This is a genomic window from Psychrobacter sp. VH5 (genome assembly GCF_050572635.1).
In the GTDB taxonomy this organism is placed as follows: Bacteria; Pseudomonadota; Gammaproteobacteria; order Pseudomonadales; family Moraxellaceae; genus Psychrobacter; species Psychrobacter celer.
Genome location: NZ_CP192145.1, coordinates 1,499,458 through 1,557,128 on the forward strand (window position 1 = coordinate 1,499,458; position 57,671 = coordinate 1,557,128).

53 protein-coding genes and 1 pseudogene (2 of these 54 only partly in view) are annotated in these 57,671 nt (G+C 47.0%); 31 read left to right on the top strand and 23 right to left on the bottom strand.

Annotated elements, in window-relative coordinates:
- A protein-coding gene (locus tag ACNFVB_RS06375) for a 3-deoxy-7-phosphoheptulonate synthase (protein ID WP_430736914.1) crosses the window boundary here: on the bottom strand, nucleotides 1–416 show its 5' end (the start). 667 nt of this gene lie to the left of the window's left edge; the window shows 416 of its 1,083 coding nt (coding positions 1–416); it begins with the start codon at nucleotides 414–416; its stop codon lies beyond the left edge, outside the window.
- Between the two features lie 326 nt (nucleotides 417–742).
- Between ACNFVB_RS06375 and lpxB the strand changes: the two genes are divergently transcribed.
- The 3 genes from lpxB (at nucleotide 743) to ACNFVB_RS06390 (ending at nucleotide 4,581) form a co-directional block, all read left to right on the top strand.
- Entirely contained in the window at nucleotides 743–2,074 is a 1,332-nt protein-coding gene (gene lpxB, locus ACNFVB_RS06380; RefSeq protein WP_430736915.1) for a lipid-A-disaccharide synthase, read from the top strand.
- Nucleotides 2,075–2,236: 162 nt separating this feature from the next.
- On the top strand, nucleotides 2,237–3,088 hold the full coding sequence (locus ACNFVB_RS06385) for a ribonuclease HII (protein ID WP_430736916.1): 852 nt from the start codon (nucleotides 2,237–2,239) through the stop codon (nucleotides 3,086–3,088).
- A gap of 302 nt (nucleotides 3,089–3,390) precedes the next feature.
- Nucleotides 3,391–4,581: a CAP domain-containing protein gene (locus ACNFVB_RS06390; protein WP_430736917.1), complete on the top strand. Its 1,191-nt coding sequence runs from the start codon at nucleotides 3,391–3,393 to the stop codon at nucleotides 4,579–4,581.
- Between the two features lie 84 nt (nucleotides 4,582–4,665).
- Here the strand turns inward: ACNFVB_RS06390 and ACNFVB_RS06395 are convergent, their stop codons facing one another.
- Complete coding sequence (locus ACNFVB_RS06395; RefSeq protein WP_430738479.1) at nucleotides 4,666–5,247, bottom strand: DUF924 family protein; 582 nt, start codon at nucleotides 5,245–5,247, stop codon at nucleotides 4,666–4,668.
- Between the two features lie 173 nt (nucleotides 5,248–5,420).
- Between ACNFVB_RS06395 and nspC the strand changes: the two genes are divergently transcribed.
- Nucleotides 5,421–6,638, top strand: coding sequence for a carboxynorspermidine decarboxylase (gene nspC / locus ACNFVB_RS06400; protein WP_201586145.1), 1,218 nt, complete (start codon nucleotides 5,421–5,423; stop codon nucleotides 6,636–6,638).
- 282 nt (nucleotides 6,639–6,920) lie between these two features.
- On the top strand, nucleotides 6,921–8,189 hold the full coding sequence (locus ACNFVB_RS06405; RefSeq protein ID WP_430736918.1) for a saccharopine dehydrogenase NADP-binding domain-containing protein: 1,269 nt from the start codon (nucleotides 6,921–6,923) through the stop codon (nucleotides 8,187–8,189).
- 124 nt (nucleotides 8,190–8,313) lie between these two features.
- Here the strand turns inward: ACNFVB_RS06405 and htpX are convergent.
- Nucleotides 8,314–9,227: pseudogene (gene htpX / locus ACNFVB_RS06410) on the bottom strand (protease HtpX).
- 272 nt (nucleotides 9,228–9,499) lie between these two features.
- Between htpX and ACNFVB_RS06415 the strand changes: the two are divergent.
- The 11 genes from ACNFVB_RS06415 to radA all read left to right on the top strand — a co-directional run bounded on the left by ACNFVB_RS06415 (nucleotide 9,500) and on the right by radA (nucleotide 20,374).
- Nucleotides 9,500–10,114 carry a 6-pyruvoyl trahydropterin synthase family protein gene (locus ACNFVB_RS06415; RefSeq protein ID WP_430736919.1) on the top strand — a complete coding sequence of 205 codons (615 nt, stop codon included), beginning with the start codon at nucleotides 9,500–9,502 and terminating at the stop codon, nucleotides 10,112–10,114.
- Complete coding sequence (gene tsaE, locus ACNFVB_RS06420; protein ID WP_430736920.1) at nucleotides 10,104–10,634, top strand: tRNA (adenosine(37)-N6)-threonylcarbamoyltransferase complex ATPase subunit type 1 TsaE; 531 nt, start codon at nucleotides 10,104–10,106, stop codon at nucleotides 10,632–10,634. Before ACNFVB_RS06415 ends, tsaE begins: the two co-directional genes overlap by 11 nt.
- A gap of 45 nt (nucleotides 10,635–10,679) precedes the next feature.
- Nucleotides 10,680–12,602 carry a DNA mismatch repair endonuclease MutL gene (gene mutL, locus ACNFVB_RS06425; RefSeq protein ID WP_430736921.1) on the top strand — a complete coding sequence of 641 codons (1,923 nt, stop codon included), beginning with the start codon at nucleotides 10,680–10,682 and terminating at the stop codon, nucleotides 12,600–12,602.
- A 172-nt stretch (nucleotides 12,603–12,774) separates the two neighbouring features.
- Nucleotides 12,775–13,926, top strand: a complete 1,152-nt coding sequence (miaA, locus tag ACNFVB_RS06430; RefSeq protein WP_430736922.1) for a tRNA (adenosine(37)-N6)-dimethylallyltransferase MiaA — start codon at nucleotides 12,775–12,777, stop codon at nucleotides 13,924–13,926.
- A gap of 353 nt (nucleotides 13,927–14,279) precedes the next feature.
- Nucleotides 14,280–14,774, top strand: coding sequence for an RNA chaperone Hfq (gene hfq, locus ACNFVB_RS06435; protein ID WP_075100954.1), 495 nt, complete (start codon nucleotides 14,280–14,282; stop codon nucleotides 14,772–14,774).
- 225 nt (nucleotides 14,775–14,999) lie between these two features.
- Nucleotides 15,000–15,992 carry a KpsF/GutQ family sugar-phosphate isomerase gene (locus tag ACNFVB_RS06440; RefSeq protein ID WP_430736923.1) on the top strand — a complete coding sequence of 331 codons (993 nt, stop codon included), beginning with the start codon at nucleotides 15,000–15,002 and terminating at the stop codon, nucleotides 15,990–15,992.
- Nucleotides 15,993–16,120: 128 nt separating this feature from the next.
- Complete coding sequence (locus ACNFVB_RS06445) at nucleotides 16,121–16,687, top strand: KdsC family phosphatase (RefSeq protein WP_288998845.1); 567 nt, start codon at nucleotides 16,121–16,123, stop codon at nucleotides 16,685–16,687.
- Complete coding sequence (lptC, locus tag ACNFVB_RS06450; RefSeq protein WP_430736924.1) at nucleotides 16,684–17,265, top strand: LPS export ABC transporter periplasmic protein LptC; 582 nt, start codon at nucleotides 16,684–16,686, stop codon at nucleotides 17,263–17,265. Before ACNFVB_RS06445 ends, lptC begins: the two co-directional genes overlap by 4 nt.
- 213 nt (nucleotides 17,266–17,478) lie before the next feature.
- Entirely contained in the window at nucleotides 17,479–18,006 is a 528-nt protein-coding gene (gene lptA / locus ACNFVB_RS06455) for a lipopolysaccharide transport periplasmic protein LptA (protein WP_100749759.1), read from the top strand.
- 54 nt (nucleotides 18,007–18,060) lie between these two features.
- On the top strand, nucleotides 18,061–18,840 hold the full coding sequence (gene lptB, locus ACNFVB_RS06460; RefSeq protein WP_430736925.1) for an LPS export ABC transporter ATP-binding protein: 780 nt from the start codon (nucleotides 18,061–18,063) through the stop codon (nucleotides 18,838–18,840).
- 94 nt (nucleotides 18,841–18,934) lie between these two features.
- A complete protein-coding gene (gene radA / locus ACNFVB_RS06465; RefSeq protein ID WP_430736926.1) occupies nucleotides 18,935–20,374 on the top strand; it encodes a DNA repair protein RadA in 1,440 nt (479 codons plus the stop codon).
- 111 nt (nucleotides 20,375–20,485) lie between these two features.
- On the opposite strand, the gene ACNFVB_RS06470 is transcribed toward radA, so the two are convergent.
- Both ACNFVB_RS06470 and rodA read right to left on the bottom strand, forming a co-directional pair.
- Nucleotides 20,486–21,100, bottom strand: coding sequence for a septal ring lytic transglycosylase RlpA family protein (locus tag ACNFVB_RS06470; protein ID WP_430736927.1), 615 nt, complete (start codon nucleotides 21,098–21,100; stop codon nucleotides 20,486–20,488).
- A 611-nt stretch (nucleotides 21,101–21,711) separates the two neighbouring features.
- Entirely contained in the window at nucleotides 21,712–22,854 is a 1,143-nt protein-coding gene (gene rodA / locus ACNFVB_RS06475; RefSeq protein WP_430736928.1) for a rod shape-determining protein RodA, read from the bottom strand.
- Between the two features lie 255 nt (nucleotides 22,855–23,109).
- Here rodA and ACNFVB_RS06480 point away from each other — a divergent pair, with 255 nt between their 5' ends.
- Both ACNFVB_RS06480 and ACNFVB_RS06485 read left to right on the top strand, forming a co-directional pair.
- Complete coding sequence (locus tag ACNFVB_RS06480) at nucleotides 23,110–24,057, top strand: D-Ala-D-Ala carboxypeptidase family metallohydrolase (protein ID WP_430736929.1); 948 nt, start codon at nucleotides 23,110–23,112, stop codon at nucleotides 24,055–24,057.
- A gap of 187 nt (nucleotides 24,058–24,244) precedes the next feature.
- On the top strand, nucleotides 24,245–24,832 hold the full coding sequence (locus ACNFVB_RS06485; protein WP_430736930.1) for a hypothetical protein: 588 nt from the start codon (nucleotides 24,245–24,247) through the stop codon (nucleotides 24,830–24,832).
- Between the two features lie 114 nt (nucleotides 24,833–24,946).
- Here the strand turns inward: ACNFVB_RS06485 and ACNFVB_RS06490 are convergent, their stop codons facing one another.
- The 3 genes from ACNFVB_RS06490 to ACNFVB_RS06500 all read right to left on the bottom strand — a co-directional run bounded on the left by ACNFVB_RS06490 (nucleotide 24,947) and on the right by ACNFVB_RS06500 (nucleotide 28,333).
- Nucleotides 24,947–26,473 carry a M16 family metallopeptidase gene (locus ACNFVB_RS06490; RefSeq protein WP_430736931.1) on the bottom strand — a complete coding sequence of 509 codons (1,527 nt, stop codon included), beginning with the start codon at nucleotides 26,471–26,473 and terminating at the stop codon, nucleotides 24,947–24,949.
- Nucleotides 26,474–26,520: 47 nt separating this feature from the next.
- The gene (locus tag ACNFVB_RS06495; protein ID WP_430736932.1) at nucleotides 26,521–28,083 is read right to left on the bottom strand and encodes a M16 family metallopeptidase; all 1,563 of its coding nucleotides are present in this window, start codon (nucleotides 28,081–28,083) and stop codon (nucleotides 26,521–26,523) included.
- Between the two features lie 88 nt (nucleotides 28,084–28,171).
- The gene (locus ACNFVB_RS06500) at nucleotides 28,172–28,333 is read right to left on the bottom strand and encodes a hypothetical protein (RefSeq protein WP_158676722.1); all 162 of its coding nucleotides are present in this window, start codon (nucleotides 28,331–28,333) and stop codon (nucleotides 28,172–28,174) included.
- 944 nt (nucleotides 28,334–29,277) lie between these two features.
- Here ACNFVB_RS06500 and ftsY point away from each other — a divergent pair.
- Complete coding sequence (gene ftsY, locus ACNFVB_RS06505) at nucleotides 29,278–30,189, top strand: signal recognition particle-docking protein FtsY (protein WP_288998983.1); 912 nt, start codon at nucleotides 29,278–29,280, stop codon at nucleotides 30,187–30,189.
- An 83-nt stretch (nucleotides 30,190–30,272) separates the two neighbouring features.
- On the top strand, nucleotides 30,273–30,845 hold the full coding sequence (locus ACNFVB_RS06510; protein ID WP_430736933.1) for a methylated-DNA--[protein]-cysteine S-methyltransferase: 573 nt from the start codon (nucleotides 30,273–30,275) through the stop codon (nucleotides 30,843–30,845).
- A 67-nt stretch (nucleotides 30,846–30,912) separates the two neighbouring features.
- Here the strand turns inward: ACNFVB_RS06510 and ACNFVB_RS06515 are convergent, their stop codons facing one another.
- A complete protein-coding gene (locus ACNFVB_RS06515; RefSeq protein ID WP_288995937.1) occupies nucleotides 30,913–31,662 on the bottom strand; it encodes a YebC/PmpR family DNA-binding transcriptional regulator in 750 nt (249 codons plus the stop codon).
- A 333-nt stretch (nucleotides 31,663–31,995) separates the two neighbouring features.
- Between ACNFVB_RS06515 and ACNFVB_RS06520 the strand changes: the two genes are divergently transcribed.
- Entirely contained in the window at nucleotides 31,996–32,826 is an 831-nt protein-coding gene (locus ACNFVB_RS06520) for an ion transporter (RefSeq protein WP_075100939.1), read from the top strand.
- Nucleotides 32,827–32,839: 13 nt separating this feature from the next.
- On the opposite strand, the gene ACNFVB_RS06525 is transcribed toward ACNFVB_RS06520, so the two are convergent.
- Nucleotides 32,840–34,141 carry an ABC1 kinase family protein gene (locus ACNFVB_RS06525; RefSeq protein ID WP_430736934.1) on the bottom strand — a complete coding sequence of 434 codons (1,302 nt, stop codon included), beginning with the start codon at nucleotides 34,139–34,141 and terminating at the stop codon, nucleotides 32,840–32,842.
- Nucleotides 34,142–34,281: 140 nt separating this feature from the next.
- Nucleotides 34,282–34,809: a type II 3-dehydroquinate dehydratase gene (gene aroQ, locus ACNFVB_RS06530; RefSeq protein ID WP_430736935.1), complete on the bottom strand. Its 528-nt coding sequence runs from the start codon at nucleotides 34,807–34,809 to the stop codon at nucleotides 34,282–34,284.
- 339 nt (nucleotides 34,810–35,148) lie between these two features.
- Between aroQ and ACNFVB_RS06535 the strand changes: the two genes are divergently transcribed.
- Nucleotides 35,149–35,364: a cold-shock protein gene (locus tag ACNFVB_RS06535; RefSeq protein WP_192992921.1), complete on the top strand. Its 216-nt coding sequence runs from the start codon at nucleotides 35,149–35,151 to the stop codon at nucleotides 35,362–35,364.
- Nucleotides 35,365–35,627: 263 nt separating this feature from the next.
- The gene (locus ACNFVB_RS06540) at nucleotides 35,628–36,782 is read left to right on the top strand and encodes a DEAD/DEAH box helicase (RefSeq protein ID WP_105245601.1); all 1,155 of its coding nucleotides are present in this window, start codon (nucleotides 35,628–35,630) and stop codon (nucleotides 36,780–36,782) included.
- Between the two features lie 207 nt (nucleotides 36,783–36,989).
- On the opposite strand, the gene ACNFVB_RS06545 is transcribed toward ACNFVB_RS06540, so the two are convergent.
- The 7 genes from ACNFVB_RS06545 to ilvA all read right to left on the bottom strand — a co-directional run bounded on the left by ACNFVB_RS06545 (nucleotide 36,990) and on the right by ilvA (nucleotide 43,446).
- Nucleotides 36,990–37,868, bottom strand: a complete 879-nt coding sequence (locus tag ACNFVB_RS06545; protein ID WP_430736936.1) for a sulfite exporter TauE/SafE family protein — start codon at nucleotides 37,866–37,868, stop codon at nucleotides 36,990–36,992.
- Between the two features lie 112 nt (nucleotides 37,869–37,980).
- Nucleotides 37,981–38,226, bottom strand: a complete 246-nt coding sequence (gene ccoS, locus ACNFVB_RS06550; RefSeq protein ID WP_075100933.1) for a cbb3-type cytochrome oxidase assembly protein CcoS — start codon at nucleotides 38,224–38,226, stop codon at nucleotides 37,981–37,983.
- A gap of 220 nt (nucleotides 38,227–38,446) precedes the next feature.
- The gene (locus ACNFVB_RS06555; RefSeq protein WP_288998830.1) at nucleotides 38,447–39,265 is read right to left on the bottom strand and encodes a YdcF family protein; all 819 of its coding nucleotides are present in this window, start codon (nucleotides 39,263–39,265) and stop codon (nucleotides 38,447–38,449) included.
- Nucleotides 39,249–40,394: a UDP-N-acetylmuramate dehydrogenase gene (gene murB, locus ACNFVB_RS06560; RefSeq protein ID WP_430736937.1), complete on the bottom strand. Its 1,146-nt coding sequence runs from the start codon at nucleotides 40,392–40,394 to the stop codon at nucleotides 39,249–39,251. The genes ACNFVB_RS06555 and murB overlap by 17 nt, the downstream gene beginning before the upstream one ends.
- 93 nt (nucleotides 40,395–40,487) lie before the next feature.
- On the bottom strand, nucleotides 40,488–40,985 hold the full coding sequence (locus ACNFVB_RS06565) for a low molecular weight protein-tyrosine-phosphatase (protein ID WP_430736938.1): 498 nt from the start codon (nucleotides 40,983–40,985) through the stop codon (nucleotides 40,488–40,490).
- A 207-nt stretch (nucleotides 40,986–41,192) separates the two neighbouring features.
- Nucleotides 41,193–41,636: an RNA-binding S4 domain-containing protein gene (locus tag ACNFVB_RS06570; protein ID WP_430736939.1), complete on the bottom strand. Its 444-nt coding sequence runs from the start codon at nucleotides 41,634–41,636 to the stop codon at nucleotides 41,193–41,195.
- A 256-nt stretch (nucleotides 41,637–41,892) separates the two neighbouring features.
- Nucleotides 41,893–43,446 (bottom strand): threonine ammonia-lyase, biosynthetic, encoded by a 1,554-nt coding sequence (ilvA, locus tag ACNFVB_RS06575; RefSeq protein WP_430736940.1) that lies wholly within the window; start codon nucleotides 43,444–43,446, stop codon nucleotides 41,893–41,895.
- Nucleotides 43,447–43,702: 256 nt separating this feature from the next.
- On the opposite strand from ilvA, the gene ACNFVB_RS06580 reads away from it, so the two are divergent.
- The 5 genes from ACNFVB_RS06580 (at nucleotide 43,703) to rpiA (ending at nucleotide 47,500) form a co-directional block, all read left to right on the top strand.
- Nucleotides 43,703–44,065, top strand: a complete 363-nt coding sequence (locus ACNFVB_RS06580; protein WP_430736941.1) for an ArsR/SmtB family transcription factor — start codon at nucleotides 43,703–43,705, stop codon at nucleotides 44,063–44,065.
- A gap of 43 nt (nucleotides 44,066–44,108) precedes the next feature.
- Entirely contained in the window at nucleotides 44,109–44,519 is a 411-nt protein-coding gene (arsC, locus tag ACNFVB_RS06585) for an arsenate reductase (glutaredoxin) (protein ID WP_430736942.1), read from the top strand.
- Complete coding sequence (gene arsH / locus ACNFVB_RS06590) at nucleotides 44,503–45,261, top strand: arsenical resistance protein ArsH (protein WP_430736943.1); 759 nt, start codon at nucleotides 44,503–44,505, stop codon at nucleotides 45,259–45,261. Before arsC ends, arsH begins: the two co-directional genes overlap by 17 nt.
- Before the next feature lie 106 nt (nucleotides 45,262–45,367).
- The gene (locus ACNFVB_RS06595; protein ID WP_430736944.1) at nucleotides 45,368–46,678 is read left to right on the top strand and encodes an arsenic transporter; all 1,311 of its coding nucleotides are present in this window, start codon (nucleotides 45,368–45,370) and stop codon (nucleotides 46,676–46,678) included.
- A 162-nt stretch (nucleotides 46,679–46,840) separates the two neighbouring features.
- On the top strand, nucleotides 46,841–47,500 hold the full coding sequence (gene rpiA, locus ACNFVB_RS06600; RefSeq protein WP_430738480.1) for a ribose-5-phosphate isomerase RpiA: 660 nt from the start codon (nucleotides 46,841–46,843) through the stop codon (nucleotides 47,498–47,500).
- A gap of 143 nt (nucleotides 47,501–47,643) precedes the next feature.
- On the opposite strand, the gene argF is transcribed toward rpiA, so the two are convergent.
- The 3 genes from argF to dnaB all read right to left on the bottom strand — a co-directional run bounded on the left by argF (nucleotide 47,644) and on the right by dnaB (nucleotide 51,535).
- Nucleotides 47,644–48,567, bottom strand: coding sequence for an ornithine carbamoyltransferase (gene argF, locus ACNFVB_RS06605; protein WP_430736945.1), 924 nt, complete (start codon nucleotides 48,565–48,567; stop codon nucleotides 47,644–47,646).
- Nucleotides 48,568–48,838: 271 nt separating this feature from the next.
- A complete protein-coding gene (gene alr, locus ACNFVB_RS06610) occupies nucleotides 48,839–49,948 on the bottom strand; it encodes an alanine racemase (RefSeq protein ID WP_430736946.1) in 1,110 nt (369 codons plus the stop codon).
- A 183-nt stretch (nucleotides 49,949–50,131) separates the two neighbouring features.
- The gene (dnaB, locus tag ACNFVB_RS06615; RefSeq protein ID WP_201587114.1) at nucleotides 50,132–51,535 is read right to left on the bottom strand and encodes a replicative DNA helicase; all 1,404 of its coding nucleotides are present in this window, start codon (nucleotides 51,533–51,535) and stop codon (nucleotides 50,132–50,134) included.
- A 359-nt stretch (nucleotides 51,536–51,894) separates the two neighbouring features.
- Here dnaB and pdxA point away from each other — a divergent pair, with 359 nt between their 5' ends.
- Nucleotides 51,895–52,989 (top strand): 4-hydroxythreonine-4-phosphate dehydrogenase PdxA, encoded by a 1,095-nt coding sequence (gene pdxA / locus ACNFVB_RS06620; protein ID WP_430736947.1) that lies wholly within the window; start codon nucleotides 51,895–51,897, stop codon nucleotides 52,987–52,989.
- 459 nt (nucleotides 52,990–53,448) lie between these two features.
- Here pdxA and ACNFVB_RS06625 read toward each other — a convergent pair whose 3' ends face one another.
- Nucleotides 53,449–55,326: a TPR end-of-group domain-containing protein gene (locus ACNFVB_RS06625; protein WP_288995913.1), complete on the bottom strand. Its 1,878-nt coding sequence runs from the start codon at nucleotides 55,324–55,326 to the stop codon at nucleotides 53,449–53,451.
- 384 nt (nucleotides 55,327–55,710) lie between these two features.
- On the opposite strand from ACNFVB_RS06625, the gene rsmA reads away from it, so the two are divergent.
- Entirely contained in the window at nucleotides 55,711–56,574 is an 864-nt protein-coding gene (rsmA, locus tag ACNFVB_RS06630) for a 16S rRNA (adenine(1518)-N(6)/adenine(1519)-N(6))-dimethyltransferase RsmA (RefSeq protein WP_430736948.1), read from the top strand.
- 52 nt (nucleotides 56,575–56,626) lie between these two features.
- Nucleotides 56,627–57,463 (top strand): symmetrical bis(5'-nucleosyl)-tetraphosphatase, encoded by an 837-nt coding sequence (locus ACNFVB_RS06635; protein WP_430736949.1) that lies wholly within the window; start codon nucleotides 56,627–56,629, stop codon nucleotides 57,461–57,463.
- Between the two features lie 80 nt (nucleotides 57,464–57,543).
- Here ACNFVB_RS06635 and ACNFVB_RS06640 read toward each other — a convergent pair whose 3' ends face one another.
- A protein-coding gene (locus ACNFVB_RS06640) for a YnfA family protein (RefSeq protein ID WP_430736950.1) crosses the window boundary here: on the bottom strand, nucleotides 57,544–57,671 show its 3' end. Its footprint extends 205 nt past the window's final position; the window shows 128 of its 333 coding nt (coding positions 206–333); its start codon lies off the right edge, out of view — the gene reads right to left on this strand; its stop codon occupies nucleotides 57,544–57,546.

A 57,671-nucleotide genomic window follows, 5' to 3' on the forward strand; every position in this document is an offset into this window, starting at 1 on the left:
AGATCTAACAAAAGCTTACGCGCCGTACGCAAGCCTTTTTCGATATCAAAGCTGTCATTCATGTCAGGGTCGTTGATCATGCCTTTCCAGCCCACCGTTGTACGGGGTTTTTCAAAATAGACACGCATCACCACAAATATGCTATCTTCGATCTCTTTTGCCAATACCGCCAAACGATCGGCGTATTCGTGAGCGGCTTTAATATCGTGAATAGAGCAGGGGCCGACGACCACAAACAAGCGCTTGTCTTTACCGTCCAAGATATCTTGGATAGTGTTGCGACCTTTTAGGACGGTATTATAAGCTTTGTCTGACAAAGGCAGCTCAGCTTTTAGCTCAGCGGGAGTGATCAAAGGAATGAATTTTTCAATATTCACGTCGTCAATATCTGCATTATGGGTAACTGGTGTTGTCATGGTTATATATCGTCTAGCTGATTTATAGGGATATTCATTATGCGGACAAAAGCGCTGGTTGACAAGGGCAATCATATAGTTAATTAACTGATAACTGGAATGAGGAAACCAAAATCCAGTTATCATTGTGACGCCTGCGTTGGATATAAAAACAGGCGGCGCGTGGTTTTTGGGAGTCAATTTAGCTATTTTGGCCGTCGTCACGTATGATGGCAGCGTCAATGAGCATCGTTATTAGCGTTATCAGGCCTTATGACCACTGACATGTGTTATATTTTATAATTGTTTTTATCGTACCTTTATCATCTTCATATCGAGAGCTTGTCATGACAGATTTTGCTACCCTTAACCACGCCCTTGGTGTGACGCCAGACGCAGCGGTACAGACGCTTGAGAGTCAAAGCACGGCTGAGCTTTTGGTACCTAAGCCAAACGCGGGTTCACTGGTCATCGGTATCGTCGCAGGTGAGGTGTCAGGTGATAGCTTGGGTGCCGACTTTATGCAGCAGATGAACAATCTGCGCGATGATATTGTTTGGGTCGGTGTCGGCGGCGCCAAGATGCAAGCACAAGGATTACAAAGCATCTTTGCATTAGAGCGATTGGCTGTCATGGGGCTGGTTGAGGTCATGGCACAACTGCCAGATTTGCTAAAGGCACGCCGTGAGTTATTAGTAGCGTTTCAAAACGCTGCTATCGACTGGTTTATTGGTATCGATGCGCCTGATTTTAATCTGCGGGTCGCAAAAAAACTAAAGCCCAAAGGGATTTTTTGTGTTCAGTATGTCAGCCCTTCTATTTGGGCATGGCGTGAGTCGCGTATCCATAATATCAAAGCAGCCACCGATTTGGTGCTGTGCTTGTTTCCGTTTGAGTTGCCAGTCTATGAGCGTCATAACCACCCAGCAGTCTGTGTCGGTCATCCGCTGTTACGCACCATAGATCAAGAGCTGCTCGCGACACCTATCAATCAGCGCCGCAGTGAGCTGGTCTGGCACAATGATGGCTTACAGCAGTTTTTTATTGATCGTTTTGATGAAGTCAGCCAGCTCATTTGCGTGATGCCAGGGTCACGGCGCGGGGAGATTACCGCCATCTTGCCTTTGATGCTCGATGGTATTCAAAAATTGATATTACTGGACCCAAAACTGTGTTTTATCATCCCTACTGTGGATCAAAACCATCAATATATCGTGCAGGATGTCATCGATAAACGCTCAGAGCAGCTGCGCGCCGCTATTGTGGTGGTCTACGATGATAGCCAGCCAGCCTTTAGTCAGCAAGCGATGGCAGCAGCCGATGTGGTGATGCTAGCTTCAGGCACCGCGACACTAGAGGCAATGCTGCTTGAGCGACCGATGGTGGTGATTTATCAGTTAAATCAGCTGACCTATCAAATCGCCAAGCGTCTGGTAAAAGTGCCTTATGTGGCGTTGCCCAATATCCTAGCAGATGCCGCGATAGTGCCTGAACTGATACAAGAGCAGGCGAGTGGGGACAATATCTGCCGTACGGTGATGCGTTTATTACAGCCACGTGCCTATGCCGAGCAAATGAGCGATCTGCTTACCACCAAACAGCTATTACAGCAGCAGAGCAACCATGAGCCGGCAAACAGCGTCATCGAGCAATGGTATAAGCAAAACCATCAGCAATAACACATGTCATCTGTGCCTTATGGCAGCATTGTTATGACAAAATACTAAAAATCATGCTAAAAACGATACTAAGAACAATGCTAAAACCCACGCTAAAGACAATGCTAAAGGCAATGTCACCAAGTCCAACTTTCACCCCTCAAAAAAAGATATAGCAGTGTTATGAGTAACCCATCTAGTAGTGCCCAGCCTTTGATACCAATTGATATACGTATTGAGCAAGTCGATATCAAAGGTCAGTATATTCAACTAGCAGCGCCCATTCATTTGTCTGGTCAACTACATACCTCGGAGCTACAAAGCCAATATGGGCAGACGACAAAGGACGCGGTCTTGCCACTACAGATAGGTGTCGATGAAGCTGGCCGCGGGCCTTTGCTAGGCTCTGTCAATGTCGCCGCGGCGCTATTACCTGACGCGTGGTCGGGGCTCATAGAAGCGCAGCCGCTAAAGGATACCCCGCTGTCTGTACTGACCGACTCCAAGCAGTTAAGTGAAAAAAAGCGTGACAGGCTCTACCCCTTGGTGCAGCAGTATGCGGCTGGGTATATCATCGCGGAGATACCGGCCGCCGTCATCGACCAAATCAATATTTTGCAGGCGACGATGCTCGGTATGCGTTTGTGTACCGAGGAGCTGCTACAAGCAGTTGCCGCCCATTTGACCGCTGTCGGTCATCGCTCTATCGAAGTGCTAATCGATGGCAATCGCTGCCCTGATTTAGACGTTAGTAAGCTTGCCAAGGCAGGTATAGCGCCCGCTATGCTCGACTGTCAAGCATGGGTCAAGGGCGATGGCCGTCATACTAGTATCGCCGCGGCCAGTATATTGGCAAAGGTGAGCCGTGATAAGGCCATGTATGAATTAGACGCGCAGTATCCTGAATATGGCATCGCCAAACACAAAGGCTATCCAACGCGCGCTCATATGGCAGCCGTTGCGACGCTTGGCGTGTTGCCAGAGCATAGGCGCAGCTTTGCCCCTATAAGAAAGGCGCTGGAGAGCGAATGCTAAACGCCGACTATGCTGGTTATGTTAGGGCGTGTTGCACATTCAACCATGGCACTGACAGCGAGTATTTTTTAGGCGATTCTAAGGTAATTAATTTACGTTTTGTAAGTTTTAATGATTTTATTTGATGAGGTATACTTTTTTATTTTTATTACTGATAAAAATGATGAGCAAAAGTTCATTGACTGTATTACAATATAGATACAATCGAATAATCGCTGTGCTATCAATGATAAAGGTCAGTATGCCGACCTTCGTAGCGATTGTATTGATCTATATATGAGCGGCGACTGATAGGATAAAAAATGCCTTTTAATACATCATCAATGAATATTGCGACGGCGTTTTTTTTAACGCTTTTTTTGAGCGCTTGTGGCGGTGGCAGCGACGCTAGTAATCGTGATAGCCATTCTAGCACTAAGCCTGTTAATAAAGAAAAAATCGATCAAGCCGACGAGGGTAGCCAAGCACCAATCGACAGCAGCGCGCGCTCTCATAACGCAAAAGCGGCTTTGACAGCCAGTAATACCTTTAGTCTGGCGCGTACCAGCTGCGGCCTTAGCGGTTTGTCTGTTGATCCTGCATTAGATGATATTGCTATCGATCATGCCAACTATATCAGATATGTATTTGCCAACAGCTCACCAACAGTATTTAACCCTCATTATGAAAGTGAGATGACAGACATTGCGGAAGTGACAGGTAGTAACAATCCGTTTTTTAAGGGTCGTGACTTTTCAGATCGCCTATTGGCCGCTGACTATCAAAACGCTAGATATAGTGCTACAGAAAACATTGCCCATTCTATCTACTATAGCTCAGTGGGGGAGTTGGCCGCTGCCGAGGTGGTAGCAGGGTTGATGGCCAAATCCCTGTTGGCCGCGCCTTATCATTTGCGCTCTTTGATGGTACCCAAATCCAGCCTAACTGGTACAAGCGTGGTCACCTATCAGCCCTATGGCCGCACAAGTCGCAATAGCCAAGGCTATGTACTGGTCACTCATGCCTCAGCCACAAAGGCAACCCAAGATCGCACGGTCGCTGGCATCTTTACCTATCCTTGTCAGGGAGTGAGCGGCACGGCGACAGCATTATATAATGAGACACCAGACCCTGTGAAGCATACGGGCCGCGATTTGCGCATAAACCCTATCGGGCAGCCTATCTATATTAATGTGCCATCGGCTGAGACGATTGAGGTTAGTAATGTCAAATTTTATGATACCCAGCGCAATATAGAGGTGCCTATTGAGCTGCTGGATTATCGTCAAGACCCGTACAAAAACACAGTATATGCCCTGCCAGCGAATGAAGCCTTTATCTTGCCAATGACCGATGATTTAAAAAGCTGTGAGATTGCACGCCGGCAAGATCAAAGCCAGCAGTGCGGACTCTATGGCAATACTGAATATCGTGTCAGCTATGAGGTGTTGATTGATAATAAAATCTTACAGCAGCAGTCGTTTAGTTTTACCACAGGTGAAGTGAACTACTAGGAGATGCTTTGTCGAACGCCGCGCCATAAAAGAAGGGCTGAATCAAATTGCTGATCCAGCCCTTCTTCTAAGAAGCGAAAAGACTTAGAACGATGAGTTTGGTTGTTCTAAAAAGGCTTCTTCTGCCGCTGTCGACTCTCGGTCCAATATGTCGTTACGGTGCGGATAGCGGCTAAACTGCTCGATAATATCTTTATGACGGTGCTCAAAGTCGAGTGTCGTCGCGTCATCTAACTGCTCAAAGAGCGGCAAGTAGCGCTCATGAATCATCAAAGATTCAGAGTGCATAAATGGCATAATCATAAATTTTCGCCACTGCGCGGGGAGGGTATCGAAATGTGGTTGTTGAATGGCTTCTTGCGCCAATACCAGTGCCATGCCATCTTGTGCAAAGGCATTGGCTTGCCCGCGGCACAGATTGCGCGAAAACTGATCGAGCACAATAATCTCAGCCAAACGTCCTGCTAGAGCAGTGATGGAGCTGTTGCTATCTGCTGCGGCGTTGGCGATACGCCAGGTGAAACATTCGCCTTGTTTGGCGGCTTGCCAAATCTTACCAAATTTTTCTTTTATTTTTTGATCAAAGGCATCGTTTTTTTCAAACCAATACGCCTCATTGTCTTTATCAAACCAAAAATCTAAAACCGCCCGCGCATCGGCATCCAGATGCGCTAAATTGATATTTTTGGTTCAAGCTGAGATAAACTGGCTTGGCTCGCTGCACTGGAATAATCGGTTGATAATGACATAAGATATTCTAATTATAGTGAATTTAGTCTACTATAGCGCAATTATTTATGTCTGTCATGATGCCAACCGCAGCGATTAGGTAACCACTTATGAATGTTGAAAACACTGTAATAACCTCTGATTTATCCTCTCTACCTACGCCTTATTATTTGCTCGATGAAGCGGCAATCGTTGCCAATATGCAGATTATCGCACGTCTGTGTGAGTTGTCTGGTGCCAAGGCTTTGCTTGCGCTCAAGTGTTTTGCCACGTGGGGCGTGTTTGATGTGATGCAGCCTTATTTGCATGGTACGACTTCATCGTCACTCAATGAAGTGCGTTTGGGCTATGAGACTTTTGGTAATAACCGTGATGCCAATAACAGTGATAAAAAAGAAACCCATGCCTATAGTGTCGCCTATAGTTTGGATGAAATCGACGAAGTATTAAGCTACGCGGACAAGATTATTTTTAACTCCATCTCGCAGTTGCATGCCTTTAAAGATAAAGCGCATGCACAGGACATTCCAGTCGGGCTACGCTTAAACCCAAAAACCAGTAATTCGTCGTTTATCATCGCTGATCCTGCCCGTCCTTTTAGCCGTCTTGGTGAGCATGACAAAGATAAGATTGCAGCGGTGCTTGGTGATATCACAGGGGTCATGATTCATAACAACTGTGAAAACGATAGCTTTGAGGCGTTTAGCGCAAGCTTGGCTGATATCGAAGACAGGTTTGGTGATATTTTAGCGCAGCTTGAGTGGGTGAGTTTGGGCGGCGGTATTCACTTTATCGCACCTAGTTATCCGCTAGAAAAATTAGCCGACAGACTAAAAGGCTTTAGTGAAAAATACGGCGTCCAAGTTTATCTTGAGCCAGGTGAGGCGAGTATTCATGGCGCTGGCACGCTGGTTACGACAGTGCTGGATACCATGCACAATGACAAAAACCTCGCCGTCGTCGATGCCTCGATCGAGGCGCATATGCTTGATTTGCTGATTTATCGCGAGTCTGCGCCAATCACTTCTGTCAATGCAGAGTCAGTGGAGGTGATGCCTGTCGATCAGGCGCAACAAGAGGCTGCTGACAATACTATTATCTATGGACGCTCCTGTTTGGCAGGCGATATCTTTGGCGAGTATGCTTTGGCGCATGAGCTGCAAGTGGGCGACACCGTTGCGTTTGGTAATGCGGCAGGCTATACCATGGTTAAGAAAAACTGGTTTAATGGTGTCAATATGCCAGCGATTGTGATTCGACGTCTAGATGGCAGTATTGATGTGCAGCGCGAATTTGATTATCAAGATTACAAAGCCAGCTTGTCTTAGTAGCAGGCTTCGTTGTTAAAGTTAAGTTATTAAAAACAAAGACTTAAGGGTAAGGGTTCAAACTTTAAATTCATTGGTTCTTTCTACATTATTTTTATCGACAACCGAATAAAAATTGTTATAATCGCGTCGAACAAAGTGCCTACAAAAAGGGCGCTTTGTTTGACGGGTGCGTGGGTTTTCCTCGGTCTTCCTTTTTAATTCACGCATATCATTCACTCGTTTCTGTTTTGCATAGCCAGTATCGATGGTATCGGCAGGGACACAAAGGAGGATTGTTCATTGAACACAAATCAAACCAAAGCTAGTAAAAACGTACTCATTATTGGCGCAGGCGGTGTCGCGCAAGTGGTCGCGCATAAATGTGCGATGCACAACGATGTGCTGGGCGAGATTCATATTGCCTCACGTACCAAAGATAAGTGTGATGCTATCGCTAAAAGCGTCGAGGACAAAGGCAGCTTTAAGCAAGCGGCAGTCTTGCATACCCATCAAGTCGATGCCATGGACAGCCAGACTGTCGTTGATCTTATCAACGATACCGGTATTCAAATCCTAATCAATGTCGGCTCGGCATTTATCAATATGACGGTGTTAGAAGCTTGTATTGAGACGGGCGCGGCTTATATTGACACAGCTATCCATGAAGATCCACGCAAGATTTGTGAAACGCCGCCATGGTATGACAACTACGAATGGAAGCGTAAGCAGCGCTGTGCCGACAATAATATCACGGCGATTTTGGGTGCAGGGTTTGATCCAGGTATGGTCAATGCCTACGCGCGTCTGGGCTATGACATGATGGATAAAGGTTCAGTGACCGATATCGACATTATCGATATCAATGCCGGTAGCCACGGTAAGTACTTTGCCACCAACTTCGACCCTGAGATTAATTTCCGTGAGTTTACCGGTACGGTGTACTCTTGGCAGGACAGCAAATGGCAGTCGAATAAGATGTTTGAAGTCAAGCGTACCGACGATTTGCCAGTCGTTGGCGAGCAAAACAGCTACTTGAGTGGACATGACGAGATTCATTCTTTATCAGCCAACCTAGACGTGCCAAACATTCGTTTTTGGATGGGCTTTGGCGAGCACTATATCAATGTCTTTACCGTGCTCCAAAACTTAGGTCTATTGTCTGAGCAGCCAGTCACGACCGCTGAAGGCCAAGAAGTGATTCCGCTAAAGGTGGTCAAAGCAGTACTACCAGACCCAAGCTCGCTTGCGCCAAACTATACCGGCAAGACTTGCATCGGTGATAAGGTCAAAGGTAAAATCAATGGCGTCGATACTGAGGTGTTTATTTATAATGTCTCAGACCATAAAGACGCCTACAATGAAGTTGGTAGCCAAGGTATCTCTTATACCGCAGGCGTACCACCTGTTGCTGCTGCGATACTGGTCGCAACTGGAGAATGGGACGCGGGCAAGATGGTCAATGTCGAAGAGCTGGATGCCAAGCCATTTATCAATCTACTCAATAAGATTGGCTTGCCAACGCGTATTCAAGACTCCAATGGTGATAGAGCATTAGAGTTCGATATTTAGTCAGTAAGGTTATTTAATAGAAAGCCTATCTTTTTTAGATAGGCTTTTTTTATGCTTAATTTTACAAGATAGTAGCAGCGCTGATACTGATATCTACTATTATCTGTCGTTTTAGAGCAATGGCTTACGCTTCACTAGGGTTGTACTTTCTCAGCGCCGCAATACGATCATCCAGCGTTGGGTGTGAGCGGAAAAGGTTTGCAACACTAAAGCCTGTAGACTGCCCAGACGCGATAGCAAAGGCTTTCATGCTCTCAGGCATCTGGTCTGGACGCTGCTCAGCAGGACGCAGGGCATCCAGTGCGCTGATCATTTTTCGCGGCTGGCAAGTTTGGCGCCCATCTCATCAGCACGAAACTCGCGCAGGCGTGAGAACCACATCACGATGGCAGATGCCAAAAATCCTAGCAAGATATCCATCACGATACTGGTGACAAAGTAGCCAATACCAGGGCCATCGCCTTCATTTTTAAACACAGTGCGATCGACGAAATTACCGATAATACGCGCAAAGAACATCACAAAGGCGTTTATCACCCCTTGAATGAGCGCAAGTGTGACCATATCGCCATTGGCCACATGACCAATCTCATGCGCCAATACGGCCTCGACTTCATCTGCAGTCATACTCTGGAGTAGACCCGATGAGACGGCAACCAGCGCTTTGTTTTTATTCCAGCCTGTGGCAAACGCATTGGGCTGCGAGTTGTTAAAAATACCCACTTCAGGCATATCGATATTGACCGCGCGCGCTTGTTTGGCGACCGTATCTATCAGCCATTGCTCAGTGGCATTGCTTGGTGCCTCAATGACTACCGTCCCTGTCGATTTTTTTGCCATCCATTTGGAGATAAATAGCGACACCATCGACCCGACCATGCCGTAGACACCGCACATAATGGCTAGGCTGGCATAGTTTATCCCGCCTGCGCTATGTACGCCACCAACCCCAAAAAATCGGGACAAAATCCCAAACACGATGCTAAATACTACGATCACCGCTAAGTTGGTTAATAAAAACAATCCAATACGCATCATGACGCTAAATTCCTCATAAAAATTCGACCACAGTCTTAGGCGCGACCCTGCGACTGCGATAACAGCTAAAACAAACAGCAGACAATTATAACCTGCTAAATATAATATGGCAGGCAATAATGCATGTATTCGTCAGTGCTTACTTACGGAGTCATCTTGATTTGCTATAATGGGCCACAGGCTGATAAGTTAGCACGGCAAACGACTTCACGGCAAACGATTTATAGTATTCATAGTTAGTATGAAGATGCTTACTTTTTTGGTTGATTATCATGCGTATTCGTAAACTGTTTAAATTTGAAAACGCTCATATTGTGCGTAACTGCAGCTCAGAGCGTTGCAAGCACTCTATTCATGGACATAGCTATCAGATTGAGCTGATACTTGAGGCCACGCGTTTGGATCACGGGCAGATGGTCTATGATTTTGGTTTATTAAAATCCTCGATCAAAGACATCATTGACAGCTTTGATCATGCCATTTGTTTTTGGAACAAAGACGATCCTGAGTATATCGCTGCTTGCAAAAAATTCAGCGCGCGCTGGATCAGTTTGCCAGTGTCACCCTCAGCTGAGCAGTTTTCGCGCGTGATATTTTTTTGGGCGCAAGAAATCCTAGCGCAGACGCAAATGCAAAACGGCGAGGCAGACGTCAGTGTGTACTCGGTGATAGCCCACGAAACAGCCACAGGTTACGCTCAGTGCTTTTCTGATGATGTGGCAAACGTGCAAATGGGTAAGCTTGTTTTAGAAGACTTTGAGTTTAGTGAGCAAGTACGAAGCGAATGGCATGATCCTGAGCTTTATGCCAAGCTTATTCGCGGTGAGCGCTTTACCAATCCTTCAGTCACCATGCAAGTACAGGCAGGTAATCGTGATGTCGAGTAATACAGAAGCAGCCAAAAACACCAAAACGTTGACGCTGCGTACAGAAGATGACACCCAGCGTTTGGCGGCGCAGTTAGCATCGCTATCGCTAAGTGGTAGTGTGTGGCTGGCAGGTGACTTGGGCGCGGGCAAGACGACCTTGACCCGCTACTGGTTACAAGCGCTTGGTCATGCAGGAGCAGTCAAAAGCCCGACTTATACATTGGTAGAGCCGTATACTATCGCACAAAGTGATGGCTCAATAAAACCGGTCTATCACGCCGATCTTTATAGGCTACAAGATCCAGAAGAGCTGTCTTTTATCGGCTTTGATGAGTATCTAGATGAGCCAAACGCGCTGGTTATTATAGAGTGGGCCAGCCGAGCAGACAGCTACTTGCCGCCGCCCAGCGTATTTATCGACATCACGCAAGCCACCAGCGATGACTGTGATAACGACACAGAGTATCGGCATGTTGAGCTGCGTCTATCCAGAGTAGGGCAGGCGCAAGGCATAGATCTGTCTGCTTTACATATTTAGCTTTTGTCTACTTTGCTTTTTTAATGCCATAACGATACCTTTTAAATGCCAGAGACTCCTCCTCAGACCCGTATCAAAAAACTACCACCGCTGCTGGTCAATCAATTGGCCGCAGGTGAAGTGGTGACGCGCCCGGCTGCCGTGGTAAAGGAGTTGCTAGAAAACGCCATTGATGCTGGCGCAAGCGACATTGAGATACGGGTGACCCAAGGCGGCATGGGCATGATCGAGGTGATAGATAACGGTACTGGCATTCATCCTGATGATATGGTGATGGCGATTACCCGTCATGCGACCAGTAAGATTGCAGATGTGGCCAATCTACAAGGGATTACGACCTTGGGGTTTCGCGGGGAAGCATTGGCTGCGACGGCGGCGGTTTCTCGCTTAACCTTGACCAGTAGCCCTGACGATAGCGGCGTCGGCCGTCAGTTACAGGTTGCAGGCGTGCTGGCTGATGTACCGACGCTCACGCCCGTAGTGCATCATCGTGGGACGACGATTACGGTCAAAGATTTGTACTTTAATGTTCCGGCTCGGCGCAGCAATCTTAAATCTATTGCCACGGAGTTTGGTCATATTGAGGCGATTGTTCGTGATGTGGCTTTGGCTCGCGCAGACGTGGCACTGAGCCTGTTTCATGATAATAAAAAACGACTATTACTCTCATCCAACCCGATGACCTCTCATGGAATGCCAACCGAGCGCAATCAGGCGGCAGATTGGGCGACCAACTGCAGTGCTAATGCCCATCAAAACAGTCCAAACCCGTTATCGTTATCACGGCTAGAGCAAGCATTGGGGGTTGCTTTGACGACCAATGCGCTTGAGATTATGCTTGATCTGTCGGGTCTACTACAGCAGTCTTTCGTGTCTGATGCTGGGATGGGGTGGGGTGATAGAGCCCGTGTCCATGGCTGGCTGTGGCCCAGTGTCGAGACACAAGTGTCGTCGGCACAGAGTATGCCAAAGCTGCTCTACGTAAATGGCCGTTTGGTCAAAGAGCCGATTATCAGCAATCAGCTGCGTCAATTGGCTCAAAGCGCGCGGCTGGCAGGTCTGGGTTATGCGCTATATTTTGAGTTGCCAGCCGAGTGGCTCAATATCAATGTACACCCGACCAAACAGCGTATTAAGATCAGTCCTTTAAACAACATTATGGCGCATCTCAATCATGCGGTTCGTGCTAAGCTAAAGCCCATTATGCCTGCGCAGCTGCCAGATGAGCCTACTCACAAAAAAGATAAGCGATCAGCAAATTACAATGCTACCAATAGCCGCTCAGACAATAGGTCAGATGCTGAGCGTTGGCTGTCATCTGCAGTAGCCACCAATAATCATCACAATAGCTCATCACGGTTGCAGTATCCGCAGTCCAGCAGACGAGTCAGTGAATACCAGCAGCCCTATGAGCTATCCAAAAACCCAGATAGCACGGCAACGGTGACGCCAGTAGGCAAGGCCCCGACTAAGACGTTGACTGAGACGCCGGGCGAGTCAAGGGATGCCGCGCCGCAGGTAGCCTCTACAGAGTATGGGTTAAAGACGCTTTACTTAGACCTCGTCTGTTTAGAGGTCATCCATTTGGACAGCTTACATAGTATCAAGCCACTCATGGACTCTGCTGCTACAAATATAGATACAGTTATAGGTAAAGATACATTGCCGTGGTTGCTGTTTTATCATCAAGGTCAATGCTCGATTGTCAGTGCCGCCGTATGGCAATCGCAGCTTAGCTTGCTGTTTGCGCCCAATCGGTGGACGGATAGTACTTATTCAGATCAAGCTTGCATTGCCACTGATATCAATCAGCAACTAAGCGAGATAGGGCAGCGGATGTCGATGCCAGATGCATTGGCATTCAAGGCTGAATTACAGGCTTTGCTAAGTAACCATGCCATTTATTCGGTAGCGGGCAGTCAGTTAATCGCATGGATGCTATCAGCCGCCGCGCCGTCAGTATCATAACCATATCACCAGCACTCGTCTTCTATAGCCAATCACCCGTCAGCCTTATCATAACAACCCTACAATAATTATCATATACTCTGCGATTAGCCATTGTGCTTTAGCATGTGTAAGGCAGTTAGTGTGGCGTTGGTTCATAATTTATATAAAAATCATTTATAAAGGTCGTTTTATGCAACTCTCCTCTGATAGCTCGTCTTATCGCTTAAATCCCAATTTGGCGGACAACAGCGTGGTGTGTTTGATGGCGCCTACCGCCAGTGGCAAGACCGCGCTAGCGTATGAGCTATACGATACAGGACGCTATGAGCTAATCTCAGTGGACTCAGCACTGATATATCGTGAGATGAATATCGGAACCGCCAAGCCCACAACAAAGGAGCTGGCGCGTTATCCGCATCATTTGGTCGATATTATCGATCCTGTGCAAAGCTATAGCGTCGCGGAGTTTGTCAGTGATGTGGCGCGGCTGATTGAAGCCTGTCATCAAAACGGCAAAATACCACTACTGGTCGGCGGTACCATGATGTATTACATGGCGCTGCTAGAGGGGCTCTCACCTGTGCCGGATAGTGATGAGGCAGTACGCCTGCGCGTAGAGCAGTGGCGACAAGAGGACGGTATCGACGCGCTGTATGGCTATTTGGAAAAGGTGGATCCGATCAGTCATCGGCGTCTCAATGCCACTGACACGCAGCGTATCACTCGCGCGGTCGAGGTGTATCTGCAAACGAATACAGCGATCAGTGACTGGCAGCAGCAGCCCAAACAAGCGCTCGCGCACAATACAGACCAACAATGGCATGCGCTGGCCGTCATGCCAGAGCGCTCGTGGTTACATCAGCGCATCGAGCAGCGCTTGGATATCATGTGGCAAGAAGGGCTGGTTGCTGAAGTCCTAGGCCTGCTTGAGCGTTATTCGTTAACGCCTAACATGCCCTCGATGCGCTGCGTTGGCTATCGGCAAGTGTTAGAGTATCTCGTCCAGATTGACCACCCAGTCTTTGAGTACAGCCACTTAGACAAAGCGCTGTTTTATGATGCTTTTTTAACCCCGTCACCACAAGATCAAGTGGCTGTCTCTACCAGTGAGCGGCAGCGGCTTGCTTGTCAGCAAATGCAAAATAAGGCATTATATGCCACTCGGCAGCTGGCAAAGCGTCAATACACATGGCTACGCAAGCTCACGCAGCTGCCCACCCTGTCTGATACGTGGGTCGATAGCACACACTCGCTTGCCCATCCTAATGATCGACAAGCCGTTCATCCAATCATGTTACAGACATTTGATACCATGGCCCACGTCAGAGATTACTTGTATTAACGCATGTTTTATCAATATGTAAAGAATAATGACAATTAGTTTCAAAATATAATGTAGATAACTGGTATAATTTAAACCTAGTAAACTAGTGGGAATTGTCTAGTTATTGCGGTTTTTATGGGTATTGACTGACCTTTGTTTATAGAAAATCTTTGTGAAACAAGTGGTTACTTAATTATTCACAATAAAAGCGTATTCGCGATAAAGTAGAATGACTCACATAGCATGCGTGTTTATTTGGATGCGTTTGATGAAAGCGTATCATTGTATCTATCTTCAGCCATTATAATGAAAGCCACACTTAAAATAATTGGCACTCAAAACATAATTATATAATATTTAGGAGAGACTTCATGTCAAAAGGACAAACTTTACAAGATCCGTTCTTGAATTCGCTGCGCAAAGATCGCATTCCTGTCTCTATCTTTTTGGTTAATGGTATCAAGCTGCAAGGTCAAATCGAATCGTTTGATCAATACGTGGTACTGCTCAAAAACACGGTCAGCCAGATGGTTTACAAGCATGCCATCTCGACAGTAGTGCCAGCACGCAACCCACGTAGCGGCACTACTGGCACGGGTAGTCAAACACAAGGCGTTAGTCCAACTGGTTATCAAGGCGGCGGGTTTGAACGAGGCGGCAATCCTGCGGGTGTCGGCGGTTTTGAAGAGCGTGGGTTTGCTTCGAGTCGTAGCGGTTTTAACCGTGGCGGCTTTGGTCAAGGCCAAGATCGCGGGTTTGAGCGTGGTAGCTTTGGTCAAGATCGTGGGTTTGAGCGCGGTGGATTTGGTCAAGACCGCGGCTTTGAATCGCCCGCAGATGAAGGGTCTCACGACGATAACGGCTAGGCGGCTTAGTACAGGATAAACGCCGTGATGCGATACGACTGATTGAATTAAAACCTGCTTTATAGTGGGTTTTTTTTATATGATTTTTTATGGTTTTACAAGCAATGGAATGGGGGCGTTGATACTCTAATACCCGCGCCTCTCAGTACGTTTGAAGATATTACTAATATTGACGATAGTATAGTAAAATAGTGAATTGATTCATGATAACAATAGAGCGGATCCATGAGTAATACCCAAAGCAATCTCACCCACGAGCAATTTATCAGCACTGCTATTGAAGCCATCAATACGGAAATTTCTGCGTTGGCATTGTTGACAGAGCAGATAGATGATCGATTTGCCCAAGCCTGCGATATTATTTTGGCCTGTCAGGGTCGTGTGGTGGTGACGGGGATGGGTAAGTCGGGACTGATCGGGCGTAAGATAGCGGCGACCTTTGCCTCGACTGGTACGCCTGCGTTTTTTATGCACCCAGGCGAGGCAGGGCATGGCGACTTAGGGATGCTGGTCAAAGGTGATGTGCTGCTTGCCATCTCCAACTCTGGCGAGTCAGATGAGATCAAGATGCTACTTCCCGTGGTCAAGCGTCTAGAGATTCCGCTAATCAGTATCAGCCGTGATAAGCGTGGCATGTTGCCCCGTTCAGCGGACATCGTATTGACACTCGGCAAGTCGCAAGAAGCTTGCCCGCTGAATTTAGCGCCGACTTCTAGTACCACGGCGACGTTGGCATTAGGTGATGCGTTGGCAGTGGCGTTGGTACATGCGCGTAATTTTACCTCAGAAGATTTTGCGTTGTCGCATCCAGCAGGCGCGCTTGGTCGTCAGCTACTGACGCGCGTGGAAGACTTGATGCACTCCAAGTCTGAAGACTTGCCGCTTATTCATCAGCAAGCGCCTTTACAAGACGCCCTCTTTACGATGTCAGCTGGGCGTTTGGGTATGACGGTAGTGATTGATGACAGCGATAAAGTGGTTGGCGTTTTCACCGACGGGGACTTGCGCCGCGGCTTAGAAAAAGGCATCGATTTACAAACACCGATGCATGAGGTAATGGTCAGTAATCCTCGCCGCGTCAGTAAAACCATGCGAGCATCAGATGCGTTAAGCGTGATGAACGAAAATGGCATCAGTCAGCTACTTATCATCGATGAGCAAGACCGTTTAGAGGCCATCATTACCTTGCATGATCTACTAAAGGCTGGTGTAAAATAACTTTTATTGCGAAAAGTACAAAAGTACAGAAAGTAAGACAAAGCGCCACTAAACAAGCCCCAAACTAATTAGCCGCTAAAGGGCATGCAGTTTAATCACTATCTATAACATAATAAAAGAGAGATATCATGCAAGACTTAATCAAAAAAGCAGGGAGAGTCAAACTTTTGGTGATGGATGTCGATGGTATCTTATCAAACGGTCAAATCATTTATGATGCCAATGGCACCGAGACCAAAGCTTTTTCTGTACAAGATGGCGTCGGCGTCAAGTCGTTGGCGCGCTATGGTATTTTGACCGCCATTATCACAGGGCGCAGCAGTCCTATGGTCGATAAGCGCGCCCGTGAGATGGGTGTGGATTATGTCGTACAAGGTCGTGATGATAAACTGATTGCATTAACTGAGTTGTTAGCGATGCTGGATCCTGCGCTCAACATCACAGCAGCAGACTGTGCCTATATGGGCGATGATTTACCGGACATCAAAGCGATGCAGACCGTAGGGTTTGCCGCCACTGTCCCTAATGCTCATGCCGAGGTTATCAAACGCAGCGACATGGTGACGACGCGAGCGGGTGGTACAGGTGCGGTACGTGAGATATGCGATTTGATTTTAAAGGGCCATGGGCACTATCAGGATTTTATAGCGCACTATACACTTGAGCAAATGCAAACTGGGGATGAGGAACTGTGAATACACGTGTATTAATCGTTCTGGCATTGATTATCGCTGGTATCGCTGGTTGGTTTTTTCAGCAGCAAGGCGAGATAACCCCGCCGGTCAGTATGGAAGCGACCGATGTCGACTATGAAGCAACGGACATCAAGGCTGTGCAGACCAATGAGGAAGGCGAGACAGAATACGAGCTGACAGCCGAATCATTAACACACAACCCTGTGACCAATCTCGATGAGATGTCCGGTATTACCATGAACTGGGAGCCATCTGCCGAGCAGCGCTATCGTATTGAGGCTGGGAGTGCCGCTATCAGCCAGCAGACAGGGGAGCTTAGCTTGTCTGGCGGTTTTACCCTTATCAGTGAAGGCAATCCGGATAAAGAGGTCGAGCCTATCAAGGTGACGGGCAGTACCCTAAAGGGCAATACCAAATCAGGACAAGTGTATAGCGAAGCACCTGTGAAGATCGAGCAAGGAGCAAACCGTTTTGAAGCGGCCACTATGACAGCCAATCTCGAGACTGGTGATTATGAATTTGGGCAAGTAGCGGTCGCCTTTACACCAGCTCAGCGTCAGGACAAGGCCCTGTTTTAAAGAGTCCATTTAAAGTGGCTGTTTACAGTGCCCAGTTAGCTGCAAGTCCTTCTATAGTTAGCTGAATGTAAAACTGTTATGGATTTAAACGCGCTACTGGTATAAATTTTACTTGCGTGCTGCGTTCCCAGAGGCTGCGCAAAATTCATCCCAGTAGCGCTATGACATTTTTAGAGTGTATCGACTATACCTATTATAAGACGAGTGATGTTTATGAAACCTAAATTTTTGTCTACGCTGCGCGCGCTACCGATGCTCATGCTGGTTGCGCTGCCGCTTTATAGCCACGCTCTGCCATCAGATGCCAACCAGCCGATCAAACTATTGGCAGACAAGGCCACGTATAGCGAGCGTACAGGGGTCACCAGCTATGCAGGCAACGTGATTATTACTCAAGGGACTTTTAAGATGACCGCAGATAATATCACGGTCAACCTATCTCAGCAGCGCAGTATCAACTCAGCGGTGGCGACCGGCCGACCAGCGACGATGCAGCAAATCGTGACACGAGAAAAAGGCCTAGCAAAAGGTCAAGCCAATAAGATTGATTATAATGCCGTCACTGGCATCATCACGCTGACTGGTAATGCCAGACTGGTGCAAAACGGCGCAAGTTTTGCAGGTAATGTCATTCGTTATAGTCTAAAAGCCGGCGATGTTGAGGCCACTGCCGGTGGTAATCAGCGCGTAGAGCTGGTATTTCCGCCCAATGCCAATAGCAGCCAAAGTGGTATACGTTAGACGGCAAAGCAGCTTTTGTCATCGTGCCTGAATTTTGCAAAACATGAGTAAGTTATGAGTGATAATCAAAGTATTGACCCTGTAGTCGCCCCGCAAGCCTCGGTCTCAAGCACCCGACTGTCTATGCAAAATTTGGGTAAGCGCTACGGAAAGCGCTGGGTCGTCAAGGACGTCTCGTTTTCTGTCGAACAAGGACAAGTGGTGGGACTGCTAGGCCCCAACGGTGCTGGTAAAACCACCAGTTTTTATATGGTTGTCGGGTTGGTCAATATGGACAAAGGCCGCGTGACACTCGGTAAGATGGATCTGTCCAAATACGCCATGCATGAGCGTGCGCGGGCAGGTATTGGGTATCTGCCGCAAGAGGCTTCAATATTTCGTAAACTCTCTATCGAAGACAATATTTTGGCGATCTTACAGACGCGGACAGAACTAAGTGCCGCTCAGCAGTGCCAAGAGCTTGAAAAACTCATCAGTGAGTTCCATTTAGAGCATGTGCGCAAATCTTTGGGCATGAGCGTCTCTGGTGGTGAGCGCCGCCGCTGTGAGATTGCCCGTGCTCTAGCGGCTGACCCGAAGTTTATTTTGTTAGATGAGCCGTTTGCTGGGGTAGATCCTATCTCTGTCGGCGATATCAAAGACGTGATTTTGACCCTAAAAAATCGCGGTATCGGCGTCCTGATTACTGACCATAACGTGCGAGACACACTGGCCATCTGCGAAAAAGCCTATATCGTCTCAGAAGGTGCCATTATCGCTGAAGGTACCTCTTGTGAAGTGCTAGAAAATGAGTTGGTGAAGTCAGTGTACTTGGGTAAAGACTTCCAGGTATAAGCCATTCATCTTTCATAATTTTTTACCATGATGGGGGCTAGGTACTCAGTTTATTGGTATTATCAATCAAACTCCTAAAATAGGCTCATAAATTATGGCAAAAAATAAGAGCAGTTATGTTTGTCAAAGCTGCGGTGCGCATTTTGGTAAATGGGCAGGGCAGTGTAGCGATTGTGGTGAATGGAATAGTTTGGTCGAAGCCCCAAATGTCAGCATGCCGCATCATAACAAAAGCGCGGCAAAATCTACGGCCAGCCGTGGCACTCCTCGTACGGCTAGTACTGCTGCGACCGGCAATTACTCAGGGACACATAGTGCGGTGATGCCACTCAATGCGGTGAGCGTCACATTGGATACACGCTTGCCGACAGGTATCAGCGAGTTCGATCGTGTGCTAGGTGGCGGCTTGGTCGCAGGCTCAGTGGTGCTGATCGGTGGTGATCCGGGTATCGGCAAGTCAACCATTCTTTTGCAGACAGCGACCAATATGGCGCGCGCCGACTCGTTGGCAGGTAGTGCACTGTACGTGACGGGCGAAGAATCATTGGCCCAGGTTGCTATGCGTGCCAAACGCTTAGAGTTGCCAGCCGATAGATTGCGAGTATTGGCGGAGACCAATGTAGAGACCATCTGTGCCGCATTGACCCAAGAGCAACCGGCGATTGCGATTATTGACTCTATTCAGACCATCTATACCGACGCCATTAGCTCGGCACCGGGCGGCGTCAGTCAGATTCGAGAGTCAGCCGCGATGTTGACCCGTTATGCCAAACAGACAGGTACCGCGTTATTTTTGGTCGGTCATGTGACCAAAGAGGGTACCCTTGCAGGCCCGCGCGTACTTGAGCACATGGTCGATACGGTACTGTACTTTGAGGGGCAGTCAGACTCTCGTTTTCGGATGATTCGCGCAGTCAAAAACCGTTTTGGCGCAGTCAACGAGCTGGGTATCTTTGGTATGACAGATTTAGGCCTCAAAGAAGTGGCGAACCCTTCAGCGATTTTTTTGAGCCGTTACGACAAGCCTGTCGCAGGCTCAGTGGTGATGGTCAGCCGCGAAGGCACAAGACCGCTATTGGTTGAGGTGCAGGCATTGGTGGACGACTCACAAGGATCGCCTAGGCGCATGGCATTGGGGTTAGATTTTCAGCGTTTATCGATGCTGCTGGCAGTGATGCATCGTCATGGTGGTATCCATACCAGCGGTCAAGACGTTTATGTCAACGTCGTCGGCGGGGTCAAAGTGATAGAGACAGGCTCTGATCTGGCGGTATTACTTGCGTGCGCGTCAAGTATCAAAGAGCGCGCTTTGCCATCTTCGCTAGCGGTGTTTGGTGAGGTGGGTCTTTCAGGTGAAATCCGTCCCGTACCCAATGGACAAGAACGGCTCAAAGAAGCCATGAAGCATGGCTTTAAGCATGCTATTATTCCTAAGGCCAATGCGCCTGCAAAAGGTGCGGCGCAGTTTAAAGGAATTAACGTCATCGCGGTGGAGCGTCTAGATGATGCCATCGAAAGCGCTTTTGAGTTATGAGGGGAGTCTTGCTCAAGCAGGCACTATGAATGACCTTTAAGATAAAAAAAGCACCTAACTTATTCAAGTTGGGTGCTTTTTTAGTGCTATGCTTTAAATATCAAACCAATATTAGGGTCCTGCAACGCGCTCGATTGATACGTTACTGACACCTTTATTGGTGATACCTAAACGCTTAGCAGCGCCATAAGATAAGTCTAATACTCGGTTGCCATGGAATGGGCCACGGTCGTTCACCTTAACCACGACACTTTTGCCATTGGTTTTATTGGTTACTTTGACATAGCAGTTCAAAGGTAGAGAACGGTGAGCAGCTGTCAGACCATTCATGTCAAAAGTTTCGCCGCTGGCTGTTTTGCGGCCATGAAACTTACGACCATACCAGGAGGCAAGCCCTGTTTGTTTAAATTTGCTCACAGAGTTAGAAGCCACGGCAGTAAGACGCTCTAATACATCTTCGTCGTTGCTGACTTCTGTGGTATCACTGGCCAGTAGTGAGCTGCTCAGTGCCAACGATGTTGGCTTGCGTGCTGACTTGACCAAGCTTGATGCGCCGTCATGCTGACGGCTAAGCTCACTTAAAACGCGATCGATATGGGCGGCGTTGTCTTGCGAAATCATGGCAAGATTGGTTTTTGCTTCAGCGGCATTTGCATGAGTCGCCGCTGCAGAGCCAGCGAACAACACAGCTGACACAGTCAGTAAACCAGATAAACGCTTATTCATAGATACCTCGATAACTTATATATCAAAACCTAACTCTATTCTTCTGAGGTTTGGATGGAGAGCCGCAGCGCCGGAGCAATCCAGCGGTATCACACACTCCAAAGCCTTCTCATCACGATATATATTGATGACGACCAAAGGCTTTATAGGTATTAATATATGTTAATTTTATGTCATTATCATAAGTGGTTTTCACACCTAGCTACTTATGAAACGCTCAAAGGATGGTTAACGATACATACTTGATTTAAACGATAACGATCTTAGGAGAAAAGACGATGCCAAATATATAAGGCACATTGCTAACTTAATCAAGGGTTTGAGAAGTGTTCAGTGTAACTTTGTTATTAAACCGTTAATTAAGTAGTGTCTTTGCAAGCCTGCAATCTACAAGTCGCTAACTATACGGCTGAGCTACAACCAAAATATAATTGAATGCAAAGTTTTTTAGCACCTATGTACGGGTTATGTATCATAGGGCAATAAAAAGAGGGTAACGCAATTATTTGTAAAAAACAAGGATTAATATCTATCCGTACCAACCAGTCATGGGTTGGTACTAAAGGATACTTGAGGAGAAATGTTGGATTATGCGATAGATTAAAGTAGCCTTAGCTTGGTCTGTGTGTATGAATAGACATCAGTAGTCCAAAGCCTGCCATCAAGGTGACAATGGCCGTACCGCCATAACTAATGAATGGCAACGGCACCCCAACCACGGGTAATATGCCGCCAACCATACCAACATTGACGAATATATACACAAAAAACGACATGGCGATGGCACCAGCCAGCAGCCGGCTATAGACATCAGGATGCGTAAAAGCGATATATAATGCCCGTGCCAGTAGGCAGCAGTAAATGAACATCAGCAGCAACACACCAAGCAAGCCAAACTCTTCTGAGAATGCAGCAATGATAAAGTCTGTATGACCTTCTGGCAAAAAATGCAGATGTGACTGCGTGCCTTCAAGGTAGCCTTTACCAGTGAGTCCGCCTGAACCGATAGCGGTTTTGGACTGTATGATGTTCCAACCAGCGCCTTGGACATCTGCCTCTGGGTTGAGCAGCGTCATGACACGCGTCCGCTGATAATCGTGCAACAAAAAATTCCATGCAATGGCCACAAAAGGTACGGCAAGAATGGCAGCCGCTGAAATCAGCCGCCAAGATAGACCAGCTAAAAACAACACAAAAATCCCACTGGCCGCGACCAACAATGATGTGCCTAGGTCGGGCTCTTTGGCGATCAACAACACCGGAACCATAATCAAGGCTAAGGTAACGATAATGCTTGCAAAAGAGGGCGGCAGGTCACGCTTGGACAAAAACCAAGCACACATCATCGGCATCCCAAGCTTCATAAACTCTGAGGGCTGCACGCTACCGAACCCTGGAAGGTTAATCCAGCGCTGAGCACCCATCCGAACTTCACCAATGATATCGACCAACACCAATAAGATAAGCCCTAAGACATAAAAGATGGGCGTAAAGCTTCGATAAACGCTAGGAGGGATCTGCGCCATGGTAAACATCACAGCAAACGCCACACCATAACTGACCACTTGACGGATGACCATGTCCACGTCTTGACCGGCGGCGCTGTACAAAATCGTCAAGCCAATACAGCAGACCGTCAATAACAAGAGGGTCAGCCAGGGGTCGATATGAATACGTTGCCACAGCGTCGGTGCATGACCTTGGCCTAAATGATGGCTCTGACGTGAAAAACGGTATTGCGGGTTAGAAGACATAGGCAAGTGGGGCTGACAATTGGTATAAAAAATGGGGGAGCCAAAAATAAGACATCAAACCTAACGATGTTGTCTTAGTATCGATAGCCTACCGTATATAAGGTAACACATAAGCAATAAAGTCACGTAATTATAAAACTATTAAGCATAAGTGTTATTTGTAAATTTTTGACCTCTATTTAGAAGCGATAGTTTAGCCTGCTTGCTGAAAATTTGATAGTATCGATAAAACGTTTTTAGCGGCAGTTTCTTGCAATGACTCATACAAAAAAACTTCTCTATAGGCAAATCTATCAGCCTATGCTGGCTCTCATGCTAGGTGCCAGCAGTATCACCACCCACGCCGTTATTATAAGTGACGATAGTGAGCGCCGTATTCAAGTCAGACACGGCAACAGTACGGCAAATGCTTATGTTAATAACAGTGACTCCAATCATAGTCCGGGCGTGACCATGCTCAGCGGCGCAAATACCGTATCGGGCGACAGTATGCAAAGCTTGATTGCCCAAAAACAGCGTGATTTTGAGTCGAGCTTGTCCATACAAGAAAACAAGCGTGTCAATATCAAGCAGCGTCCACCTAGCTATACGTCCCCCAACAATCGCTATAGCACCGCGCGCAATACTTATGATAATACCTATCGTGATTTTTCTAGTATGGATTTTCATGCATGGCTCAATAGCAACAGCTACCGCGCCCGTCAAGTGGCTGATTATCAGCGTTATCTTAGCGCTCGTGTTGGCGCTCAAAACGTACCGCCTTTGTCGCAGCTACTCACCACAGCACGCAGCTGGAGCAAGTGTGGCTATGAGCCCTACCAGTTGCCACCGCAAGAGCTGTGGGCAAACATCGTACCGACGTTGCGATTATATAGTGAGCTAAAGCATCAAGGTGTACTGCCTGCCACCAGTGAAATACGGTCGGTATATCGCAGCCCTGGGCTCAATGATTGTGCCGGCGGTGCTGCGCGTAGTAAACACATGAATGCAAGTGCCATAGATATTTGGGTGCCAGAATACCAAAACGATCTGTGGCGACTGAGCACCATGCAAGATGGCTTGTGTCAGTTTTGGCACTATCAAGGAGAAGCGCACAACTTTGGGTTGGGGCTATATGCCACAGGGGCGATTCACCTAGATACCGACGGCTACCGAAAGTGGGGCTTTAATCATGCCAGCAGTAGCTCATCATGTCGCTATTAGCTCAAGAAAAACGACCGTTTTGCCTAAGGGGGCACAGAGCCTAATAAATTTCGGTCAAAGCCGTTATAATAGTGCTGATACAATAGCGATAAGTGGCGCATGCTTTATGGATTGATCATGCCAGATTGCTGGGTAAATATTATTGGGTAAATAAGGTAACAACAGGTGTTTATGACAAGCGGGATTTATGAAAAAGCGGTATATAACCACAGTGGCAACTGCCATGATTGATAAATCGAAAACAGGGTTTTGGCAGTCAAGTAATATATATTTGACGTTTTTTGGTGTCAGTTTTTTATTGCTTTTGGCCGTCAGTGCTTGTAGCTCAGAGAGCTTCTCTGAAAACGGCGCGGCAGGGGCAGACAAAGCAGTCATGAATGACAATAAAGCCAAAGCTGAGCAAAACGCCCAAGAGATTAAAGACAATATCAGAAACTCTTATGCCAGATTGGCCTCTGGTCGCTCTGATGTCTGTCCAAAGCTTATCCAAGAAAAGGTAGGCAGTCCGGTAGTCGAGCGTACCGCTGAAGTCATGGTCGGTGATTACTGCGATTATTTTTTGTATGCAAGAGAAGGACAAGTGATTGCTGTGCAGACAGACAATCGTCAGCTAGAAGCTTTGCTTATCGTCCCAACGCTGCATAATTTTGCCAACGGTGACTATCAGGTTCGCTCTTATGATAAGCATGTGATTCGCTTAAGCTATAATGGCGCGACGTATAAGCCTGAAAATCTGATTTATGATGTTGCCGTTACTGTCTCTGACACACATTAATAGCGCTCAATCATAGAATCTAAATCATAAAACATGAAACATAACATGGACGATACCACGTGGCATCGTCCATTTTTTACGGCGGTTTGTTTTATCACCGAGAAGTATTTGGCGCTATTTTTTAGCCTGCTTGTTTTGCCAAGGATCTACCTGCCCGACAGTGACAATCAAAAAATCATCAGGCTGCAACGTATCGCGTAGGGTTTGATTGACGTCAGCGAGCTGTACTTGATCGATACGATTGACATAATCGTCTAGGTAGCTGTTTGGTAGTTGATAAAAATTCATCATTCCCAGCAAACCATTGATGCCTGCATTGCTGGCAAAGCCCATCGGAAAGCTGTTTTTTAGGCTGTCTTTGGTCAGACGTATCTCGTCACTGGTAAGACCATTATCCAAAGTTTCTTGAATAACTGCTAAGCTTGCATCAATGGCTGCGCGCGCTTTGTCATTGCGGGTCGAAAACCCAATTTGATACGGGCCGCGTGTTAGCATCGGGTTCATAGCACCTGAGATACCATAGGTGTAGCCAAGGTTTTGTCTGATTTCAGTCATCAGGCGAGCGTTAAAATCACCCCCTGCCAATACGTCATTACCGATGGCAAAGTTGGTTTGCTGCTGCTGCTCTTTTGGATTGGTCGCGCGTTTGCTACCCAGTTGCCCCATTAGCACCGTGGTTTGTGTACTGGGAAAGGGTATATGAACATGCTTGGCTTGGGTGAGGGGCTTGGGTTCGGCAAGCTCAGGCGCAGGCTGACCGGAGGGCAGCGTGGTGGTAATGTCCTCAGCCAGTTTTTTTGCTTGCGCCAAGGTGAGGTTGCCCGTGATAGCAAGAGAGGCATTGGCCGCGACCAGATAGCGGTTTTTAAAATCGATAAGCTGCTGCTTGTCTATGTTTGGTACGGTCTCAAGGGTACCAACTGAAGGGTGCGCATAAGGATGATCGCCGTATAGTGCTTGACTAAACGCAATGCTCGCCAGACTGCTTGGGTCTTGTTTTTGCTGCTGTAAGCCGACCAGCAAGCGTGCTTTGTTTCGTGCCAATACTTCATCATTAAAGGCAGGCTCGGTGAGCATCTGTGTCATCAAGTCGGTAGCTGGCAATAAGTGCGCATCATCTGACAAACTGCGTAGCGAGACAATAAACATATCTTTGTAGGCGCGGCTACTCAGATTGATGCCTAAGGTTTCAACGGCTTGTGTAAACGCTGTTTCATCCAAGCGCTTGGCACCTTGTGTCAGCATGGTGGCGGTCATATTGGCAATGCCAAAACCTTTTTTGCGTATGCTACTATCGCGGGCGCTACCGGCGTTAAAGCGTAGATCGATATCGACGATGGGCAGCGCGGTTGTTTGGACAAAGCGCACGGGCACACCGGCGCTGGTCGTAAATTGCTCAATCGCTGGGACAGTGACGGTCAAAGGCGTAGCATTATCCAAACTGCTGAGCTTAGATAAGGCGGCAATGGGCACGCTGGTATCGACGATTGCAGTACTGCGATTTTCTTCTGTGGCTGTAGAGTCTGCTTGCGCTGGCATGACCAGTGTGGTCAGGCTCAATAATACCCCGATGCTAAGCGGTGACAGTTTATAGCTGAAGGGTCTTTTGATTACTTGCAATAAATCACTAGTATGGCTCATGGTTTTCTTCTTATTCATCATGTATTTGGCAGGCGACTGATTGAGGCTTATTTATCTGTAGCGTCTTGTTGTCCAAGCTTTTCTTGCACGGACTCTTTTCGCTCAGTCTCTTTGGGCGGTATGATATGCATCGCAGTCAAGTTGTTTTTTACCAGATACTTTTTGCTCGCCTCCTGAATGTCTTGTACTGTGATATTATCAAGCTTGCTTGGTAGCTCGGCCAGCAGCCGATCGTCGAGCCCGATAGATTGTAGTGAGCCAATCATACGTGCTTGACCCTCCATACTATCTTGTGCGTAGATAAGGCCTGTGACGGTGTTGGTCTTAGCGCGACTGATTTCATCGGTGACGATGGGGTCGGTTTTTAGTTTTTCTATCTCATCTATAATGGCTTGCTGAGCTTGTGCTAAGCTGACGCCTTCGCGCGGTGTTGCTTGAATCAAAAACAACCCGTCACCGCGATCTAACAGATCATAGGACGTGCCGACTGTGGTCAGTAGACCCTGCTCACGTATCAAGCGGCTCTCTAGACGGGCAGAGAGGCCACCATCTAGGACGTCCTGAGCGAGCGAGAGCGCATAGGCTTGTTTTTCATCGTTTTTATCTACAGTCACAAGGCTTGGGACGTTATAACCCATCAGCAAAACGGGTACTTGTACGGCTTGCTCAGAGTCGACTTTTTGGTAGCCGCGAAAGCCTGGTTGTCTAACGGCTGGGCGTTTGGGTAGATGACTTGGCGTTAGCTGCCCAAAGTAGCGCTGCACCTGCGTCAATACATCTTTTGGCTGTACATCGCCGACGATGACTAACGTGGCGTTGTTTGGTGCATACCATGTTTTGTACCAGTCTTTTAAATCAGGCAGCGTGATAGACGCCAGCTCATCCATGGGGCCGATGACCGACTCGCCCTTTGGACTATCAGGCAGCGCAAGCAAACGAAATGATTCGTAAGCTTTGGCAAGCGGGTTGTCATCAGTACGCTGACGGCGCTCCTCCATCACTACCTGATGTTCTTTGGCAAACTCATCTGCATTGAATATAAGGTTTTTCATACGGTCAGCTTCTAGCTCAAGCGCTAGCGGAAAACGGTTGGCTGGGAACAGCTCGTAATAACCGGTGTAGTCGTAGCTGGTAAAGGCATTATTGATCCCGCCAAACTTGGCAATCAAGCGCTCAAAGTCATCGCTTGATACATCGCTTGTGCCTTTAAACATCATATGTTCAAGCAGGTGCGAGATGCCCCCTTTATCGACCGGCTCGTCTGCCGAGCCAACGCGATACCAAACCTGTGTCATCACGACAGGAGCGCGGTGGTCTTCTCTAATCACCACTTTTAAACCGTTTTTTAACTGGTACTCATGGCGGCCTGACATGTCCATACTCAAGGCCGATGGATTCTGAGAACGACTAGCGTATTGGGCGCCATTATCGGTATTTTGGCCTGCTTGGCTTTGCGCTTCGCTAAGCGGTGTCGCCGCTGATGAAGGTGGGCTGATAGCACTGGTTTGGCAAGCACTTAGGGTTGTTGCCAACGCCAGCGCACACGCGATGCGTAATGATAGAGCAGATAAAGGCGCAGAGGGTACAGATGATAAAAAGAGCAGTGACATGGTAGCTTCTACTTATATAAAATGGCAGCAAATAAACAGGCAAAAAACAATCAATCAGACGTGTGATTCATGGCGAAAAAGCACGCAGTTAGATAGACTTGTGCGCCCCAACCATGACGCTGGCAGTCGGCTTGATTTCTTGAGTCGTGCTACACCCAGTCATCGAGAAGGCAATGCTCGTCAATAATAATGCCGAACCGATGCTGGTGATTTTTTTGCTCAGGCGTTTATGATAAGAAAGTAGTGACATAATTGTTTCCAAAAATAATGATGAAAGATGACTGTGTTTGGATAAGGCAGTCTTTAAATAAGACTCTGTAGAGTAGGCGAAGTCTGAAAGATATAAGGTCGGATTTTTGTGTCTAAACCTTAAGCCAAACTTACTTGGCATCACGCCTGAATCCTCATACCCAAGGCATTTATCGATTGTCCGACATGGTAGGGCAGAGCGCACTTGTAATTATGCTAAACTAGACCAAAATAATCCGCCACGCTGGGATTTGTCGATAGCAAAAACGGATTACATACCAAACCATTTAAAATAATCAAATTATTGATAGCAACAACTTTTAGGGCAAGCTTATGAATAACACAAATAATAGCAGTCGTGTGGTCATCAATCTAGATGGCGATCTAGACGATTTAGATGACGATGATATTACCTTACCCAGTCTGCCAGCGCAATCGGTGCCCATTATCGATGAGCCTGAACATCAAGAGGATCTTCACACAGCACAAAAGGACACAACTGCGGTTACAAATGGATCTTCGGCAGATAGTGCAGATAATGTCGCTTTAGGCGCGCCCATCGTGACGCTTGATGAGCAAGATGACATCAGTCACACATCGACGACGCAGACTGAAATGGATGAGCACGCGGTCGATGATGTTAAAGAGAGTGATAATAACACCAGTGATCACGCTGTATCAGCACCGCCGCAGCCTAAGCCAAGTACCGTTTCCACTATCCCGGCCATGCCATTGCAAGAAAAACTAGGCGATAGCCAAAGTGTTAGTGCTACTCGTACGCCTGCAGCCAGTCAGCCTACATCTGAAGCAGCAGAGGCGGTAGAAGACAAAAAGGCAGAAGACAAAAAGGCAGAAGACAAAAAGGCAGAAGACAAAAAGGCAGAAGACAAAAAGGCAGAAGACAAAAAGGCAGAAGACAAGAAGAAAGGCAGCTGGTTTAGCCGTATGAAAACGGGGCTAAGTAAGTCACGTAAAAACCTAGCCGAAGGCATGGTCAACATTCTGATCGGCGGCAAGGAGATCGATGACGAGCTGTTAGAAGAGGTCGAAGATCAACTACTGGTCGCCGATATCGGAGTCAATGCCACCAATCGTATCATCAAAAGTCTCACCGAGCAGACCGACCGTGGTGACTTGATTTATGCCCACTCCCTTTATAAAGCGCTACAAAATGAGCTGGTTGATATCTTAACACCAAAGGTTGCACCGCTGCTTATTGACACCAGCAAAAAACCCTTTGTTATTTTGGTGGTCGGCGTCAACGGTGTCGGAAAAACCACCACCATTGGTAAGCTTGCCAAGCGTCTACAAGGCGAGGGCAAATCTGTCATGCTCGCGGCAGGTGACACCTTCCGCGCGGCAGCCACCGAGCAGCTACAAATCTGGGGTGAGCGAAACGACATACCAGTCGTGGCACAGGGTCATGGCTCTGACAGTGCGTCGGTGATTTTTGATGCCATGCAATCGGCCAAAGCCAAAAACATCGATGTGTTAATCGCTGATACGGCTGGGCGCTTGCAAAACAAGACTCATTTGATGGCGGAGCTTGAAAAGGTGGTGCGTGTCATGCGTAAAGCCGATCCTAGCGCGCCGCACGAAGGCATGATCGTTCTCGATGCAGGCACCGGACAAAACGCCATCAATCAGGTCGAGCTGTTTAATAAAGTTGTGCCATTGACTGGGATCACCGTCACCAAACTAGACGGTACGGCCAAAGGCGGAGTGGTCTTTAATATCGCTGAAACGACGGATGTGCCGATTCGCTATATCGGCGTGGGAGAGTCGATTGATGACTTGCGTGCCTTTAGTCCTAAGCAGTTTGTCGCCGCTTTATTTGAAACCGATGACAAAGCGTAGCACTGCTAGCATGATTTGGGTGAACAAGCAAAATAGTGATGACCCAAAACGAGTGAGTGTATTAATAGGAGAAAGGAGGCATCATGATAGTCACTGAAGCGGTATTTGCATCGCACCGAGTCGCATTGATTGCGAATGGGCATGCGCAGGATACGCCTAGGTTGGTGGAGGTCAACTGGCTGCAAGCAGGGAACAGTTGGGACTCTTCAAAGTCCATTGCTAAGCTAAAAAAACATCATGGTCTTTGTGATAAAGACTTTAGCTTTATCGCAAAAAATAGCCTAAGCAAAAATAAGCCAGCTCAAGCGTTACTCATTGACACCATCTCGCAGCTCACCGCGTACTTTAGCGGCGCGCGGCAGACCTTTGATTTGCCGCTAGACATGAGTCTGGGCACCGAGTTTCAGCAGCGGGTGTGGCAGGCTTTGCAAGGCATCGATTATGGTGAGGCCATCAGCTATGCTGAGCTCGCAAAGCGAGTGGGCAGCCCAAAAGGCTTTCGCGCGGTTGCCAATGCCAATAGCAAAAACCCTTTTAGTATTATCGTTCCATGTCATCGCGTGATTGCAAGCGATGGTAAAATTGGCGGTTATACTGGCGGTCTGGACAAAAAAGCACATTTACTGGCGCTAGAAAAGATAAGTTATAAAGTGTAAGCCGTATAAAAAGAGGCCAAACGCTAAATACGTTTGGCCTCTTTTTTTATTATTTGTATAGTGAAAGCTATTGCTCGAGCTGTGCCATGACGTCAGCGGAGAAGCTCACATTACTATAGACTTCTTGGACGTCGTCGATGTCTTCGAGCATGTCGATCATTTTCATGACCTTTTCGGCATCTTCGACGTTATCTATCTCAGCGGTGGTAGAGGGTGACATAGTCACTTCTGCATTGTCAGAGACCAAACCTGCGGCATTGAGCGCGTCTTTGACTTGACCAAAGCTTTCCCACTCGGTAATGACCATCAAGCTCTCGCCATTATTTTCGATATCTAAGGCACCAGCATCCAGCGCCGCCATCATGACTTCGTCCTCTAAGCTTGTATCATTAAAGGTAATCTCGCCGCGCTTGGTAAACAGATAAGCCACTGAGCCTGATGTACCAAGATTGCCATCATGTTTGGTAAAAGCATGACGGACTTCGCTGACGGTTCGATTGAGGTTGTCGGTCATGGTCTCGACCAATACCGCCACGCCGCCGACGCCATAGCCTTCGTAGCTGACTTCTTCCATGTTTTCGTTATCGCCACCGCCTGTGCCGCGATCGACAGCGCGATTGATGGTATCGCGGGTCATGTTCACCGATAGACCCTTTTCGATAGCGGCACGTAAGCGAGGGTTTTTATCAGGATCAGGGTCACCTTGTTTGGCCGCTGAGACGATCTCACGAATCACTTTGGTGAATACCTTGCCTCTTACCGCATCCTGACGAGCTTTACGGTGTTTGATGTTTGCCCATTTTGAATGGCCTGCCATATGACATCCTTAAGTTTTGCGTGTTATTGGTTGAGCGAAAAAACGGTGAATAACAACCATTTATTACTACATCATCTGTTTTTATTATATGATTGGTCTGTCTACTCAAGGTAGTAGAACTACTGGCACATGAACGATTTGTATGTCGTTGATAGTGCTTTTTTGTTACACTGTGGCAACTTATAGATAGTATTGATTGCTATAAGTGAGCAATATTATAAACCAGTTTTGTGTCTTTTGACCAACTTGCCCTTATCCTGCGTATTTTAATTCATTGGCAGCCTGTCGCCTTTGGGTTGATAGCGCTACTGACTCTATGATGTTACTGACTCTATGAAGCAACCAACCGCTGAAGCCATCACCCATTTGCGTAACCGCATTCATATTATTATCGAAGGGACTGATACCCGTTTGGGTAAGCTGTTTGATATTGTGTTGTTGATTGCGATTTTGGCGAGTGTGGCGGTGGTCATGCTCGACAGTGTGCTCTATATGCGCTTGCAGTATGGCATATTGTTTTTGTACGCAGAGTGGTTTTTTACCATTTTGTTCACCATTGAGTATGCGCTGAGATTGTTTTCAGCGCCCAATCGTTTGCGCTATGCTTTTAGTTTTTTTGGTATTGTCGATTTATTGTCGGTGTTGCCAAGCTATCTAAGCTTGATGTTTGTCGGCGTCCAGTATCTGCTGGTGATACGTGTGTTGCGTATCTTACGTGTGTTTCGTGTCCTCAAGCTCAAGGCCTATATGCAGCAAGCGGGATTTTTGGCCTCAGCGCTGCGCACCAGCCAACAAAAAATCACTGTGTTTTTCTTATCTTTGGTGCTGTTGGTGACGATTTTCGGCTCGATCATTTATGTGGTCGAGGGGCCAGAGAATGGTTTTACCAGTATTCCGCTGTCCATCTATTGGGCGGTTGTCACCATGACCACGGTCGGCTATGGTGATATGTCGCCCAAAACGCCGCTGGGTCAAGCCATTGCGACCATGGTCATGATTACAGGTTACTCTATTATTGCTGTGCCGACAGGGATTTTTACCTCGGAGCTGGCGCGTAATATGCGCCCGCAGCTCAACCCTGTGACTTGTCCAAACTGTGGTAAGTTTGGGCATGCAGTCGGTGCCGACTTTTGTGATCGCTGCGGGCATGCGCTGCACATTTAGGGCGGGGAGGAAGTCAAAGCTTTATATAGTCATCGACGAGCGGTGATAAGTCGATAACCACGCCTAGGTTGACCAAGTTCCAATATTGGCCAGATACCGTTCGGTCCAGCATCATGGTCATCGCAGACGGCTGAAATTGACCAAAATACTTTAAGGAAGTGCGCATCTGTGTGATGACTTCATGATGTACTTGACTGTTGCCAAAATCAAAAGCGCCTTCATGATAAGGCGAAATGGATAAAGGTTTTAGCCCGATAGACAGCCATGTTTCATAAAACTCACCTGGGATGTGTTTGTCATCATCGCGGCGGATATCTAGGGCGATTAAGTCTTGCTCAAGCGCGGTGACATCACCTTTGATGGCATGCTGGGCAAAGCGCTTAAACAGCTGCACCTCACTGTCACTATAGCTACGAATGCCGCCAAAATCATAGGCGATGACACTACCATCTTCCCGAAAGGCAAAGTTGCCAGGATGTGGGTCGCAGTGCATACGGTATAATTCAAACAGCTGGCCTGCGGTAAAATGAAACAAACGCTTGGCGATTTTTTGCTTGATATCATTATCCCATGTTGCCGCGACACTGAGCGTCTCGCCCATCTCTTCTGTCAGTGTCAAGATTCGCTTGGTTGAGTGGCTGCTGATGACCTTGGGAATAATAATACCTGTATCCTCTGCATGAAACGCCCCAAACACGCGCAGATTGTGCGCTTCTTTAATATAGTCTAGCTCATCGTGCAGGCTTTGGCGTATTTCATGAAACAGCTGCTCTTGCAACTGTTTGCTCATATTGAGTACGCCGGCGATTTTAAGTGCCATACGCACTTGTTTGAGGTCACTGTCGCAGTTTTCTTCGACATTGGGGTATTGAACCTTGACGACGACTCTTTGCCCCGATGGCAACACCGCTTTGTGTACTTGCCCGATGGAGGCGGCAGCAAACGGCGTCTCTTCGAATTCACTAAATAATTCTGCTACTGGTGCTTTTAGCTCGCGCTCAATCTGGGCGCGTATCTGAGTATATGGCATCGGCGGCGCGTCTTTTTGGAGTTTTTCTAGCGCCGTTGCCACCTCAGGTGGAAACACGTCTTTATATTGCGAGGCGATTTGTCCCACTTTCATCACCGCACCTTTCATCTCACCCAAGGTCTCAGCGATTTGAATCCCCACATCTTGCATCAGCTCTGAGCGGGCTTGCAGGCGCTTTTCTTCATCGCTTGATAGGTGTTTAAATGAGTTTTTAGCGGCTTTACCGGCGATGCTTGCTGTCATGCCAGCAAGCTTCATAAAGCGTTTTCCGGAGGTTTTTGCCATTCATATCACCTTGTAGTGGATTGTGTGCTCATCTGTTATTTTATTATTTTAATCAAGTGATTGCTGTTTGAATAGTGTGCTAAAAGTAACCTTGTATGACGACTTTTTTAGCGAGCGCGTAAAACGCAGGCGTCTTTTAGTCATTGGCTGACCAAATAGGTATGGGTCAACCAGTAGTCAAGGGCCATCTGATACCCTTGCTGTCCCAAACCGCAGATCACACCCACCGCGATATCGCTTAAGTAAGAATACTGGCGAAAAGGCTCACGCGCATGGATATTGGATAAATGTACCTCGATAAAGGGCTTTTGGGTGGCCAATAGTGCATCACGTAGGGCAACGGAGGTATGGGTAAAGGCGGCAGGGTTGATGATGATCGCATCAACTTGCGCCGCTGGATCGGCAAGCAGTCCGTAGTGCTGGATATCGTCCACGAGTTGGCCTTCGTGGTTGGATTGGATGCATATCAGTTCAACGCCATGCTCGGCGGCACGAGCGATCAAACGTTTTTCAATCTCTGCCAGTGTGGTGTGCCCATATATTTCAGGCTCACGTTTGCCGAGTAAGTTTAGATTGACGCCGTTGACCAGCAATAATTTATAAGAAAGCGTGTTTGAGCGATTGGCCTCAAGAGAGTGGACGGCGGCGACAGAAGGAGTGGTGGACATAGTGGTCTCTTTGGTTATCAAATCGGTTAATCATACCAGCTTAGGTTGCGGACGATAAAAAAATTACGGCAAAAATGTCTCTTATTGGCAAAAAGCAAGTTAAAAGTCTTTATGTTGCTAAAAACCCGTGCTATGATATTTTTTATGCAACAATTCTTGCAAGTTTGTTGCTATTGCCGTTTGTTGCTATCGATAGGATAAGCCTATTTAAAGGCTGAGCTTAAAGATAGTGGTTAGAACAGTACTCTTAAGTTTTTGATTTCACAATCTTAGACCCCGTTTATATGCAATGTTGCAAAGGAAGTTGGGGCTAAGCGGACTTTTTTAGGAAGTAATATTATGTCAGCTCGTGAGCAAGGTATCGTTAAGTGGTTTAATGACTCAAAAGGCTTTGGTTTCATTCAACGTGACAGCGGAGAAGACATTTTTGTCCATTTCCGTGCGATTCAAGGTGATGGCTATCGTTCTTTAAAAGATGGCGAAAAGGTTGAGTTCAGTGTGGTAGAAGGTGAAAAAGGCCTTCAGGCTGAAGAAGTCAGAAAAATAGAAGAGTAATCTATCCAGTCATTACAGCGGTTTCGCTATAATGTCTGTACAAACTACTGATATACTACTGAGTCAAGCCCGTCTGGTCTTACCTATGCTAAAAAATCGGCATGGGTAAGATACGATGTCGGGCTTGGCTTTTTTTGTGCTTACGCGATGTGCTGTATATGAGCTGTCAAATGTAGGGCTTTAAGAAGATGGCGAGTGAGTCATTCATCAGCGATTGGCATCTGATTATTTATAATAAGTGATTTGTCTAAAAGGATATTTTTTTGAGTAATTTTAAGAAGTTTACGGATTTACCGTTATCAAATCCGACCCTACGTGCCGTCAGTGATTTGGGTTTTACCGAGCTGACACCCATTCAAGCAAAGATACTGCCGCATACTTTGGCCAATCAAGACGCAATCGGTCAAGCCCAAACAGGGACAGGGAAGACGGCCACGTTTTTATTGACCATTATGGAAGCGTTGTTAAAACGGCCTTTTGCTAGTGACGAAGAGCGTTATTTGGGAGAGCCACGTGCGGTAGTGATGGCACCGACGCGCGAGCTTGCTCAGCAGATATTTGATGACTGTATTGCCTTGACCAAATACACCTCACTGCATAGCGTCTGTATCATGGGTGGCACCAATTACGAAACCCAGCAGCATGAGCTTGAGCGTCAGTACGTGGATATTTTGGTAGCGACGCCAGGGCGTCTGATTGATCTTGCCAATAAAGGCATGGTGTTTTTGGATCGCGTTGAGGTGTTGGTGCTCGATGAAGCAGACCGTATGCTGGATATGGGGTTTATCCCTGACATCAAGCGGTTGGTCGGGCGCATGCCTGCCAATACTGATCGTCAGAGTCTTCTTTTTTCCGCGACCTTCAACCAAGATGTGATGAACTTGGCGTATCGCTGGCTGCATGAGCCACAGTTTGTTGAGATCGAGCCTGAGCACAAAACCAGTGAGCTGGTCGATCAGCACTTTTATCTATTGACAGAAGATCAAAAGCTGGCGGCCTTGCAGCGCATTATTAGTGATAGCGATGTCGAAAAAGTTATCGTATTTGCCAATCGCAAAGACCAAGTCAAACGCCTCTATCATAAGCTGCGCCAATCTCATAAAGTCGTCATGCTATCGGGTGATGTGATTCAGCAAAAACGCGAGAAGTATTTGCAGCGTTTTAAAGACGGTCATGCTGCTATTTTGGTCGCCACAGACGTCGCAGGTCGCGGGATTCATGTCGATGATATCAGCCATGTGGTCAACTATACTTTGCCTGATCAACCAGATGATTATGTACACCGTATTGGCCGTACTGGCCGTGCTGGACAGACAGGCATTAGTATTAGCTTTGTCAGCGAAGATGATGCGTTCAATATCCCAGCATTAGAAAAGCATCTGGATACAAAATTTGCGTTAGAGCAGTGGCAAGAGTAGGGCGGTATTTGTCGTCTAGGCTTGGGTATGTCCTTATTTCTAACTCATTTAGGTGACTAGCAATTAAATTAAGGACACGCCCTAATACAAAAAGCCCTTAATCTCAGTGGTGAGGTTAAGGGCTTTTGGCTAAAGTGTCTTAGTAAAATACGATGATGTCGAAATCAAGACGCGCCTTAGCTGTCGATACTTTTATATGTATGATGTCTACGAAGACGGCTCGTGGTGTGCATGATGACTCATGGCGTCATCACTCATATCATGCATACTATGATCGACTGTGCTATCCATCGCAGGCGTCATGTCATGATCCATTTGGCTCATATCATGATGGGCTGGGCTGTCTGCATCAGACATCATCGCCGAGTGACTACCATGATCCATTTGCCCATGGCCACTGCCGTGTCCACCGTGCATATTTGCCATGACCATAGGGATAGCAACGACAGCCAAGCCAGACAGCACCATGATTGCGCCATTGAGCTGTCTTAGATGAAAGCGGCCAATTTTTTCACGTAACCAGCCGACCGTCTCATGGGTGGCGACCAGCATCGGCACCGTGCCAAGACCAAAGACAAACATCAACGCTGCACCGCCCAAAGGATTGTGAGCTACCACCGCGATGAGTAGGGCGCCATATACCAAACCGCAAGGTAAAAACCCCCAAAGTAGACCAGCTGTCAATGCACGTGGAAAGGTGTTTAGGGGAAAGACCTTTTGGCGTAGCGGGCTGAGGTATTGCCAAAAGCGCATACCAAAGCGCTCAAGCTTATTTAAAAAAGGCGCGCCAAGCATGGTCACACCCACAAAGACCAACACTGCGCCCAATAAAATACGTGGCAAGCTATTGCCTTTCATGAGTGGCTCTAACACCGTCGTACCGATAAATCCTGCCAGCAGACCTAACAGTGCATAACTGCTCAGACGGCCAAAATGATAAGTAAAGACAAGAGCGCGGCGCTTGGCTGGGCTAATATCTTTCATCGACAGTCCAAAAGCAGTCACCAGTCCGCCGCACATACCCAAGCAATGCGGTGAGCCAAAAAATCCCATTAGTAATGCCGCAACAAGTAACGCTGTGGTCATAGGGTAACTCCTAAAAATAGTAAAAAGTTGGTCTAATGATATGACACGGCTGATCGTCAAATAACACCATATCAAAGGACTACCAGCCGTGTATGACTAACGCCTTAATGGTTCAAAGCTTATCGCGCTCTTGTGGTTGCACCGATACGCTATCTGAATCGTCAGTCTGCTGATGGGTAGTGGCGCGCTCATGAGTCTGCATGGTTTGGCGGCGCTCTTGCCGATCATCTAAAATGATGCGCTGAGAGGCATTGTCTAAATCCTCAAATTGATTGGATTTGACCGCATAACGCACCGCCCAAATGGCAACCACAAACAGCATCAGACTTAATGGAATTAATAAAAATATACTGAGCATGGTAGATCTCTTTTCTAGCAGTTTCTGCTCTTATTATACACTCATTACCCCTACTAATGGCTGGACAGCTGCCAACTAATCAGCAAGTATGGTCGAATCCAAATAAATCAAATATTCAGAGATTGGTTGCTTAAAGCTTGGATACATCGCTATCAAGTCATCCAATGAAAAGTGGTATCGTTTTTATACTGTAAATGGCATGGCCGCGACCATATGAATGCTATTCTTCTTCTATGGTTTGGTTTTCTATGGTTTGTTCTGCTTTGGACGTTGTCTTGGCCACATTGCCTCTAGGTGTCAGTAGTTGCTGCTCGCTTACATCATTGGCGTGGCGACAATCCATCTGCGGCCGTATTACATCGCGCAAGTAGGCGGCTACTTCATACACTGCACGGCGTGAGTGCGTTAAATTCTGCGCAGGTTTGTGCCAGTCGCGTCTTACCGGCAAAGGGGCGATGAGTGGGGTGCTGTTGATACCATTTAGGGCAAATTGTCTGCGCGCACGCGCCATATGATAGCTATCGGTAATCAGATACACGTGATGCAGCGGGATACGCTTGGCGGTAAAGCGCGCGTTTTCGCAGGTGTTCATGCTGGCATTTTCACTGATCAGACCATCAATACCATGCTCGATTAGCCATTGACCAAGCCAAGGCGCTTCTGCCCCGCTTAACACAATAGGTAAGGGTAAGTCATGATAGGCCGTTGCAGCCGTTCGGGCGCGATTGAGACTGTAGCTGTTGAGAATGATTTGATTGTTATGATCATTGGTCAAGCCGCCTCCCAATACCACATAAGCGGTCGGCGGTGAGCTCATGGCAGCTGATGGCATGTTTGGTAGCGGTAATAAGGAGAGGATATAGACGACGGCTTGAGAAAATAAAGGGGTAAATAAGCTAATCAGTAGCAAAATGATGGACGTGGTGCCCAATAAAAAAGTGATATTAATAATGCGAAGCAGCTTTAGCAAACGCTCAGCCATGCGCAGATAATGCCGCCATAAGCGTATCGACCATGATGGTTTAGGCCGCATGCTCATCGTACCCAATCGAGCCATCGGCGTTTATCCATACTGGCTCACGTGATAAACGTATGGCAAATTTTTCGTATACCACTTGGGCAATATGGTGCTGCGCGGTGGCCACATCATTTTGCGTCGCCTGATAAGGCTGGTGGTTGGTCAATACAAGGGCTTGCTGCTGATGCGTCATAATGGGTGCAATGCCGCCGCCTTTGAGTCCTGCTTGCTCGATTAACCAGCCAGCCGCAACTTTTATCATCGCATCTGGCATGGGGTAGCCGACAATGTCAGGATAGGTGGTTTGCAGCGCTGTAAACTGCGCTTGAGGAATAATAGGGTTTTGGAAAAAACTGCCACAGTTGGGTAGCTGTTTTGGGTTGGGCAGTTTTTGCTGGCGAATATCGATGATCGCTTGCATCACATGCGCTGGGGTGAGGTACTGATACCCTTGTGCATCGGCATAACGCTGCGCTACTGTCTGTACATCGCCATAGCTGGACTTTACTTGGGTTTCATGAAGATGCAAGCGAAAGGCCACCCGGCTGATGAGCCAAGTATTGGGCGTACGCTTAAAGATACTATCGCGATAGCCAAATTGACACTGTGCCGCTGACAGCTGCTGCCATGTTTGAGTAGGCAGATGATAGGCGCGGACATATAACAAATGGTCTTCGAGCTGTACGCCATAAGCACCGATGTTTTGTACAGGAGCCGCCCCTGTTAGACCAGGAATCAAGGCTAGGTTTTCAAGACCGTACCAGCCCTGATGGACGGTATAAGTCACAAGGTCATGCCAGTTCTCGCCCGCCATGACCTCGATATCGATATAATTGTCTGTCTGCGCGACCACGTTGATACCGCGCATCATAGGCTGCAATACAGTGGCATCTAGCTTGGTAGGCAGTAACACGTTACTGCCACCTGAGAGGATTAAGAGAGGGCGCTCTTTAATGGCTGCTGTCTTATCTACCATCAATGCGTCAATCTGCGCTTCGTCATGCAAGGTGATGACTGTATCAGCGCTACAGGCTAAGGCCATGGTGTTATGATGAGACAAATCGACGGCATGACGCAGTAGGGCATCTGCTGGCGAGTGAGTCTGAGTCGCTAAGTGAGCATCTCGATCGAGACGTGAAACTAAGGTCATAACGTAGCCTATATGGCAGATAAAGAACAAATAGTACGGGGTTTATTATAAAGGATACCACTCATAAAAGTAGCAAAAATATGGACCTTATCGCTAGCATGTTTTCCAGCTTTCAATCCAAGCTTGTGCACTTGATTCAATGCGTTTTATGACTTCCTCAAAGTCTTCAGCATCGCCATGATAAGGATCTGGCACATCATCGCCGCCGTAAGTGGGATCTTCTTCACTAAACAAAGCCAGTTTTGCTAAGGTCTCTTCAGGCTCATCTATCCCGTCCTTTATCGCTTGCAAATCCGCCAGGTTTTGGCTATCCATAGCCAATATCAAGTCAAACTGACGAAAGTCGTCAGCGCTGACTTGGCGAGCCACCAGTTTGCCGATGTTATAGCCGTGAGATTTGGCATGGCGCTGCGAGCGTTCATCTGGCGAATGACCGATATGCCAGTCGCCCGTGCCTGCTGAGTCTACCTTTAAGGACAGGCCGGCAATCGCTGCTTGCTGCCGAAAAATCTCTTCGGCCGTGGGCGATCGACAGATATTTCCCAAGCAAACCAATAACACAGAAGATGGGGTACAGGCTTTTATCAGCATACTATGACCTTTTATAACAAAAAAAACATGCCATTAAGACCAGCATAGGGGATGCGGCTTATTAGCATGTTAGTGATTAAATAGTCCCTAGCCTAACGGTTAATACATGAAATGGCAAGGGCGAAGAGCACGGTGGCGTCTGTGACATTCACAGCACGTTTACCAAGAATACCTAAAGTAGGTAGTCCTTGATGTTTCGGGTTTCGATCATGAGTGTTGTTTGTTTTTAAAGCGCTGCAAATCACGACGCTCTTTTTTGTTGGGTTTATTATCAGGACGGGCAAGGTTGGCAAGCTTACGCTGCTCGGCATAGTATGCTCGGCGTTTTTCGCTCTCCTCGGTCTCTGAATATAGCATCTGTGCCGTCGAGGCGTTGCCGCGCTGAGCACTTAGCACCTCGACGATGACGGTTTTTTCGGTCATGGCAGTGGCGGAGCCTTGACGAATCTGCAACTCGTCACCGACGGCAATCTCTTTACTGGTCTTTACACGGCTGCCAGCATAATGCACACGCCCGCTCTCAATCGCTTCTTTGGCGAGCGAGCGTGTACGATAAAACCGTGCCGCCCACAGCCATTTATCGATACGCATGCGTGCCATATCTGACTGGCTATGACTTGGTTGATTATGGTTTTTATTGTGTTTACTCATCAAAACCTCATAGATATCAATAAACTATGATCATAAATGGTGCTTTTTTTATAAATTAAAAGAGCAACTTAGTCTGAGGGTGCAATCGATACCGCCCTAATTGGTCAATCTAATAAAGGATACCATCAGCAGATCATAGCACAGTACAGGATAAAAAACGGCTCGTCTTAATAAAGACAAGCCGTTGAAAGTTATACTGTGCCATAAAGTATTGGTCGTCTAAGCTATGTAAACAATGGTGATTAACACATCCTGCTTACTTTAAAAACAACTGATAGGCGATATTATTATTAATCATAGTGCACTCGTAGCCGATATCTAGCAGGGCGTCTTGCAGTTGACGCGAGTTGCTCATCGAGGCTTGTAGGCCAACCAACACGCGACCCTCAGCGGCGCCATGATTGCGATAATGGAACAAGGTGATATTAAAATCATCGCCAAGCTTTTCTAAGAAAGTCAGCAATGCGCCAGGACGCTCTGGAAATACCACTTTTAGTAGCTGCTCGTTTTCGACATGAGCATGGCCACCGATAAGATGGCGGATGTGCGATTTGGCGATGTCATCGTCGGTCAAATCGTGAGCGGTATAGCCATCATCTGCCAGCTGTTTGCTGATGGTGTGTCGCTCTTTTTCGCCTTCTTTTAGGGCGATACCGACGAAGATTGAGGCAGGCTCCATCGAATCTGGTGATTTTTGACTATCGGCGCGGTAGTTGAATTCAGTAATATTACGTCCGTGCAAGCTGCGACAGAAGTTTAAAAAAGCGCCCGTTTGCTCAGGAATGGTCACACCAAAGATGGCTTCTTTTTTCTCGCCGATTTCGGTGCGCTCAGCGATATAACGCAGGCGGTCAAAGTTCATGTTGGCACCGCAGATGATGCCGACGCAGTTTTTGCCTTGCAAATCATGCGCTTTGATGTATTTTTTCATACCCGCTACTGATAAGGCGCCGGCTGGCTCAACGATACTGCGGTTTTCTTCAAAGACATCTTTGACTGCTGCGCAGACTTCATCGTTAGTACAAGTCACCACTTCTGGCTCGACAATAGGCCCGGATCCATCGCTTTTTTGCGTGCGCACCACCTCAAAAGGTAGCTCGCCAATTTGCGCCACCGCTACGCCATCGACAAACAGACCAACTTGCTCAAGCTTAACGCGCTCATTGGCTTCTAAAGCAGCTTTGAGTGATGCCGATTGTTCCGCTTCTACAGCGATGACTTTGACATGCGGCGCAACTTCGCCTAAAAATGCGGCAACCCCTGAGACTAAGCCGCCGCCGCCAACCGCCACAAACACATAATCCATGTTGCGCCACTGCTGCGTGAGCTCAAGCCCGATGGTGCCTTGACCGGCAATGACCAACTCATCATCATAAGGCGGGATAAAGGTCAGGCCCTCAGCCTCGGCGCGATTGATTGCGTAGCGGTTGGCCTCGTCGAAGCTGTCGCCGTGCAGATCGACATTGCCCCCAAGTGCTCTCACCGCATTGACTTTAATGTCTGGCGTAGTGGTGGGCATGACAATGATGTTGTTAAGATTAAGTGTTTTCGCAGAGTAAGCAACTCCTTGTGCATGGTTGCCTGCTGATGCACAAATGACGCCGCGCGCTTTTTGCTCATCGGACAGCTGGCTAATGCGATTATAAGCGCCGCGCAATTTAAAGGATTTGACAGGTTGCAGGTCTTCGCGCTTAAAGCGAATATCATTAGCAAAACGTTGGGTCAGCTTGGGAGCTGCTTCTAGTGGCGTTTGAATAGCAACGTCATAGACGGTGGCTTGCAAGATGGCTCGTACCCAGTGTGATAGCATAATGACCCCTAAAAATTGTCGATAAAAAGTATAGATAACAATAAAAACGAAATAGATTAGCCTATGCTGATTTTACCTATCTTGCAAGACACAATTGCAGTTTTATGGTGATTTCATACTGAGCTGGGCAGAAGTGAGTGTTTGGCGGTTAAAAGGTAGTCAGCTTGTTTGGGTATCTGATAGAACAGGGCAGTAATCTGACTGGGTATAAACGAAACTTATTGCATTATTATGATATGTCTGTATTATTGGACATATGGAAATAACTAACGCTATTGCAAGCTTTGCTGCGCTCTCTCAAGAAACGCGTCTAAAAGCCTTTAAATTACTGGTCAGTCAGGAGCCTGAAGGCCTACCTGCGGGTGAAATAGCCCGTCAGCTATGTGTGCCGCATAATACTATGTCCGCGCATTTAGCCGTGCTGGCACGAGCAGGGTGGGTGGTGTCAAAACGCCAAAGTCGGCAAATTATCTATCGCGCGTCGTTGTCGCATATGAAGGCGGTCGTGCAATTTTTATTGCAGGACTGCTGCGCGGGACATCCAGAGCTGTGTGCTTCGCTCATAGATAGCTTAAGCGGCTGTGAGGCTGCCAAATCTGATAAAAAAGACAGTCTGTAAAGCACACCCTAATAACTAGATTCAAAAAATAGGTGATATCGCTATGAAACCCTTGATTTTGCATAATCCAAACTGCGGTACTTCTCGCAATACGCTTGCCATCATAAAGGCATCAGGTGAGCAGCCAGAAGTGGTGGAGTATCTAAAAAACCCGCCGACTCGTGACGAGTTGGTTGACCTATTGGCAAAGATGGATATCTCGCCTAGAGAATTATTACGTAGCAAAGAAGCTATCAATGATGAGCTGGGCTTAGACAATCCTGAGCTATCTGATGACCATATTATCGATGCGATGATCGCGCACCCTATCTTGATCAATCGTCCTATCGTGGTCACGGATAAGGGCGCAGCGTTATGCCGACCTTCAGAGCAGGTGTTTACATTGTTAGAAAATCCAGTGAGCAGCTTTACCAAAGAAGACGGCGAGACGATTTATCATGACAATAGCCAATAATAATCAGCCTGACGCAGAGGGGTCGTTAAAGTTAGATGACTTGCCCAATATTGATGCCAGTCAATTACAACCGATAGATATTGAGTCGCTGATTGCCCCAAATGACCCACGTCATCCACCTAAGATACTGGTGCTATACGGGTCGTTACGTGAGCGCTCATTTTCTAGATTAGCGGCTGAGGAGGCAAGTCGGCTGCTGCGTTGGTATGGCTGCGAGGTGCGGATGTTCAATCCGTCAGGGTTGCCGCTGCCTGATGACGCTGACAGCAATCACCCAAAGGTGCAAGAGCTGCGCGAGCTGGCGCAGTGGTCAGAGGGCATGCTGTGGGTGAGTCCAGAGCGTCACGGCAGCATCACCAGCATTATGAAAGCACAAATCGATTGGATACCGCTTGCACTGGGCGGCGTACGCCCAACTCAAGGCAAAACCTTGGCAGTGATGCAAGTGAGCGGTGGCAGTCAAAGCTTTAATACCGTCAATCAGCTGCGCATTCTGGGGCGCTGGATGCGCATGATTACTATCCCCAATCAATCATCGATTCCAAAGGCTTTTTTAGAATTTAACGACGATAACCGCATGGATATGTCGCCCTTATATCTGCGCCTTGTCGATGTCTGTGAGGAGCTAGTGAAGTTCACTTGGCTCATTCGTGGACGCTCGGCCTATCTGACCGATAGGTACTCTGAGAGGGTGGAAAGTGCCGAAGCAGTGTCGCAACGTGTCAATCAAAAGTCGATTTAGTCTTTTATAGATTCAATCGGCTAAACCAAATAGCTCAACAAAATCGGTTAAACCAAGCCGGTTAAAACAATTCGGTTAAAAAAGCCAGCTCAAATAAGGTTGTACCATGCTCGCATTCATTATCTTTATCGTGACTTTGGTTTTGGTGGTATGGCAGCCTAAAGGCTTGGGCATTGGTTGGAGCGCGCTGGGCGGAGCCTTGGTCGCCTTGGCTTTTGGTGTGGTGCAGTTATCCGATGTCGGTATTGTATGGGACATCGTTTGGGATGCGACTTTTACCTTCGTGGCGCTAATTATCATCTCGCTTATCTTAGATAGAGCGGGATTTTTTGGTTGGGCGGCGCTTCATGTGGCGAGCCTGGGCAATGGGCAGGGACGGTTGTTGTTTCCCATGATTGTGATATTGGGCGCTTTTATCTCCGCGTTTTTTGCCAATGATGGCGCTGCATTACTTCTAACACCGATTGTCATCGCTATCTTGCTCCGGCTGAAGTTTTCACCGCCGTCGGCATTGGCTTTTATCATAGCGACGGGCTTTATCGCTGATACCGCAAGTTTGCCGTTAGTGACTTCTAATCTGGTTAATATCGTCAGCGCCAATTATTTTGATATCGGCTTTGGACGTTATGCGGCGGTCATGGTGCCAGTCAATATTGTCTCTGTCATCGCAACATTAGCAGTGCTGTGGGTAGTCTATGCGCGCCAAATTCCAACGCACTATTCTATTGCCAATCTTAGCGCACCAGAGTCTGCTATCGAAGATCCGCTGGTGTTTAAAGCCGCTTTTCCGCTACTTGCTTTGTTATTGGTTGCTTATTTTGCCACCGAGTCATTAGGTGTGCCCATTTCCCTCGTCACGGGAGCAGCGGCATTGGTATTAATGGCAATCGCAGGCCGCTGGTGGCAAGGCGGGCGAGATGCGGTTGTTTCTGTATCTGACGTCGTACGTAAAGCGCCTTGGCAAATCGTCTTGTTTTCAATCGGTATGTACTTGGTGGTGTATGGCTTGGGTAACGCAGGACTGACGGCTTATGGTGCTCAAATACTCAATTGGTTAGGGCAGCAAGGCAATGTCATCGCCACAGTAGGCACGGGATTTCTTTCAGCGATTGTGGCCTCTATCATGAACAATATGCCATCCACCTTGGTAGGCGCATTGGCTATCGATAGCGCGCAAGTACCCGCAGCGACTCGCGAGCTGATGGTTTATGCCAATGTGATTGGCAATGATCTGGGGCCGAAGTTTACGCCCATTGGCAGTCTTGCGACCTTATTATGGCTGCATGTCTTAGCAGAAAAGGACTATAAAATCAGCTGGGGGCAGTATATGAAAATCGGCCTGTTCATTACGCCGCCAGTATTATTAGCCACGCTGTTAGCTTTGGTGTTTTGGTTGCATCATGTCTCTGGGGTTTAAAAGGCATTTATATGGGTTATCAATTCCGGGTGGAAGTCCTATTATTAGAATTGGTTTTACGCTGACATATATCGAAGTCATCGGTTATAATAGCCGCGTATTTTACCTTTTTTAGCCTTTAATTTTTTCAAGACGATACGTTTATTCTGTCAAGGATTTATGATGAGTGATCAGCAAGCACAAAAGCAAGCCGCAGCCAGAGCTGCTCTAAGTTATATCGAAGATGACATGATACTTGGCGTAGGGACAGGTAGTACGGTAAACTGCCTGATTGAGCTATTGCCGCAGGTCAAGCTTGCTGGCGCCGTTGCCAGCTCACAGGTGACAGAAGACAAATTGCGTGCTTTGGGTATCGAGATTGTCGATCTAAACTTTGCCGGCCAGCTTGATGTCTATATCGATGGTGCTGATGAAGTTAATGCCCATCTGCAACTCATCAAAGGCGGCGGCGGCGCGCTGACGCGTGAAAAAATCGTCGCTGCAGCGTCCAATAAATTCGTCTGTATGGTTGATGAGAGTAAGAGTGTCGATATTCTAGGTCGCGCATTCCCAGTCCCAATCGAAGTCTTGCCGCAAGCGCGCTCCTATGTGGCACGTCAGCTAGCACAAATGGGCGGTGAGCCAGTCTACCGTGAGGACTTTGTCACTGATTATGGCAATGTCATTCTCGACACTTATGACCTAGATGTCAGCAATCCTATAGCGCTTGAAAAAGAGCTAAATAATATCGTTGGGGTTGTATGTAATGGCATCTTTGCCGCTAATCAAGCCGATGTTTTGCTAAAAGCGAGTAGTAATGGGGTTGAAACGATAACGCGTTAATAGGCGTCAATGTCTATCGTTAAACTTTTGAAGCTTGAAACTAAGAACTTAAAACTAAGAAAAGGCAGACTACTATAAGTAATCTGCCTTTTTGCTATCTGTTTTAAAAATATGTGCTTTTAAACGAATCGATTATCGATCAGCTAAACCGATAGTTTAATCTTATCCTTGAGCAAAAACTCCATCAGGGCCTTTTGCGCATGTAAGCGGTTTTCGGCTTCGTCCCAGACCACGGAGCGCGGATCATCAAGCATGTCGTGAGAGATTTCTTCGCCGCGGTGCGCAGGCAAGCAGTGCATAAAGACAACATCTGGGTCGGCTTTATCAAGCAGTGAGGGCGTCACTTGATAGGGTGCAAAGCGGCGCGCGCGAGTGTTTTGCTCAGACTCTTGCCCCATACTGGCCCAGACGTCGGTGACGATAAGGTGCGAGTCTTTTGCTGCATCTTGCACATCTTCGACTAGGTTGACGCAATGCGAGAAACGCTCCATCAGCTTAGGATCAGGCTCAAAGCCATAAGGCGCAGCCACGCGTAGCTCAAAGCCGAACTGACTCGCCGCTTGCATGTAAGAGGCGCACATATTGTTGCCATCGCCAACCCAAGTGACGGTTTTGTTCTCAATACTGCCGCGATGCTCATAGAAGGTTTGCATATCAGCGAGGAGCTGACAGGGGTGAAAGTCGTCCGTCAAAGCGTTGATAATCGGCACACTAGAGTACTCAGCAAAGGTCTCGACTTTTTCGTGACCAAAGGTGCGAATCATGATGATATCGACCATGCTTGAGATGACGCGTGCAGAGTCCTCTAGCGGCTCACCGCGGCCAAGCTGGGTATCATTGGGTGATAAAAAGATGGCGCTACCGCCAAATTGTCCCATGCCTGTCTCAAACGAGATACGCGTACGGGTAGAGGACTTCTCAAATATCATGCCAAGCGTCCGGCCAACAAAAGGCTGATAGACCTCGCCTGCATGTTGCATCTTACGTAATTCGCTTGCGCGTTTGATAAGGGTTTCTAGTTCTTGTTGGGTTAAATCAGATAAAGTCAAAAAATGGCGCAAACTCATAGTAGTCCTAGCAGTCGATCGCAGTCAGTGAAACGTTATCAGTCGTATACAGCAGCGCTCAACGCGCACACTGGGGTGACAACAAACTTTTAGTATAGCGCAATTAGGCCCAATGTAAACGGCCAATTTTCTCAAGTCAGCACCCTTTTATACGGCTGCGGTATTACTTGCTATAGATGCCCGATGCCATCTGTGCGCGTAGACTGGCTAATGACATAAAACCCTTTACCAGTCAGGATGCCAAACCTGTCAGTGATTTAAGTTTAGGTATTTAGTGAGCGGCTATACGGGCTGGGCGCGTGCTCAGGCGACATAATAGCTCATAGCTGATCGTCCCAGCGTGACTTGCGACTTCATCGACGTGCGGCGCCTCACCCCATAAGATGACTTTGCTGTTTAAGGCGGTGCCTGCTGGCATCGCGCTGACATCGATAACGATCATATCCATGGCCACGCGTCCAAGCACGGCACAGCGATAGCGCTGCTGATCTACGGCATTGATGACGGTCACATAGGCGTCACTGCTGATGACGCGAGGGTAGCCGTCACCGTAGCCGATACTGACGAGGGCGGTTTTGGTATCGTGCGGTGCTGACCATAAGCTGCCATAGCCGACGGCATCATTGGCGCTGACTGTCTGCAAGGCGATGATTTGGGCGCAAAGCTCCATTGCAGGCTGCAAGTCTAACGTAGCTGCACTTTGGTCGACGACCGGTGAGCTACCATATAAAATAATACCAGGGCGTACCCAGTCATGATGATGCTCTGCAAAATTGACGATACCTGCTGAGTTACACAACGAGCCTTTTACTTCATCGCTGACGGTTTCTTTTAAGGTTTGCAGCATCTCATTAAAGCGCTGAATTTGTAGCGCATTTAGCGGGTGGCTGCTGTCATCGGCATTGGCAAAATGCGTGGTTAAAATCAGCTGATAGCCGCCTGCATGTAGCCGCGCCGCCGCATCGATAACGCCTTTGGCATCAAACCCTAAGCGATTCATACCGGTATTGTATTTTAGCCAAACCACGCGCGTGGCACTGCTGGCAGGTGGGATGTTGTCTAGCGCCCACATCAGCTGCGGCTGATGATGAATCACGCAGCTGATATCTTGGGCAATGGCGGTCTGCCATTCATCAGCGGTAAAGGCGCCTTCAATGAGCCCAATGGTTTTATGCCAGCCCAATTGCCGTGCCTCTAGAGCCTCTGCCAAAGTAGCCACACCGATGCCGTCGGCTTGCTGAAGGGCGGGCAGTACCGCCGCCACGCCATGACCATAGGCATTGGACTTGACCATGGCGAGTACTTTAGCATTTGGGGCCAGGTTTTTTACTTGGTATAAGTTATGAGTGAGGGCTTTTGGTTTGATAGTAATGGTACGCATAATAGGCTTCTTTATTGGCAACGTGATTTGATAAATCAACTTGTTTTATGAGCAAATACATCGAGTAAAAAGAGGGTGAAGCAATAAAGCCAATGCGATATCAATGGCGCTGATACCGCATTGGCTAGGGTTCGTGATGATTTGTTTGGGTTTTATTAAATGCTCAATCGTGAGCGTTTGGGGTTATTCATCGTTTTCAAAACTGACACCTTGATAGTACTCAGGCGTTAGGTTGATAAAGCGGGTAAACTGGCCTTCAAAGCCCAAACGTACGGTGCCAATGGGCCCGTTACGCTGTTTACCAATGATGATTTCGGCCACGCCTTTGAGGTCTGAGTTTTCATTATAAACCTCATCACGATAGATGAACATAATCAAATCGGCATCCTGCTCAATTGCCCCTGATTCACGCAAATCCGACATAATAGGGCGTTTGTTTGGGCGGTTTTCCAGACTACGGTTAAGCTGTGATAAGGCGATGACCGGACACTGAAGCTCACGTGCGAGCGCCTTTAGACTACGAGAGATCTCAGAGATTTCGCCCACACGGTTACCATCAAGGCTAGGGACTTTCATCAGCTGTAAATAATCGACCACGATAGCGCCTAGCTTGCCATCATGGTTTTTGGCGATGCGCCGGCAGCGTGAGCGCATCTCAGAGGGCGGTAGCGCCGTACTGTCATCGATGTACAGATGCTTGGATTGTAGATGCTGAATGGCGTTCATCATTTTCGCCCATTCGTCTTCATTCATCTGGCCTGAGCGCAGGTGCGTTTGGTTGATCGCCCCCCAAGAGGATAGCAGACGCATGACGATAGACTCAGCGGGCATCTCCATAGAAAACACCACCACTGGCAGGTCTTCATTAAACAATACACCTTCTGCTAAGTTCATGGCAAAGGTGGTTTTACCCATAGATGGACGGGCGGCGACGATGATTAAGTCGCCAGATTGCAAGCCTTGCGTTTTATTGTTCAACTCTGCAAAGGGTGTTTGTAAGCCAATCATGCCATCGGGGTTGGATTTTAGCTCTTGAATTTGGTCGATGACATTGGTCAGCACCGAGGTAATACCGACAGGCCCACGCTGCTCGGCGCGTTTATTATGCTGCTCATTGATGCTAAATATCTTACTCTCGACATTGTCTAAAATATCACTGACCGTTTGGTCTTTTGGATTATATGCCAGTGCCAGCATATCGTTACCAGTGGTAATCAGCTGGCGTAAGGTAGAGAGCTCACGCACGCGCTGCGCATAGGCAGTGAGGTTGAATAAGGTCGCTGGGCTTTGACTCAAAATATCTGCCAAATAGCTGTCGCCGCCTGCACTTTTTAGGAGTTTTTGTGCCTCTAGCCAGTCATGGACCATCACAGTGTCATAAGGCTCGCCAACGGCCGCTAAATGGGCAATCGCATCAAAAATGTATTGATGCCGACCTGCATAAAAGTCGTCTTTGGTGACGATATCGGCAATCTTGTCGTACGCCTCTTCAATACTCATCAAAGAGGCCAGTAGCGCCTTTTCGATATCGATATTATGCGGCGGTGTCTGATTGAGTAAGTCGTCGGATTTGTCGTTGTCTGCCATGAGTGCCTAATGTGTCAAGAGTCGGTATAAATATGCTATAAAAAAGGTATGGATGGGTATGTGGTAAGGTTTTTATTTTAGTAATAGTGCAGCAAAACGACGCAACAAAACAAAGCCGACGCACGGTTATGCTAGAGGTACCAAATGTGGTCTCAATGCTTGCTAGTAAATGCTACAATGAAAGGCGAAAGTTTAACACATTCTGCCCTTTTTTCGGACGTTATAAATAATTATCTGTAAAAACACCGTCTTTGATGAGCGAGAATGTTTAAGATTAGACTTAACGAGGAAATCTAATTTTTTTAATAAAAAATATAATTAAATCAAAATGTTAATGTAAATATAGGATAGTTTTCACTATGCAAAAAAAATTGCCGCTATTAATCACCACCGGTGAACCTGCTGGTATCGGTATGGATATCGTGCTGATGCTGGCAGCTGAGGGTAAGCTACAAGACTTTGCGCGTCCTATATGGGTCACTGCCGATCATACCGCGCTGCAAAAGCGTGCTGATATGTTGCTGGCAGCGGGCGTACTACGAAGCTGTCCGCGCTGGCAAACTGTCGATTTAGACATAGCAGTTGATAATTTCTTAGAGCAGATGCCACAGAAGATGCATATGAATACTCATGATGGCCATGCGTTTATTTTGTTAAATACGCCTTGTGCTCAATCCGTCGTTTGTGGACAAATTAATACGCGCAATTCGGCCATGGTCGCCCAGCAATTAGAGATTGCCCATCAATTGGCCACCTACAAAGCCATCGCGGCCATTATCACAGGACCATTACAAAAGTCAGCACTGATCGATGCCGATATCAGATTGCCAGATGGCACTATGTTTAGCGGTCATACTGAGTTTTTTATGCAGCAAAGCGGCTGCGACAAAGTGGTAATGATGCTCGCCAATCAAGCCATGAAAGTCGCGCTTGTCACCACGCATTTGGCCTTAAAGGATATCCCTGCTGCCATCACCGCTAATAATGTACGGCAAACGGTACAAATCGTCATCGATGATATGCAAGAAAAATTTGGTCTGATGCAGCCACGTATATTGGTCTGCGGTCTAAACCCACATGCAGGTGAGGGCGGACATTTGGGAGTGGAGGAGATGGAGATTATCAATCCCGTATTGCGTGAGTTTATCGCTGCCGGGGTCAATATCTCTGAGGCGATGCCAGCGGATACGCTGTTTACCCCCAGACACTTAGCAAACTGCGATGCAGTCATCGCCATGTATCACGATCAAGGCCTACCAGTGCTCAAATCGCATGGATTTGGCGATACAGTCAATTTAACCTTGGGGCTGCCTTATATACGCACGTCAGTGGATCATGGCACGGCGTTAGACCTAGCAGGGAGCGGCGGTGCCAGTGCTACCAGTCTGTATCAAGCATTAAATATGGCTAATGAGATGGCAGACAGATCCATTGTTAGTGGAACTATTGTATAAGTTGCTGTCTTATCTAGATTTGTTAGGCATTATGGGATAAGTTTAGGGCGTGTTGAACATTCGCAAATAGGCACTGCTGATCGCTAAAATTGTTCCAGACAAGGCACAAAGCGACGATAATGCAGATGCCTTAGCGAGATTTGTAACGCAGTATGGGGCAATTTTAGCATCAGCCCGCAGGGACAGGACTCTTTTTTGCCGCTTCATCGTTAAAAATAAGCGCTTAGAATGACTAAACTTATTATTTTTAACATCGAATCGCCTAAAAAATAGTCGCTGTCAGTGCCATGGTCGAATGTTCAACACGCCCTAATGTCAGCTATGTCTATTTATAAGTTATCAAGCATGACCTGATATAATTGGTTCCATTATACCGGTCTGTTTTAAGTGGTCTATTAATAGGTTTGAAGGGTGAAATGGCTGGTTCCCTTGGGGTATACCTTTTAAACAATAACTGTTTTATTCATCAATCATTGAAAAAAATTGTTGAAACTCCATACGTGCAGAAATGCTCCTAAAATCCTGATCGTTAATAATTTGTTCTTTACTAGGTAAATAGCCTGTTTGTTCAGATAGTTTTAAGTACTTGATCGCTTCTTCAACATCATTTTCTAACCCAGCTATACACGCCCTGTTATATGACATCTCGCCCAAAAATTCAGGATATTCCGCTAAAAATTCGTAGAATTTTTCTTTTGCTGCAGCTAGTTGATCGTTAAATTGCTGTTTATCCGCCTGATAGTGTCGAACATACATACTTAAGATGCTTTTAGCAGTGCCAGCTCTTGGGTTTATTAACAATGCTTGGTACAACGTTTTTTTGGCAATCTCATAATATTGCCCTGCTTGTTTTGAGTCTGTGTAGCTAACAATATCTGCAAACGTACCTGCGTTTAAGCCACCATTGAACATTAGGTGTGACAGTCCTTTGATAATCGGCACTTTTAACTGTTTCTCAAATTTTAATACTGGTGAATCGCGCTGCAATAGTTCATCACCACATTTTTCCCTGCTGATTATTAATAAGTCTGTTAATTCTGACAACCAGCGTAGATAGATTGCCATGCATTTATCTTTATCAGCAAACTCGTTTTTAAGATAAATATCTAATAGACGTAGCGTATATTCTGTATAGCAAGTAATTGCATAGTTAAGTTTATGATCAAAAGAGTTAATACCATCAATCGCCATCATGGTGCTATAGGAATTAATCGCAACTTGCCAATGATTCATGATAGCTAGTAAATACTGCTGACAAAAGCGCGGCTCATCACTATTATCATCTTTCTTTATAAGCAGAGTGGCGGTACTATCGGCAAGATTGGCTAATCGGTATAGGTTATTGCATATTAGTAATTTGATTTGGTCGGGTTCATCATCAGTGAGTAATGCTTGCCTAGCGTAATTCACGCCTTGCTGATAATAAATGATGGCATCAAGTTGCGCCTGATATCTTTCATCTTGGTCGCTAAAACGTAAATTATTAACGGCACCTGCTTTAGCAAAATATTGTTGCCCCAAGATAATCGCATTATTTTTTTCAGCAAATTCTGCGTTTAATTGTTGTAGTTGCGTTGGAGTAACAGGTCTGATTTCAAACCACGGTTTTTTGAGTAAGGCGTTTAATTGAACTAACTCAGACATGTTTTGATAACGACCTGAACTGTAATCATTTAGTTCAATATAAATTGATTCATTCCCCTCAAAATAATGGATATAACCTACGTTCTTAAGAAGATTATCTACGGCTTGGGGTTGATTGCTTAATTCAGAGAGCTCACCTTTCGGGCAGTAATCTTCTAGACACGCCACAAACTCTGCCATCATTTCATCGCCGTTAAAGGCTAAATAATTATTATTAAAAGGAGTAATGGTTTGCCCATAGACTTGTCCAAAGTATTTTTGGGCGTCGTTTATCCAAACCGCATATAAATCTGTTTCCTCATCAAGAAGTGCAATCATGTCGTATTGATTAATACCTGATACCATCATAAATTCGACAATGTCTTCGTCAGTTAATGGCAGGGTCAATAGTTGCTCGAAGGACTCTAGGGTTTCACCTGTTTTTTTCTCATAGAAATCTTCAAGCTTTTGAATCACATCGTCCGAGCCATATCCTGCGAAGATATCAAATGAGCTAAATGTTTCGCCATGTTGTATGTTTTGTTCAACTGCCTGATACTCACGATAAGTGTCACTTAATAGTTCTTTGAGTCTATTTTGTGCTTGTTCTTTGCTATCAAAAATTTCATCAATCGTGATGCTATCGGGTTTTTCCGTAAAAAAATAATTGTCGTAAGGATAAGAGATTGCACGGATGGCGTATTTTTGGCTCATAGATTGATTCCAATATTATTTGATTGTTGTAAGCTTAGAACGGCTTACTTTAATAGAGAATACCCCATATTCTGTGTCACTTTTCAGAAAGTACACTGTGGAGTACACTGCAATTATTTAGATAACTCGAACCATTGCTATCACTATCCCATAGCCTAGTGTTCAAGTCCTCACTAGGGTACCGCCCTTATTCACATTATGGTTCTTATGTTAGATGGTTCGAGAACAAAAAGCTGCCGTGTTGATTGTGCTAGATTGTACATGGTTTATAGATAAAATATCTCAAAAACACGCCCTAATTATGAGCTGTGTTATAATTTACCATTATAACGCCAGCACATTGCTACCATCTCTCATTTATCTTTTATCCATTAAGACCTTTTTATGTCCAAAACTACTTTTGATGCTCAAAGCCTTGCTTCCAGTCTACGCACTGCCAAACACCAACCGCGCAAACGCTTTGGTCAAAACTTCTTGCATGATACCAGTGTTATCCGTCAGATTGTCGATAGCATCTGTCTGGAGCGCGATGATAATTTGATTGAGATTGGACCTGGTATGGGCGCGCTGACTGAGCCGCTATTGGCAGAAGTCGATGCGATGACGGTGGTGGAGTTGGATCGTGATTTGGCAGATAGCCTGCGTATCCGTATCGGTGCCAACAGCCATCCGAACTTTACTATCATCAAAGACAATGCCATGCACGTCGATTATCGCGAGCTGTATAGTGCTGAGCGTGGTAAGCTACGGGTGGTGGGCAACCTTCCTTATAACATCTCCACACCGATACTTTTTCATCTGCTTAGCTTTGCAGATGTCATTCAAGACATGCATTTTATGCTGCAAAAAGAAGTGGTTGAGCGTATCACCGCGGATGTCGGTAGCAAGACCTATGGCCGTCTATCGGTCATCATGCAGTATCACTGTGATACCGATTATCTACTGACAGTGCCACGCGGTGCGTTTAATCCACCACCTAAAGTCACCAGCGCCGTGTTTCGCTTGACCCCGCATATCGACAAGCCAGTGGTGGCAGAAGATGAAGAGTATTTTGCTATCGTCGTTCGTGAGACTTTCAATCATCGCCGGAAGACATTGCGCGCTATCTTTAAAAATTCGACTTTGTTGCCGACGCTAAGCGAAGCGGACTTTGCTGCCTGTGCCATCGATCCGCAAGCCAGACCTGAGACGCTGAGTGTCCAAGACTTTGTCGCGCTAAGCAATCACTCGCGACATTTGCTTGTATAGCAAGCCTACTGTTTGTTGGTTATGATTTTATAGATTGATTTATTGAGGGTTTATGGGGTTTCGTCATCAGTATGTCATCGGCGATTTGCAAGGTTGTTATGCCGCTTATCGTCAATTACTCAACACGTTAGCATTTGACCCGACCCAAGACAAACTGTGGTTTGCAGGTGACTTGGTCGCGCGCGGTGAGGATTCGTTAAGCACGCTGCGCCATGTCAAGTCGCTGTGTGAGCAGGGCGCAGCGGCGACCGTGCTAGGCAATCATGATATCAACTTGATTGCGGTCTGGCGCGGCGCGGCAAAGCTCAAAAATAAAGACAAGACCGCGCCGATTTTTGCTGCTGAAGATTGTGATGAGTTGCTAGAGTGGCTGCGTCATCAGCCAGTATTGGCTTATCCTGATGAATATACGGTATTGGTGCATGCGGGTGTGCCGCCGCATTGGAGCATCGAGGCTGCGTCTGATTACGCGCGGCAGTTAGAAGCGGCGCTGCAAAGCAGTTTGCCGCAGCTGGATGCGCTATTGCCCAACCTATATAGCAAGACAGCTGATAAGTGGCATGCACAGATAAGCGGCTATACTAAGCTGCGTGCGATTGCTAATTACTTCACACGTATGCGCCTATGCAAACAAGATGGAACCTTAGAGTTTGACTTTAATGCAGGGCTGCAAGAGCCAATGCCTGATGACTTCGCGCCGTGGTTTGAATGGCAAGTACCGCGTACGCGTAAGATACTCTTTGGTCATTGGGCGGCGCTCAAAGCCGAGGTGGATCTGCCACATGCACGTGCGCTAGACGGTGGCTGCGTATGGGGCAATCATCTACTGGCTTATCGTTTGAGCGATGGTAAGGTTGTTACCTCAAGCGCCCACTGCCCGAGCTTGTGACGAGATGATAGTTAATTTCGTTTTGGGTGTCTGTTAATAGGCTTGAAGAGAGTAATGGCTGTTTTCAATGGGGTATTGCACTATGTAGTGCGCGGTGCAAACATGATAATAGCCATGCCTAGCAGTGCCACTGATGTGCCTAAGATGTCCCACGCCGTTGGTTGAATACCATCGACAGCCCATAACCATAGAATTGCAATCGTTACAT

Coding starts and splice junctions, on each gene's coding strand:
- lpxB (WP_430736915.1), top strand. CDS start 743: ATGACAGATTTTGCTACCCTTAACCACGCCCTTGGTGTGACGCCAGAC.
- ACNFVB_RS06385 (WP_430736916.1), top strand. CDS start 2,237: ATGAGTAACCCATCTAGTAGTGCCCAGCCTTTGATACCAATTGATATA.
- ACNFVB_RS06390 (WP_430736917.1), top strand. CDS start 3,391: ATGCCTTTTAATACATCATCAATGAATATTGCGACGGCGTTTTTTTTA.
- nspC (WP_201586145.1), top strand. CDS start 5,421: ATGAATGTTGAAAACACTGTAATAACCTCTGATTTATCCTCTCTACCT.
- ACNFVB_RS06415 (WP_430736919.1), top strand. CDS start 9,500: ATGCGTATTCGTAAACTGTTTAAATTTGAAAACGCTCATATTGTGCGT.
- tsaE (WP_430736920.1), top strand. CDS start 10,104: ATGTCGAGTAATACAGAAGCAGCCAAAAACACCAAAACGTTGACGCTG.
- mutL (WP_430736921.1), top strand. CDS start 10,680: ATGCCAGAGACTCCTCCTCAGACCCGTATCAAAAAACTACCACCGCTG.
- miaA (WP_430736922.1), top strand. CDS start 12,775: ATGCAACTCTCCTCTGATAGCTCGTCTTATCGCTTAAATCCCAATTTG.
- hfq (WP_075100954.1), top strand. CDS start 14,280: ATGTCAAAAGGACAAACTTTACAAGATCCGTTCTTGAATTCGCTGCGC.
- ACNFVB_RS06440 (WP_430736923.1), top strand. CDS start 15,000: ATGAGTAATACCCAAAGCAATCTCACCCACGAGCAATTTATCAGCACT.
- ACNFVB_RS06445 (WP_288998845.1), top strand. CDS start 16,121: ATGCAAGACTTAATCAAAAAAGCAGGGAGAGTCAAACTTTTGGTGATG.
- lptA (WP_100749759.1), top strand. CDS start 17,479: ATGAAACCTAAATTTTTGTCTACGCTGCGCGCGCTACCGATGCTCATG.
- lptB (WP_430736925.1), top strand. CDS start 18,061: ATGAGTGATAATCAAAGTATTGACCCTGTAGTCGCCCCGCAAGCCTCG.
- radA (WP_430736926.1), top strand. CDS start 18,935: ATGGCAAAAAATAAGAGCAGTTATGTTTGTCAAAGCTGCGGTGCGCAT.
- ACNFVB_RS06470 (WP_430736927.1), bottom strand. CDS start 21,100: ATGAATAAGCGTTTATCTGGTTTACTGACTGTGTCAGCTGTGTTGTTC.
- rodA (WP_430736928.1), bottom strand. CDS start 22,854: ATGTCTTCTAACCCGCAATACCGTTTTTCACGTCAGAGCCATCATTTA.
- ACNFVB_RS06480 (WP_430736929.1), top strand. CDS start 23,110: ATGACTCATACAAAAAAACTTCTCTATAGGCAAATCTATCAGCCTATG.
- ACNFVB_RS06485 (WP_430736930.1), top strand. CDS start 24,245: ATGAAAAAGCGGTATATAACCACAGTGGCAACTGCCATGATTGATAAA.
- ACNFVB_RS06490 (WP_430736931.1), bottom strand. CDS start 26,473: ATGAGCCATACTAGTGATTTATTGCAAGTAATCAAAAGACCCTTCAGC.
- ACNFVB_RS06495 (WP_430736932.1), bottom strand. CDS start 28,083: ATGTCACTGCTCTTTTTATCATCTGTACCCTCTGCGCCTTTATCTGCT.
- ACNFVB_RS06500 (WP_158676722.1), bottom strand. CDS start 28,333: ATGTCACTACTTTCTTATCATAAACGCCTGAGCAAAAAAATCACCAGC.
- ftsY (WP_288998983.1), top strand. CDS start 29,278: ATGAAAACGGGGCTAAGTAAGTCACGTAAAAACCTAGCCGAAGGCATG.
- ACNFVB_RS06510 (WP_430736933.1), top strand. CDS start 30,273: ATGATAGTCACTGAAGCGGTATTTGCATCGCACCGAGTCGCATTGATT.
- ACNFVB_RS06515 (WP_288995937.1), bottom strand. CDS start 31,662: ATGGCAGGCCATTCAAAATGGGCAAACATCAAACACCGTAAAGCTCGT.
- ACNFVB_RS06520 (WP_075100939.1), top strand. CDS start 31,996: ATGAAGCAACCAACCGCTGAAGCCATCACCCATTTGCGTAACCGCATT.
- ACNFVB_RS06525 (WP_430736934.1), bottom strand. CDS start 34,141: ATGGCAAAAACCTCCGGAAAACGCTTTATGAAGCTTGCTGGCATGACA.
- aroQ (WP_430736935.1), bottom strand. CDS start 34,809: ATGTCCACCACTCCTTCTGTCGCCGCCGTCCACTCTCTTGAGGCCAAT.
- ACNFVB_RS06535 (WP_192992921.1), top strand. CDS start 35,149: ATGTCAGCTCGTGAGCAAGGTATCGTTAAGTGGTTTAATGACTCAAAA.
- ACNFVB_RS06545 (WP_430736936.1), bottom strand. CDS start 37,868: ATGACCACAGCGTTACTTGTTGCGGCATTACTAATGGGATTTTTTGGC.
- ccoS (WP_075100933.1), bottom strand. CDS start 38,226: ATGCTCAGTATATTTTTATTAATTCCATTAAGTCTGATGCTGTTTGTG.
- ACNFVB_RS06555 (WP_288998830.1), bottom strand. CDS start 39,265: ATGAGCATGCGGCCTAAACCATCATGGTCGATACGCTTATGGCGGCAT.
- murB (WP_430736937.1), bottom strand. CDS start 40,394: ATGACCTTAGTTTCACGTCTCGATCGAGATGCTCACTTAGCGACTCAG.
- ACNFVB_RS06565 (WP_430736938.1), bottom strand. CDS start 40,985: ATGCTGATAAAAGCCTGTACCCCATCTTCTGTGTTATTGGTTTGCTTG.
- ACNFVB_RS06570 (WP_430736939.1), bottom strand. CDS start 41,636: ATGAGTAAACACAATAAAAACCATAATCAACCAAGTCATAGCCAGTCA.
- ilvA (WP_430736940.1), bottom strand. CDS start 43,446: ATGCTATCACACTGGGTACGAGCCATCTTGCAAGCCACCGTCTATGAC.
- ACNFVB_RS06580 (WP_430736941.1), top strand. CDS start 43,703: ATGGAAATAACTAACGCTATTGCAAGCTTTGCTGCGCTCTCTCAAGAA.
- arsC (WP_430736942.1), top strand. CDS start 44,109: ATGAAACCCTTGATTTTGCATAATCCAAACTGCGGTACTTCTCGCAAT.
- arsH (WP_430736943.1), top strand. CDS start 44,503: ATGACAATAGCCAATAATAATCAGCCTGACGCAGAGGGGTCGTTAAAG.
- ACNFVB_RS06595 (WP_430736944.1), top strand. CDS start 45,368: ATGCTCGCATTCATTATCTTTATCGTGACTTTGGTTTTGGTGGTATGG.
- rpiA (WP_430738480.1), top strand. CDS start 46,841: ATGAGTGATCAGCAAGCACAAAAGCAAGCCGCAGCCAGAGCTGCTCTA.
- argF (WP_430736945.1), bottom strand. CDS start 48,567: ATGAGTTTGCGCCATTTTTTGACTTTATCTGATTTAACCCAACAAGAA.
- alr (WP_430736946.1), bottom strand. CDS start 49,948: ATGCGTACCATTACTATCAAACCAAAAGCCCTCACTCATAACTTATAC.
- dnaB (WP_201587114.1), bottom strand. CDS start 51,535: ATGGCAGACAACGACAAATCCGACGACTTACTCAATCAGACACCGCCG.
- pdxA (WP_430736947.1), top strand. CDS start 51,895: ATGCAAAAAAAATTGCCGCTATTAATCACCACCGGTGAACCTGCTGGT.
- ACNFVB_RS06625 (WP_288995913.1), bottom strand. CDS start 55,326: ATGAGCCAAAAATACGCCATCCGTGCAATCTCTTATCCTTACGACAAT.
- rsmA (WP_430736948.1), top strand. CDS start 55,711: ATGTCCAAAACTACTTTTGATGCTCAAAGCCTTGCTTCCAGTCTACGC.
- ACNFVB_RS06635 (WP_430736949.1), top strand. CDS start 56,627: ATGGGGTTTCGTCATCAGTATGTCATCGGCGATTTGCAAGGTTGTTAT.